Annotated in this window: 53 protein-coding genes, 2 tRNA genes and 1 pseudogene (2 of these 56 only partly in view); 24 read left to right on the top strand and 32 right to left on the bottom strand. The window is 62.8% G+C overall.

What is annotated here, in order from left to right; all coding sequences use genetic code 11:
- The 4 genes from PQR40_RS05885 to PQR40_RS05900 form a co-directional block, all read left to right on the top strand.
- Window positions 1-261, top strand: partial view of a MetQ/NlpA family ABC transporter substrate-binding protein gene (locus PQR40_RS05885; RefSeq protein WP_408222337.1) — the 3' portion only. 540 nt of this gene lie to the left of the window's left edge; the window shows 261 of its 801 coding nt (coding positions 541-801); the start codon falls outside the window, past its left edge; it ends in the stop codon at window positions 259-261.
- Between the two features lie 261 nt (window positions 262-522).
- Window positions 523-1,272, top strand: coding sequence for an electron transfer flavoprotein subunit beta/FixA family protein (locus tag PQR40_RS05890; protein WP_408206236.1), 750 nt, complete (start codon window positions 523-525; stop codon window positions 1,270-1,272).
- Between the two features lie 13 nt (window positions 1,273-1,285).
- Window positions 1,286-2,221, top strand: a complete 936-nt coding sequence (locus PQR40_RS05895; RefSeq protein ID WP_408508600.1) for an electron transfer flavoprotein subunit alpha/FixB family protein — start codon at window positions 1,286-1,288, stop codon at window positions 2,219-2,221.
- A gap of 103 nt (window positions 2,222-2,324) precedes the next feature.
- Window positions 2,325-4,115 carry an acyl-CoA dehydrogenase gene (locus PQR40_RS05900; RefSeq protein ID WP_408333909.1) on the top strand — a complete coding sequence of 597 codons (1,791 nt, stop codon included), beginning with the start codon at window positions 2,325-2,327 and terminating at the stop codon, window positions 4,113-4,115.
- Window positions 4,116-4,284: 169 nt separating this feature from the next.
- Here the strand turns inward: PQR40_RS05900 and PQR40_RS05905 are convergent, their stop codons facing one another.
- Window positions 4,285-5,571, bottom strand: a complete 1,287-nt coding sequence (locus PQR40_RS05905; RefSeq protein ID WP_408508601.1) for a D-amino acid dehydrogenase — start codon at window positions 5,569-5,571, stop codon at window positions 4,285-4,287.
- Window positions 5,572-5,740: 169 nt separating this feature from the next.
- On the opposite strand from PQR40_RS05905, the gene PQR40_RS05910 reads away from it, so the two are divergent.
- Both PQR40_RS05910 and PQR40_RS05915 read left to right on the top strand, forming a co-directional pair.
- Window positions 5,741-6,229, top strand: a complete 489-nt coding sequence (locus PQR40_RS05910; RefSeq protein WP_035547518.1) for an Lrp/AsnC ligand binding domain-containing protein — start codon at window positions 5,741-5,743, stop codon at window positions 6,227-6,229.
- 98 nt (window positions 6,230-6,327) lie between these two features.
- Window positions 6,328-7,473 (top strand): PA0069 family radical SAM protein, encoded by a 1,146-nt coding sequence (locus PQR40_RS05915; protein ID WP_408333915.1) that lies wholly within the window; start codon window positions 6,328-6,330, stop codon window positions 7,471-7,473.
- Between the two features lie 16 nt (window positions 7,474-7,489).
- Here the strand turns inward: PQR40_RS05915 and PQR40_RS05920 are convergent, their stop codons facing one another.
- Both PQR40_RS05920 and PQR40_RS05925 read right to left on the bottom strand, forming a co-directional pair.
- Window positions 7,490-7,957, bottom strand: coding sequence for an NINE protein (locus PQR40_RS05920; RefSeq protein ID WP_408388594.1), 468 nt, complete (start codon window positions 7,955-7,957; stop codon window positions 7,490-7,492).
- 192 nt (window positions 7,958-8,149) lie between these two features.
- Window positions 8,150-9,352: a PQQ-dependent sugar dehydrogenase gene (locus tag PQR40_RS05925; protein WP_408388596.1), complete on the bottom strand. Its 1,203-nt coding sequence runs from the start codon at window positions 9,350-9,352 to the stop codon at window positions 8,150-8,152.
- A 172-nt stretch (window positions 9,353-9,524) separates the two neighbouring features.
- On the opposite strand from PQR40_RS05925, the gene rpsP reads away from it, so the two are divergent.
- The 6 genes from rpsP (at window position 9,525) to PQR40_RS05955 (ending at window position 13,832) form a co-directional block, all read left to right on the top strand.
- On the top strand, window positions 9,525-9,779 hold the full coding sequence (gene rpsP / locus PQR40_RS05930) for a 30S ribosomal protein S16 (RefSeq protein ID WP_006050280.1): 255 nt from the start codon (window positions 9,525-9,527) through the stop codon (window positions 9,777-9,779).
- Between the two features lie 117 nt (window positions 9,780-9,896).
- Window positions 9,897-10,631, top strand: coding sequence for a ribosome maturation factor RimM (gene rimM / locus PQR40_RS05935; RefSeq protein ID WP_408508603.1), 735 nt, complete (start codon window positions 9,897-9,899; stop codon window positions 10,629-10,631).
- Between the two features lie 24 nt (window positions 10,632-10,655).
- Window positions 10,656-11,423 (top strand): tRNA (guanosine(37)-N1)-methyltransferase TrmD, encoded by a 768-nt coding sequence (gene trmD / locus PQR40_RS05940; RefSeq protein ID WP_408222323.1) that lies wholly within the window; start codon window positions 10,656-10,658, stop codon window positions 11,421-11,423.
- Window positions 11,424-11,578: 155 nt separating this feature from the next.
- Window positions 11,579-11,968: a 50S ribosomal protein L19 gene (gene rplS / locus PQR40_RS05945; protein WP_012433948.1), complete on the top strand. Its 390-nt coding sequence runs from the start codon at window positions 11,579-11,581 to the stop codon at window positions 11,966-11,968.
- Window positions 11,969-12,061: 93 nt separating this feature from the next.
- Window positions 12,062-12,778 (top strand): CoA pyrophosphatase, encoded by a 717-nt coding sequence (locus tag PQR40_RS05950; protein WP_408508604.1) that lies wholly within the window; start codon window positions 12,062-12,064, stop codon window positions 12,776-12,778.
- Between the two features lie 115 nt (window positions 12,779-12,893).
- Window positions 12,894-13,832, top strand: coding sequence for a CobD/CbiB family protein (locus PQR40_RS05955; protein WP_325045466.1), 939 nt, complete (start codon window positions 12,894-12,896; stop codon window positions 13,830-13,832).
- 165 nt (window positions 13,833-13,997) lie between these two features.
- Here the strand turns inward: PQR40_RS05955 and PQR40_RS05960 are convergent, their stop codons facing one another.
- The 3 genes from PQR40_RS05960 to PQR40_RS05970 are packed head-to-tail and all read right to left on the bottom strand — an operon-like array spanning window position 13,998 to window position 16,546.
- Window positions 13,998-14,318, bottom strand: a complete 321-nt coding sequence (locus PQR40_RS05960; RefSeq protein WP_408222318.1) for a putative signal transducing protein — start codon at window positions 14,316-14,318, stop codon at window positions 13,998-14,000.
- A 30-nt stretch (window positions 14,319-14,348) separates the two neighbouring features.
- Window positions 14,349-15,290 carry a ribosome small subunit-dependent GTPase A gene (gene rsgA / locus PQR40_RS05965; RefSeq protein WP_408222316.1) on the bottom strand — a complete coding sequence of 314 codons (942 nt, stop codon included), beginning with the start codon at window positions 15,288-15,290 and terminating at the stop codon, window positions 14,349-14,351.
- Entirely contained in the window at window positions 15,287-16,546 is a 1,260-nt protein-coding gene (locus PQR40_RS05970; protein ID WP_408222314.1) for a M48 family metallopeptidase, read from the bottom strand. The genes rsgA and PQR40_RS05970 overlap by 4 nt, the downstream gene beginning before the upstream one ends.
- A gap of 167 nt (window positions 16,547-16,713) precedes the next feature.
- Between PQR40_RS05970 and orn the strand changes: the two genes are divergently transcribed.
- Window positions 16,714-17,331, top strand: coding sequence for an oligoribonuclease (gene orn / locus PQR40_RS05975; protein ID WP_408222312.1), 618 nt, complete (start codon window positions 16,714-16,716; stop codon window positions 17,329-17,331).
- 22 nt (window positions 17,332-17,353) lie between these two features.
- Here orn and mog read toward each other — a convergent pair whose 3' ends face one another.
- Window positions 17,354-17,998: a molybdopterin adenylyltransferase gene (gene mog, locus PQR40_RS05980; protein WP_408222310.1), complete on the bottom strand. Its 645-nt coding sequence runs from the start codon at window positions 17,996-17,998 to the stop codon at window positions 17,354-17,356.
- Window positions 17,979-18,590 (bottom strand): ribosome biogenesis factor YjgA, encoded by a 612-nt coding sequence (yjgA, locus tag PQR40_RS05985; protein WP_408222308.1) that lies wholly within the window; start codon window positions 18,588-18,590, stop codon window positions 17,979-17,981. Before yjgA ends, mog begins: the two co-directional genes overlap by 20 nt.
- A 292-nt stretch (window positions 18,591-18,882) precedes the next feature.
- Here yjgA and pmbA point away from each other — a divergent pair, with 292 nt between their 5' ends.
- Window positions 18,883-20,253: a metalloprotease PmbA gene (gene pmbA / locus PQR40_RS05990; RefSeq protein WP_408388602.1), complete on the top strand. Its 1,371-nt coding sequence runs from the start codon at window positions 18,883-18,885 to the stop codon at window positions 20,251-20,253.
- Between the two features lie 165 nt (window positions 20,254-20,418).
- Here the strand turns inward: pmbA and PQR40_RS05995 are convergent, their stop codons facing one another.
- The 9 genes from PQR40_RS05995 to PQR40_RS06035 all read right to left on the bottom strand — a co-directional run bounded on the left by PQR40_RS05995 (window position 20,419) and on the right by PQR40_RS06035 (window position 29,091).
- Window positions 20,419-20,919 carry a dihydrofolate reductase gene (locus PQR40_RS05995; RefSeq protein ID WP_325044882.1) on the bottom strand — a complete coding sequence of 167 codons (501 nt, stop codon included), beginning with the start codon at window positions 20,917-20,919 and terminating at the stop codon, window positions 20,419-20,421.
- Between the two features lie 302 nt (window positions 20,920-21,221).
- Entirely contained in the window at window positions 21,222-22,778 is a 1,557-nt protein-coding gene (locus PQR40_RS06000) for a sigma-54 dependent transcriptional regulator (RefSeq protein WP_408222303.1), read from the bottom strand.
- 24 nt (window positions 22,779-22,802) lie between these two features.
- The gene (locus tag PQR40_RS06005; protein WP_408222301.1) at window positions 22,803-24,239 is read right to left on the bottom strand and encodes a hypothetical protein; all 1,437 of its coding nucleotides are present in this window, start codon (window positions 24,237-24,239) and stop codon (window positions 22,803-22,805) included.
- 104 nt (window positions 24,240-24,343) lie between these two features.
- Window positions 24,344-25,144, bottom strand: coding sequence for a peptidase C39 (locus PQR40_RS06010; protein ID WP_408222299.1), 801 nt, complete (start codon window positions 25,142-25,144; stop codon window positions 24,344-24,346).
- Between the two features lie 7 nt (window positions 25,145-25,151).
- On the bottom strand, window positions 25,152-25,862 hold the full coding sequence (locus tag PQR40_RS06015; protein WP_408222297.1) for a C39 family peptidase: 711 nt from the start codon (window positions 25,860-25,862) through the stop codon (window positions 25,152-25,154).
- A gap of 90 nt (window positions 25,863-25,952) precedes the next feature.
- Complete coding sequence (locus tag PQR40_RS06020; protein WP_408508605.1) at window positions 25,953-27,344, bottom strand: FapB/FapC family functional amyloid domain-containing protein; 1,392 nt, start codon at window positions 27,342-27,344, stop codon at window positions 25,953-25,955.
- A 26-nt stretch (window positions 27,345-27,370) separates the two neighbouring features.
- On the bottom strand, window positions 27,371-27,949 hold the full coding sequence (locus PQR40_RS06025) for a FapB/FapC family functional amyloid domain-containing protein (protein ID WP_408484048.1): 579 nt from the start codon (window positions 27,947-27,949) through the stop codon (window positions 27,371-27,373).
- A gap of 44 nt (window positions 27,950-27,993) precedes the next feature.
- A complete protein-coding gene (locus tag PQR40_RS06030) occupies window positions 27,994-28,521 on the bottom strand; it encodes a FapA family amyloid fibril periplasmic chaperone (RefSeq protein WP_408222294.1) in 528 nt (175 codons plus the stop codon).
- Between the two features lie 84 nt (window positions 28,522-28,605).
- On the bottom strand, window positions 28,606-29,091 hold the full coding sequence (locus PQR40_RS06035) for a hypothetical protein (RefSeq protein WP_408508606.1): 486 nt from the start codon (window positions 29,089-29,091) through the stop codon (window positions 28,606-28,608).
- Window positions 29,092-29,627: 536 nt separating this feature from the next.
- Here PQR40_RS06035 and PQR40_RS06040 point away from each other — a divergent pair.
- Window positions 29,628-31,022: a sigma-54 dependent transcriptional regulator gene (locus tag PQR40_RS06040; RefSeq protein WP_408206190.1), complete on the top strand. Its 1,395-nt coding sequence runs from the start codon at window positions 29,628-29,630 to the stop codon at window positions 31,020-31,022.
- Window positions 31,023-31,161: 139 nt separating this feature from the next.
- On the top strand, window positions 31,162-32,133 hold the full coding sequence (locus tag PQR40_RS06045) for a thymidylate synthase (RefSeq protein ID WP_408222290.1): 972 nt from the start codon (window positions 31,162-31,164) through the stop codon (window positions 32,131-32,133).
- A 128-nt stretch (window positions 32,134-32,261) separates the two neighbouring features.
- Here the strand turns inward: PQR40_RS06045 and PQR40_RS06050 are convergent, their stop codons facing one another.
- A complete protein-coding gene (locus PQR40_RS06050) occupies window positions 32,262-34,733 on the bottom strand; it encodes a DUF6600 domain-containing protein (RefSeq protein WP_408222288.1) in 2,472 nt (823 codons plus the stop codon).
- A gap of 183 nt (window positions 34,734-34,916) precedes the next feature.
- On the bottom strand, window positions 34,917-35,630 hold the full coding sequence (locus PQR40_RS06055) for an ArsR/SmtB family transcription factor (RefSeq protein WP_408222286.1): 714 nt from the start codon (window positions 35,628-35,630) through the stop codon (window positions 34,917-34,919).
- A gap of 255 nt (window positions 35,631-35,885) precedes the next feature.
- On the opposite strand from PQR40_RS06055, the gene PQR40_RS06060 reads away from it, so the two are divergent.
- From PQR40_RS06060 to PQR40_RS06075, 4 genes are all read left to right on the top strand, one after another.
- Window positions 35,886-36,029 carry a putative periplasmic lipoprotein gene (locus tag PQR40_RS06060; protein ID WP_408222284.1) on the top strand — a complete coding sequence of 48 codons (144 nt, stop codon included), beginning with the start codon at window positions 35,886-35,888 and terminating at the stop codon, window positions 36,027-36,029.
- A gap of 137 nt (window positions 36,030-36,166) precedes the next feature.
- A complete protein-coding gene (locus PQR40_RS06065) occupies window positions 36,167-37,483 on the top strand; it encodes an MFS transporter (protein WP_408508607.1) in 1,317 nt (438 codons plus the stop codon).
- A complete protein-coding gene (locus tag PQR40_RS06070; protein WP_408508608.1) occupies window positions 37,483-38,652 on the top strand; it encodes a GlxA family transcriptional regulator in 1,170 nt (389 codons plus the stop codon). The genes PQR40_RS06065 and PQR40_RS06070 overlap by 1 nt, the downstream gene beginning before the upstream one ends.
- A 137-nt stretch (window positions 38,653-38,789) precedes the next feature.
- Complete coding sequence (locus PQR40_RS06075) at window positions 38,790-39,296, top strand: acyl-CoA thioesterase (protein WP_408222278.1); 507 nt, start codon at window positions 38,790-38,792, stop codon at window positions 39,294-39,296.
- 33 nt (window positions 39,297-39,329) lie between these two features.
- On the opposite strand, the gene fumC is transcribed toward PQR40_RS06075, so the two are convergent.
- The 5 genes from fumC to PQR40_RS06100 form a co-directional block, all read right to left on the bottom strand.
- Window positions 39,330-40,730, bottom strand: coding sequence for a class II fumarate hydratase (fumC, locus tag PQR40_RS06080; protein WP_408222276.1), 1,401 nt, complete (start codon window positions 40,728-40,730; stop codon window positions 39,330-39,332).
- Window positions 40,731-40,746: 16 nt separating this feature from the next.
- Window positions 40,747-42,354 carry a phospholipase D family protein gene (locus PQR40_RS06085; RefSeq protein WP_408222274.1) on the bottom strand — a complete coding sequence of 536 codons (1,608 nt, stop codon included), beginning with the start codon at window positions 42,352-42,354 and terminating at the stop codon, window positions 40,747-40,749.
- A gap of 423 nt (window positions 42,355-42,777) precedes the next feature.
- Complete coding sequence (gene panS / locus PQR40_RS06090; RefSeq protein WP_408222272.1) at window positions 42,778-43,737, bottom strand: ketopantoate/pantoate/pantothenate transporter PanS; 960 nt, start codon at window positions 43,735-43,737, stop codon at window positions 42,778-42,780.
- 281 nt (window positions 43,738-44,018) lie between these two features.
- A complete protein-coding gene (locus tag PQR40_RS06095; protein WP_408508609.1) occupies window positions 44,019-45,431 on the bottom strand; it encodes an MATE family efflux transporter in 1,413 nt (470 codons plus the stop codon).
- A gap of 314 nt (window positions 45,432-45,745) precedes the next feature.
- Window positions 45,746-45,964 carry an RNA-binding S4 domain-containing protein gene (locus PQR40_RS06100; RefSeq protein WP_011489423.1) on the bottom strand — a complete coding sequence of 73 codons (219 nt, stop codon included), beginning with the start codon at window positions 45,962-45,964 and terminating at the stop codon, window positions 45,746-45,748.
- A 295-nt stretch (window positions 45,965-46,259) separates the two neighbouring features.
- Here PQR40_RS06100 and PQR40_RS06105 point away from each other — a divergent pair, with 295 nt between their 5' ends.
- From PQR40_RS06105 to PQR40_RS06115, 3 genes are all read left to right on the top strand, one after another.
- The gene (locus tag PQR40_RS06105) at window positions 46,260-46,706 is read left to right on the top strand and encodes a hypothetical protein (RefSeq protein WP_408508610.1); all 447 of its coding nucleotides are present in this window, start codon (window positions 46,260-46,262) and stop codon (window positions 46,704-46,706) included.
- 198 nt (window positions 46,707-46,904) lie between these two features.
- Window positions 46,905-47,168 (top strand): hypothetical protein, encoded by a 264-nt coding sequence (locus tag PQR40_RS06110; protein WP_408333952.1) that lies wholly within the window; start codon window positions 46,905-46,907, stop codon window positions 47,166-47,168.
- A 270-nt stretch (window positions 47,169-47,438) separates the two neighbouring features.
- Entirely contained in the window at window positions 47,439-49,640 is a 2,202-nt protein-coding gene (locus PQR40_RS06115; RefSeq protein WP_408508611.1) for an ATP-dependent helicase, read from the top strand.
- A gap of 110 nt (window positions 49,641-49,750) precedes the next feature.
- Here the strand turns inward: PQR40_RS06115 and PQR40_RS06120 are convergent, their stop codons facing one another.
- From PQR40_RS06120 to fdxA, 8 genes and pseudogenes are all read right to left on the bottom strand, one after another.
- Window positions 49,751-50,530 (bottom strand): DUF4088 family protein, encoded by a 780-nt coding sequence (locus PQR40_RS06120; RefSeq protein WP_408222262.1) that lies wholly within the window; start codon window positions 50,528-50,530, stop codon window positions 49,751-49,753.
- A 364-nt stretch (window positions 50,531-50,894) separates the two neighbouring features.
- Window positions 50,895-51,218 (bottom strand): branched-chain amino acid transport AzlD family protein, encoded by a 324-nt coding sequence (locus PQR40_RS06125; protein WP_169485687.1) that lies wholly within the window; start codon window positions 51,216-51,218, stop codon window positions 50,895-50,897.
- Window positions 51,219-51,298: 80 nt separating this feature from the next.
- Window positions 51,299-52,054 (bottom strand): annotated as a pseudogene (locus PQR40_RS06130) (AzlC family ABC transporter permease); the annotation flags it as partial.
- A gap of 234 nt (window positions 52,055-52,288) precedes the next feature.
- Window positions 52,289-53,116, bottom strand: coding sequence for a helix-turn-helix transcriptional regulator (locus PQR40_RS06135; protein ID WP_408388632.1), 828 nt, complete (start codon window positions 53,114-53,116; stop codon window positions 52,289-52,291).
- A gap of 138 nt (window positions 53,117-53,254) precedes the next feature.
- Entirely contained in the window at window positions 53,255-53,731 is a 477-nt protein-coding gene (locus tag PQR40_RS06140) for a CreA family protein (protein WP_408388634.1), read from the bottom strand.
- 242 nt (window positions 53,732-53,973) lie between these two features.
- Window positions 53,974-54,049, bottom strand: a tRNA-Asn gene (locus PQR40_RS06145).
- A gap of 62 nt (window positions 54,050-54,111) precedes the next feature.
- Window positions 54,112-54,187, bottom strand: a tRNA-Asn gene (locus PQR40_RS06150).
- Between the two features lie 127 nt (window positions 54,188-54,314).
- Window positions 54,315-54,638 carry a ferredoxin FdxA gene (gene fdxA / locus PQR40_RS06155; RefSeq protein WP_408222254.1) on the bottom strand — a complete coding sequence of 108 codons (324 nt, stop codon included), beginning with the start codon at window positions 54,636-54,638 and terminating at the stop codon, window positions 54,315-54,317.
- 281 nt (window positions 54,639-54,919) lie between these two features.
- Between fdxA and pncB the strand changes: the two genes are divergently transcribed.
- On the top strand, window positions 54,920-55,540 hold the 5' portion of the coding sequence (gene pncB, locus PQR40_RS06160; protein ID WP_408222252.1) for a nicotinate phosphoribosyltransferase. Its footprint extends 576 nt past the window's final position; the window shows 621 of its 1,197 coding nt (coding positions 1-621); its start codon is at window positions 54,920-54,922; its stop codon lies beyond the right edge, outside the window.

Here is a 55,540-nt window from a genome sequence, read left to right on the forward strand (position 1 = left end):
GCCGCGCAAATCCCGCGCTCGCTGAATGACGTGGACGCCGCCGCGATCAATACGAACTTCGCGATGGAAGCCGGTCTGAAGCCGAAGCAGGACGCGATCGCCATCGAAGACCCGAAGGGTCCGTACGTGAACATCATCGCAATTCGCGAAGCTGACAGGAACAAGCCGTGGGTCGCCAAGCTGGTCGCGGCTTATCATTCGCCGGAAGTGAAGCAGTTCGTCGAGGGCAAGTTCGGCGGGGCGGTGACCACTGCCTGGTGATTTGACGGCTGGTTTTTCAACCGTTTTTCCCGATTGTTGGCATAGCAAGATACGACGGCAATGCAAAATTAGAGTCGTCCGTCTTAACCCGGGGTTGTCGCCCGGGTTTTTTCGAGATTAAAATAGAACGATCGTTCGATATTGCCGTCACGCCGCTGAGGAGCGATATCCTCCTGCTAAAGCACCCGCGACAAGGCTGTCATGAGGGCAGTCGCTATAATGTTCGTTGGGTTGACGTATTCGTAACTTTGGAGCGTGTGCATGAAAATCCTGGTGCCAGTGAAGAGAGTAGTCGATTACAACGTGAAAGTCCGGGTGAAGTCGGACGGCACGGGCGTCGACATCGCGAACGTGAAGATGTCGATGAATCCGTTCGACGAAATCGCGGTGGAAGAAGCGGTGCGTCTGCGCGAAGCGGGCGTGGCGACCGAAGTGATCGCCGTGTCGGCCGGCGTGACGCAAGCGCAGGAAACGCTGCGTACCGCGCTCGCGATCGGTGCGGACCGCGCGATCCTGATCGAGTCGAATGAAGAACTGCAGCCGCTGGCCGTCGCCAAGCTGCTGAAGGCGCTGGTCGACAAGGAACAGCCTGGGCTCGTCATTCTGGGCAAGCAGGCGATCGACGACGATTCGAACCAGACCGGCCAGATGCTGGCTGCGCTGGCTAACCTGCCGCAAGCCACGTTCGCGTCGAAGGTTGTCGTGGCCGACGGTAAAGCTACGGTGTCGCGCGAAGTGGACGGCGGTGCTGAAACGCTGTCGCTGAGCTTGCCGGCCGTGATCACGACCGATCTGCGCCTGAACGAGCCGCGCTATGTGACGCTGCCGAATATCATGAAGGCGAAGAAGAAGCCGCTGGAAATCGTCAAGCCGGAAGACCTGGGTGTCGACGTTACGCCGCGTCTGAAGACGCTGAAGGTTGTCGAGCCGCCGAAGCGCTCCGCCGGTGTGAAGGTGCCGGATGTGAAGACGCTGGTCGAGAAGCTGAAGACCGAAGCCAAGGTGCTGTAAGGAGACGGACGAAATGACGAATCTGGTAATTGCAGAACACGATAACGCATCGATCAAGGCCGCGACGCTGAACACGATTGCAGCCGCGCAGAAGATCGGTGGCGATATTCACGTGCTGGTGGCAGGGCACAACGCACAGGCCGCGGCCGATGCCGCAGCGAAGATTGCAGGCGTTTCGAAGGTGTTGCTGGCCGACGCGCCGCAACTCGAAGCAGGGCTGGCCGAAAACGTCGAAGCGACGGTGCTGAACATCGCGAAGGACTATTCGCACATCCTCACGCCGGCGACGGCTTACGGCAAGAACATCGCACCGCGTATCGCCGCGAAGCTGGACGTCGCGCAGATCAGCGACATCACGGCAGTGGACAGCGCTGACACGTTCGAGCGTCCGATCTACGCGGGTAACGCAATCGCTACGGTGCAATCGGCTGACCCGGTCAAGGTCATCACGGTCCGCACGACCGGCTTCGATCCAGTGGCAGCCGTTGGCGGCAGCGCAACGGTCGAGACGATCGAAGCGGCAGCCGACAGTGGCCTGCTGCAGTTCGTGAGCCGTGAAGTGACGAAGCTGGACCGTCCGGAACTGACCTCGGCGAAGATCATCGTCTCGGGCGGCCGTGGTCTCGGCAACGGCGAGAACTACACCAGGATTCTTGAGCCGCTGGCAGACAAGCTGAACGCAGCGCTGGGTGCATCGCGCGCGGCTGTCGATGCGGGCTTCGTGCCGAACGACTATCAGGTCGGCCAGACCGGCAAGATCGTCGCGCCGCAACTGTATGTGGCGGTCGGAATCTCGGGTGCGATCCAGCATCTGGCCGGCATGAAAGACTCGAAGGTGATTGTCGCGATCAACAAGGACCCGGAAGCGCCGATTTTCAGCGTCGCCGATTATGGTCTGGTGGGCGATCTGTTCACGGTCGTGCCGGAACTCGTTAGCGAGCTCGGCTAAGCGCCGCAGCGCCGGTTAAAAGGCGTCTGGCAGCATACGAAAGGGCGCGGGACCTATCAAGTCCGGCGCCCTTTTTATATCGAAAGGCAGGAGGAGAACTGAAATGAGCTATACGGCGCCCATCAAGGACATGCTGTTCGTGATGAAAGAACTGGCCGGTCTCGAACACATCGCGACGCTGCCGGGCTTCGAAGACGCGAACCTCGAGACCGCGCAGGCAGTGCTCGAAGAGTCGGCGAAGCTGTGCGGCGAAGTGTTGGCGCCGTTGAACGTCGAAGGCGATCGCAATCCGAGCAGCTGGAAGGATGGCGTGGTCACCGCAACGCCAGGTTTCAAGGACGCATTCCGCCAGTTCGGCGAAGGCGGCTGGCAAGGCGTGCAACATCCGGTCGACTACGAAGGCCAGGGTCTGCCCAAGCTGATCGCGACGCCGTGCGTCGAAATGCTCAACGCGTCGAACCTGTCGTTTGCGCTGTGCCCGTTGTTGACCGACGGCGCGATCGAAGCGTTGCTGACCGCCGGCACCGAAGCGCAAAAACAGACCTACGTGCCCAAGCTGATTTCCGGCGAGTGGACTGGCACGATGAACCTGACCGAGCCGCAGGCCGGCTCCGATCTCGCGCTGGTGCGCACGCGCGCCGTGCCGCAGGGCGATGGTTCGTTCAAGCTGTTCGGCACCAAGATTTTCATCACGTGGGGTGAGCACGACATGGCGAAGAACATCGCCCATCTCGTGCTGGCGCGCACGCCAGATGCACCGGAAGGCGTGAAAGGCATTTCGCTTTTCATCGTGCCGAAGTTTCTCGTCAACGAAGACGGCTCGCTCGGCGAACGTAACGACGTGCATTGCGTGTCGATCGAGCACAAGCTCGGCATCAAGGCGAGCCCAACCGCGGTGCTGCAATTCGGCGACCACGGCGGCGCGATCGGCCACCTGATCGGTGAAGAAAATCGCGGCCTCGAGTACATGTTCATCATGATGAACGCGGCGCGTTTCGCGGTGGGAATGCAGGGCGTCGGCGTGTCGGATCGCGCGTATCAGCAGGCTGTGGCGTATGCGAAGGATCGCGTGCAAAGCCGGCCTGTGGATGGTTCCGCGAAGCAGTCGGTGGCGATCATTCAGCACCCGGACGTACGCCGCATGCTCGCGACGATGCGTGGCCTGACCGAAGCCTCGCGCGCATTGGCCTATGTCGCCGCGGCTCATTGCGATATCGCCCATCGTCATCCTGATGAAGCAAAACGTGCCGGGCATCAGGCGATCTACGAATACCTCGTACCGATCGTGAAGGGCTGGAGCACGGAGTTGTCGATCGACGTGACGAGCCTCGGCGTGCAGGTGCACGGCGGCATGGGCTTCATCGAAGAAACTGGCGCCGCGCAGTACTACCGCGACGCGCGCATCCTGCCGATCTACGAAGGGACGACCGCGATCCAGGCTAACGATCTGATTGGCCGCAAGACTGTGCGTGACGGCGGCAAGGTTGCGAAGTCGTTACTGGCTGAAGTGACGGAAACGATCGACGCGCTCGGCGCGCAACAGGGCGCTGCGTTCGACTCGATGAAGAAGTATCTGACGCAGGGTCATCGCTCGCTGAGTGCGGCGGTCGATTTCGTCGTCGCCAACACGAAGAGCGATCCGAACGCGGTGTTTGCCGGCAGCGTGCCGTATCTGAAGCTGGCGGGCGTTGTCCTGGGCGGCTGGCAGATGGCGCGTGCGTTACTCGTGGCGGCTGAAAAGCGCGCCGAAGATCCCTCGTTCTATGGCGCGAAAATCGCGACCGCGCAGTTCTACGCGGAGCACGTGTTGCCGTTGGCGTCAGCGTTCGAAGCGTCGATCGTCAGCGCGAAGGGTGGGGAGAGTGTGCTGGCGTTGTCGGAAGATCAGTTCTGAGGCCGCGCTTCTCTCGAGCTGTGTAGCGAAAGCTCGTGGGTAAAAGCAAACGGCGCCCTGTGTTGGGGCGCCGTTTGCTTTTGTCAGGCCGGTTTCTTGGCGATAACAAAACCGGCTCAACCGCTCGCGAAGCGTTAATCGTTAAGCCTCAATTCCAAGCCTCTAAGCTTCATGCATAAGCCGGGCGATGTGCACTGCCAGTCTCGCCGAGATAGCGATGCACCGACAGATCGTCCGCCTTGATCACCGGCTGCTTGCCCGACATCACGTCGGCCAGCAATTGCCCCGAGCCGCACGACATCGTCCAGCCCAGTGTGCCGTGCCCCGTGTTCAGGAACAGGTTCGGCACGGGGGTGCGGCCGACGATCGGCGTGCCGTCCGGCGTCATCGGACGCAGACCGGTCCAGAACGTGGCTTTCGATGTATCGCCGCCGCCCGGGAACAGATCGTTCACGCACAGTTCCAGCGTCTCGCGGCGCGCCTCGCGCAACGATTTGTCGAAGCCGACGATCTCGGCCATGCCGCCGACGCGAATCCGGTCGTCGAAACGCGTGATCGCGATCTTGTACGTCTCGTCGAGCACGGTCGAAATCGGTGCGGACGCTTCGTTGACGATCGGCGCGGTGATCGAATAACCCTTGAGCGGGTAGACCGGAATCTTCACGAGGCCGGACAGGAATTTGGTCGAGTATGAACCGAGCGCTACGACAAACGAATCCGCGCGCACCAGTTCATCGCCGCATTGCACGCCGGCGATACGGTCGCCCACCATGGCGAGCGCATCGATCGGGGTGTTGTAGCGGAACTTGACGCCCAGTTGTTCGGCCAGCGCGGCGAGGCGCGTGGTGAACATCTGGCAGTCGCCGGTTTCGTCGCCCGGCAGGCGCAGACCGCCCGTCAGCTTGTGCGAGACCGCGGCGAGTGCCGGTTCGGCTTGCGCGAGTTCGGTCGGCGACAGCAATTCATACGGCACGTTGGCTTCCTGCAGCACGGCGATGTCTTTCGCGGCGCCATCGAATTGTTGTTGCGTGCGGAATACCTGCAGCGTGCCGCCGGTGCGGCCTTCGTACTGGATGCCGGTTTCGGCGCGCAGCGCTTGCAGGCAATCACGGCTGTATTCGGCGAGGCGGACCATGCGCCCCTTGTTCACCGCATAACGCGACGACGTGCAGTTTTGCAGCATCTGCCACATCCATTGCAGCTGGAATTGCGTGCCGTCGAGGCGGATCGCCAGCGGTGCATGTTTCTGGAACATCCACTTGACGGCCTTTAGCGGCACGCCCGGGGCCGCCCACGGCGACGCGTAGCCCGGCGAGATCTGACCGGCATTGGCAAAGCTGGTTTCGAGCGCCGGGCCGGCTTCGCGATCGATCACGGTCACTTCATGACCGGCGCGCGCCAGGTAATAGGCACTCGTCACTCCGACAACGCCACTGCCCAAAACGACGACTCGCATAGCTGCTCCAGGATATCCAATAAGAGTTCTGAGGGCGGCGCGCTCGTCGATTCGGTTGAATTCATTCGATTAACGAGGTGTAACGAGGATCGCCCAGTGTTAACCGCTATACTATTAACAGTCGGGTAGGTTTTGTTATTGTATTTTCAGGATTTTCAGCAAAAACACTATGCGTACACAGCGCCAGCCGGTCCGTTCCCTCGACAAACTCGATCACAAGATCCTGCGGCTCCTGCAGCAGGACGGCCGGATGGCGATGAAAGACCTTGCCGAACAGGTCGGACTGTCGGTCACGCCTTGCATCGAGCGCGTCAAACGAATGGAACGCGACGGCGTAATTACCGGCTATCACGCACGTGTGAACCCAGCTGAGCTGGGCGCCGCGCTGCTGGTGTTCGTCGAGATCACGCTCGATCACAAAAGCGGCAACATGTTCGACCAGTTCCGCCGCGAGGTGCAGAAGATCCCCGAGGTGCTGGAGTGCCACCTCGTGTCGGGCGACTTCGACTATCTGATCAAGGCGCGCATCGGCGAAATGGCTGACTATCGCAAGCTGCTGGGGGACATCCTGCTGCAACTGCCCGGCGCGGTGCAATCGAAGAGCTACGTGGTGATGGAGGAGATCAAGGAAACGCTGACGATTGCGGTTGGCGATTAGCTCGTGCGGTAGCTGCATGGCTGGACTCGACAAACGGCGTAAACACTGTATATTTATACAGGTGTTTTGCGCCGTTTTTGTTTTTGTGTGCTCCAGCCGTGACCAACTCCGACCCCCACTCCGCTTGCGAATTTCCGATCGCTCCGCCGGCGCCTCGCAAGGGGCGCGGCGCGGTGACGAACCTGCAAGGCCGTTACGAAGTCGACCAGCGCGAGGTGGTGGACGACGGCTGGCTTTCTTCGCCGGAAGAAGACGGCGGGCCGAAGGTCTTACGCACGGAGGTTTTCGAAGAGCGGGCCAAGACCATTCTCACGCGTAATGCGTCGCCGGATATTCCGTTTGGCGTGTCGCTGAACCCGTATCGGGGCTGCGAACATGGCTGTATCTACTGCTTTGCGCGGCCAACGCATAGTTATCTGGGGCTGTCGCCGGGGCTCGACTTCGAAAGCCGCATCTACGCGAAGATCAATGCGCCGGAATTGCTCGAGCGCGAGTTGTCGAAGAAGTCCTACGTGCCTGAACCGATCGCGCTAGGCGTCAATACGGACGCCTGGCAACCCGCCGAGCGCGATTTGCGGCTTACGCGGCGGGTGATCGAAGTGCTCAGCGAACGGGGGCATCCATTCGCGGCGATCACCAAATCGTCACTGATCGAGCGCGATCTCGATCTGCTCGCGCCCATGGCGGCGCGCGGGCAGTTCATGGCTGCCATTACCATCACCACACTGGACGCGGATATCGCGCGCACGCTCGAACCACGCGCGGCCACGCCGTCGCGTCGACTGCGCACGATCCGTACGTTGAGCGAGGCGGGCATTCCTGTTGGCGTCAGCATCGCGCCAGTGATTCCGTTCGTCACCGAGCCGGACATGGAGCGCGTGCTGGAAGCCTGTGCGGAAGCCGGCGCATGCAATGCGAGCTATATCGTGCTGCGCTTGCCGTGGGAAGTTGCGCCGCTATTCAAGGATTGGCTCGCGGCGCATTTTCCTGATCGTGCTGACCGGGTGATGAGCCGCGTACGCGATATGCGAGGCGGGAAGGACTATGACTCGAACTTCTCCACTCGCATGAAGGGGGAAGGCTTGTGGGCGGATCTGCTAAAGCAGCGATTCCAGAAAGCCACGCGCCGTTTGGGGCTGAACCGGCGCGATCGCGGGATTCTGGATATGTCACACTTTCGCCGGGGCGAGCCGCCGTGTGCCGAAGCGCCGGCGCGTGACAATCCTCAACTGAATCTTTTTTAGCGTAAAGCGCAGGCGGTTATTGCGACAGCGCTTTGGCGGCTTGCACCTGGCCTTCGAAGTAAGTCTGGAATGAGATCGCGAGACCCGTCATCAGCAGGAATGCGCCGATCAGCAAGGAAAAGATCACGATGAAAATGACGGTCCAGCCGGAGCGGCTTTTGCGTTGAGTTTGTGCGTTGAACTGCGCATCCCATTTTTCATCGGGACGCAGGCCGTAGACGATCGCAGCCAGAAAGGCGGAGAGCAGCGAAACGGCGCCGAAAAAAGCGAGCACCCAGCCGAGCATTGAAGCCCGCTCGCTCGCCACTACCAGCATGGCGCCCGGAATCCCGATCAGCGTGCCGAGCAGATGAGCCCAGCCGTAAATGTCGCGCATGCCGTACAGATAGAAGCGGTGAGCGCCAAGGCTGCCTAAGAAGAACGCCAGCGCGGCGGTGATCGTCTTGGATCTGAAATGCGAGGAAGTCGAAGCAAGAGTGGACATGTAGGCCAGAGCTGAGTGACAGGCGGTCGAAAGGAGCGGGGCGCCGGTGGGCGCGGATCGACGCGCATTCTACGCCACGCCGCGTGGCGCCGACCGCGCGGCGTGCGATCGCCTCGGCCGTGCGGGCCACTGAAGGCGTCGCGGGTTTGGCTGGGCGGGCCGGCGGAGCGCCCGGCTGCTCGACGGTTACGGCTAAGGCGCCGAGTAGGTCACACGGTAGACCGCCCCAGCATAGTCGTCGCTGATCAGGAGCGAACCGTCAGGCATCGGTTGGACGTCGGCTGGGCGGCCCCACACCGCTTCGCCCGGCTGGAGCCAGCCTTCGGCAAAGACTTCCTGATGCGCGTTGCTACCGTCCGGGTTGGTGATCACCCGCACGACCCGGTAGCCGACCTTCTTGCTGCGATTCCACGAGCCGTGTTCGGCGATAAAAATATTGTCTCGATACGCGGCCGGAAACATCGAGCCGCTGTAAAAGCGCATGCCGAGCGAAGCGACATGCGCACCGAGTTTGACAACCGGCGGCGTGAAAGCGCTGCACGGATGGTCTTTGCCGAATTCGGGGTCGGGTGTGTCGCCGCCATGGCAGTACGGAAAGCCGAAGTCCATGCCTGTGCGCGGCGCGCGATTGAGTTTGTCGTCGGGTACGTCGTCGCCCATCAGGTCGCGGCCGTTGTCGGTGAACCATAGCTCGTGCGTTACTGGATGCCACGCGAAGCCGACGGTGTTGCGGATGCCGCGCGCCACGACTCCGTAGTGGCTGCCGTCCGGGTCCATGCGGCCGATCAGTCCGTAGCGGTCGCGGTCTTTCAGGCAGACGTTGCAGGGCGCGCCTTGTGGTACATACAGCTTGCCGTCCGGCCCGAAAGCGATGAATTTCCAGCCATGATGCGTTTCTGCCGGGAGTTTGTCGGTGACAACGACCGGCTTGGGCGGGTCGTTCAGATGAGCGTCGATCGCGTCGAAGCGTAGAATTTTCGACACCGCGGACACGTACAGCGCGCCATCCCGCCACGCCACGCCCGCCGGCGTTTCCAATCCCGATGCGATCACGTGACGGGCCGCCACGCGCCCGTTCTGCAGTTTGAGCGCGTAGACGTGGCCGTCGAGGCTGCCTATATAAAGAATGTCCTTCGGCGAGAGTGCCATGGCCCGGGCGCTCGGCACCGCGTCCGACAACACTTCAATATGGAAGCCCGGCGGCAACTTGATACGCTCGACCGGCAGCGCGGCTAGCGCCGGCAGCGCCGTGGTGGCGAGCAACACCGCCGCGCCGGCTCGCAGCGCCTGAACGCGGGCGGCGCGCGAAAAGCCGGCAAGCAGCGAAGAACCGACAACTCGTCGAAAGACAGCGAACGAAGCGGAGAAAAACGCAGGCGGAGGCAGGAGTTTCACGGGCGTTCCATCAGGCAATTCGGGCGTTTCGGCGTGATCCGGAGGCCCCGCCTGTATGGCCGGCGCAGCCCCGTCGCTCAGTTTATCCCGGTAAGTGTTTGTTATGGCGTCGGTTTCCCGCTATAATCGCGTGTTTCAGTCGTTCCGAACCCCGGTTTTCAAGGATTCTAGTATGGTCATCATCCGCTTGGCTCGTGGCGGCTCCAAGAAGCGCCCGTTCTACAACATCGTCGCAACCGATTCGCGTAACCGTCGTGACGGCCGCTTCATCGAACGCGTTGGTTTCTACAACCCGGTCGCTACGAAGGGTGAATCGCTGCGTATCGCTCAAGACCGCCTGACGTACTGGCAAGGCGTTGGCGCACAACTGTCGCCGACCGTCGAGCGTCTCGTGAAAGAAGCGCAAAAGGCGCAGCCGGCTGCTTAATGGTAGCTAGCATGCGTATCGTCGTCGGTTCGGCCGGCGGCTCGCGCAGCTTGCGTGAGCAGTCCGATGCGCGAGTTTTGCTGAAACAGACGTCGAAGTTGGCAGCGAGGTTCTCTTATGTCTGAGCGTGATTCCCGCAGTTCAGGTCGCGTGAAGGCAAAAGCGGCGGCCCCGCGCGCGAAGACGTCTGGTCAGGCGCCGTTCGGTGCATTCGTCCGCAAGCCGGTCGAAGGAGCCGAAGGTAAGGCGAAAGCCAAAGTTGCAAGCACCGGTTCCAGCGCAGAAGAAATGCGAGCGGAAACGGTGGAAAGCTGGCCGGCCGATGCGGTCGAGGTCGGTGCAATCGTCGACGCTTACGGCCTCAAAGGCTGGGTCAAGGTGGCCGCGCATGCGGACGCCGGGCACGGCGGAGACGCATTGCTAAGCGCGAAGCGCTGGTGGTTGCTGAAAGGCCAGGAGCGCAAGTCGGCGCCGTCATTACACGCAAAAACGCATAGCGACAGTGTCGTTGCCCATCTGGGCGGCGTAACTGACCGCGATGTGGCGCTGGCACTGCGCGGCACGCGTATTTATATCAGCCGCAGCGAGTTTCCGGCCCTCGAAGCCGATGAATTCTACTGGGTCGACCTGCTCGGCCTGGATGTGGTGAACGTTGCCGGGGTCAATCTCGGTAAGGTTGCAGACATGATCGACAACGGTGCGCACTCGGTGTTGCGCGTCGAATACCCGGATGCCGACAAAAGCGGTAAGCCGGTCACCGGCGAGCGTTTGATCCCGTTCGTCGGCGTCTTTGTCAAAACGGTGGATCAGGCGGCGAAGCAGATCATCGTCGACTGGGAAGCCGATTACTAAATAACTCGCTGAATGGAGAGAGCGATGCAGTTCGATGTCGTGACGCTCTTTCCTGACATGTTTCGTGCGCTGACCGACTGGGGCATCACCAGCCGTGCGGCGAAGCAGGAGCGCTACGGGTTGCGCACGTGGAATCCACGCGATTTCACGACCGACAACTACCGCACAATCGACGATCGCCCGTACGGTGGCGGCCCCGGCATGGTGATGCTGGCCAAGCCCCTGGAAGACGCGATCGGCGCGGCGAAAGCTGCGCAGGCGGAGCAGGGCATTGGCGCGTCGCGCGTCGTGATGATGTCGCCGCAAGGTGCTACGCTGAATCACGACCGTGTCATGCAGTTTGCGGCCGAGCCCGGTCTGATTCTGTTGTGCGGGCGCTATGAAGCGATTGATCAGCGTTTGCTCGACCGTGTCGTCGACGAGGAAGTCAGTCTTGGCGACTTCGTGCTGTCCGGCGGGGAATTGCCGGCCATGGCGTTGATGGATGCGGTGGTGCGTCAGTTGCCGGGGGTGCTGAACGACTCGCAATCGGCGGTGCAAGATAGTTTCGTCGACGTGCTGCTGGATTGTCCGCATTACACGCGTCCGGAGGAATACGACGGCGTGCGTGTGCCTGATGTGCTGCTTGGCGGCCATCATGCGGAAATCGAAGCGTGGCGTCGGCGTGAAGCCTTGCGTAACACGTTGAACAAGCGGCCCGATCTGATTCAGAAGGCCAGAAAGAACAAGATGTTGAGCCGTGCCGACGAGGCATGGCTTACGAGTCTCGCGAAGGAAGTGTCGAAGGCGTAAAGCCTTGGGCTTTCGAGCGGACATAGGCGGTGCCGCACATGCGTGTACGGCGCCAGATGTGAACCCATCCTCTATCGGGGCCGTAGCCGCGCGCAATAGGCAAACCCTACGCGAGGCAGGTACGAACGCCGACAAGATGGACTTAGGAGTCAGTGATGAATCTGATTGCAATACTCGAGCAGGAAGAAATCGGCCGCGCTCTCGGCGAGAAGACCATCCCCGAATTCGCCCCCGGCGATACGGTGATCGTTAGCGTGAACGTGGTTGAAGGTACGCGTAAGCGTGTTCAGGCTTACGAAGGCGTCGTGATCGCCAAGCGTAACCGTGGTCTGAATTCGTCGTTCATCGTCCGCAAGATTTCGTCGGGCGAAGGCGTCGAGCGTACGTTCCAGACGTACTCGCCGCTGCTGGCAAGCATCGTCGTGAAGCGTCGTGGCGATGTGCGTCGTGCGAAGCTGTATTACCTGCGCGACCGTTCGGGCAAGTCGGCTCGGATCAAGGAAAAGCTGGTCGCGAAGAAAGACCGCGCTGCTCCGGAAGCGTAAAAGCTGTAAGAAAAAGCACCCCTCGCGGGTGCTTTTTTGTTTGCCAGGTCAAAATAGCGGAATGTCCCCAATCCGCTCATTCCGAGAAACCCGTTGATCCGCCCCGCCTTTGAGCCTGAAACTCTACCTGTCGAAGCGACGGGCGCCGATCTGCCACCGGTGGTTGCCGGGCGCCTGACGCCCGATGGTCTGCGCGCGCGTTTCGAGCAGCGTCTGAGTTGGACGCCTGAGCCGATTATCGAAGCCCCCTGGCGCGATCAGCACGTCGATCCGCGTGTTGCCGCTGTGCTGGTGCCACTGGTCGTGCGCGATAACGGCCTCACTGTATTGCTGACCCAACGAGCCGACCATCTGAACGACCACGCGGGCCAGGTGAGCTTTCCCGGCGGCCGTCACGAACCGTTCGACGCTGACGCGACCGCCACGGCCTTGCGCGAGGCACAGGAAGAAGTCGGTCTCGATCCATCACGCGTTGAAATTCTCGGTGCGTTGCCCGACTATCTGACGGGCACCGGGTTTCGTGTGACGCCCGTGATCGGTCTCGTACATCCGCCATTCACGTTGAAAGCCGATGCACTCGAAGTAGCCGACGTCTTCGAAGTGCCGCTCGCTTTTCTAATGAATCCCGCGCACCACGAGGAGCGCGTGTTTCGTTACGAAGGCGGCGAGCGTCGTTTCTTTGCCATGCCCTATCCGCGGGCTGCGTCGGCGCGAGCTGAAGATCGCGAGCGCCAGGTGGGCGGTCATTATTTCATCTGGGGCGCGACGGCGGCGATGCTGCGCAACTTCTATCGCTTTCTCGCGGCATGAGCCACGTCGGTTTGTGCAGTTGTCGAGTGTTTGTCAATGTCCGCGCTCAGTCGCATCCGACCCTGTGCTATCGTTATAAAACAATCGTAAAAACTCGAAAAGCACGGCGCATCGCATGACTTTTTTCTCTGTATTGCTGGCTCTGATTATTGAACAGGTGCGCGCGCTGTCGCTGAACAATCCAGTGGCGGCATTGCTTCAATACCATGCGGAGTCGGCGGCGCATGGATTCGATGCCGGCAAGCCCAAACACGGCGTGCTCGCGTGGCTCGTGGTGGTGGTGCCCTGGACGCTGGCCGTCGCGCTCGTCTACTACGTGCTGTATCACATTCACTTCGCGCTGGCCTTCCTGTGGAATGTCGCGGTGCTGTACTTCACGCTCGGCTTCCGGCAGTTCAGCCATTACTTCACTGACATCCACCTCGCGTTGAACAACGACGATGTGCCACGCGCGCGTGAAATCCTGAATGAATGGACCGGGCTCGACACGGTGGACATGCCCGTCAGCGAGATCGTGCGTCATACGCTGATTCACGCGGTGGTCGCCTCGCACCGGCACGTGTTCGGCGTGTTTTTCTGGTTCCTGATTCCGGTCGGACCCGCCGGCGCGGTGCTGTATCGGATTGCCGAGTATCTGGCGCGCACGTGGGCGCGGCCGGTCGACGACCGCACCGCCGCGTTTTCGAGTTTTGCGCAGCGCGCCTTCTTCGTGATCGACTGGGTGCCGGCGCGGCTTACGTCGCTGGGCTTTGCGATCGTCGGTAATTTCGAAGACGCGATTTATGCCTGGCGCAACCACGCGCGTCAGTGGCCGGATGCGAACGACGGCGTGTTGCTGGCCGCGGGCAGTGGGGCGTTGGGTGCGCGTCTGAGTGGGCCGCTCGCCGAGCAGTCGAGCCTTGACGCGCTGGCTACCGGCGACGGCGGCCCGATGCAGGTCGGCGACGACTGCACGCCGCGCACGCTGCAATCTGCGGTGGGTCTCGTGTGGCGCGCGGTGGTGCTGTGGATGATCCTGTTGTTGATGCTGACGATTGCGGTGTGGCTCGCTTGAATCAGTGCACGACTAACGCAACGCAAAAAAAAGCCGGGTAAGCAACCCGGTTTTTTTATTGATTACGCTGCGGCGACTTTAGCGCCTGGTATTTGAGGCTGAGCCGCCTCACCGTTTTTCCCCCGCGTCGGAACCGTTTCACCGTTCATCTACGCCCCAACCGCTTCAGCCATCCAGCGGATCACGCGCCGTCCCGCACTGCCAGCACACTGTGAACTGCGCTTCGAGCGTCTCTCCGCACTGGCGGCATTGCCACGAAGGCGAGCCCGCAGCCGGTCCATGTGAAGCCACGTCGATCAGGCGCCGCGCCATCGCCTCGTCGCGTTCATCGACGAGCCACAGCTCCGGCGCGCACTGATCCGCCGGAATATCCCCAAGCGCGCCGTTCAGATAACGGTTATGCAACTCGCAAGCGATGCCCGCCGTCTCCAGCACATTGACCCAATGCTGTCCGATGATCAGATTCGGCGCGCGCATCAATTTCATCGTGAATCCATGGGTTGACAGCGGCGCGCCTCAGCGCACGATCTGGCTGGCTTCGTGCACCAGTTGCGCATACAGGGCGTGCCGTTCGCGCCGGATGTGACCATCGGCAACCGCTTCGAGAATCGCGCAGCCCGGCTCCTGCAGGTGATGGCAGTTGTAGAAGCGGCAGTTCGGCAGCAACGGCCGGAACTCGGGAAACGCGCGTTCGAGCCGGCCTTCGGTCAGATGATGGAGGCCGAATTCCTGGAAGCCCGGCGAATCGATCAATGCACCACCGTCGCCACCGGGCAAAGGGTAGAGCCGCGTGAACGTGGTGGTATGCCGCCCACTGTTCAGCGCGGTCGAGATCTCGCGTGTAGCGACTTCGGCATTCGGAATCAGCAGATTCACCAGCGTCGATTTGCCCATGCCCGACTGGCCGAGCAGCAGCGTCGAGTGGCCTTGCAGATGCTCGATCAAAGCGGCACGCGCGGCGTCAGGCTGCATCTTGATCGACACTTCGACCACGGTGTAACCGAGTGCCCGATACGATTCCAGCCGCTTGCGGGCTCCCTCTAGCGCGCCGGTCACGTCGGTCTTGTTCAGCACGATCAGTGGCTTGAGCTCGTGTGCTTCTGCGGCGACCAGCGCGCGCCCAAGCAGGTCCTCGCTGAAGTGTGGTTCGGTCGCGAGCACGACCAGCAACTGATCGAGGTTCGCGGCAAAGAGTTTCGACTTGTACTGATCCGAGCGATACAGCAGATTGCGCCGCTCGCCGATCTCGACGATCACACCCTGATCCGCCGAAGTCGGTTCGTAAATCACGCGATCGCCGACCGCCACTTCGCTACGCTTGCCGCGCGGGAAGCACTGGAGCATCGGGCTGCCGTCTTCCGGTGCGACCATGTAGTGGCGCCCATGAGCGGCAATCACGAGCCCACCTACGCGCGTGCTGGACGGCGCGCGCGGCGCTTTCGGGGAGCGGCCGCTCATGCGTGCCGCAGCAGGCGGTCGATCCGCTGCGACGCTGGCGGATGCGAGTAATAGAACGCGGTGTAGAGCGGATCGGGCGTCAAGGTCGACGCGTTGTCCTCATACAGCTTGACGAGCGCGTTGACGAGGTCTTGCGCATCGGTTTGTGTGGCGGCGAAGGCGTCAGCTTCGAATTCGTGCTTACGCGAGCTCAGGCTGCCGAGCGGCGTAACAAAGAACAGGAACACCGGCAGCGCGAGGAAGAACAGCACCAGCGCGAGACCGCTATTGCCGCCGATCAGCGACGGCCGCACCCCCAGTCCCTCATAGAACCACACGCATTGCGTCAGCCAGCCGAGCAGGGCGAGCATCGCGAGGCTGATCGCGAACGTGACGATCATCCGCTTGATCACGTGACGGCGCTTGAAGTGGCCGAGTTCGTGCGCGAGCACCGCTTCGATTTCGTTGCCTGACAGGCGCGCGAGCAGCGTGTCGAAGAACACGATCCGCTTGGCCGCGCCGAAGCCTGTGAAATACGCATTGCCGTGTGCCGAACGACGGCTGCCGTCCATCACGAACAGGCCCTTGGCGGCGAAGCCGCAGCGCTGCATCAGCGCTTCGATGCGGCTTTTCAGCGCGTCGTCCTTGAGCGGCTCGAACTTGTTGAAGAGCGGCGCGATAAATGACGGATACAGCACCAGCACGAGCATCTGGAACGCGACCCACACGATCCATGTCCATAGCCACCACAGGCTGCCGGCCTGGTTCATCAGCCACAGCACGACAAACAGCAGTGGCAAGCCGAACGCGGCGCCGAGCAGGACGCCTTTGAGACGGTCGAGGAAGAAAATACCCTTGCTCATCCGGTTGAAGCCGAAGCGTTGCTCGACCACGAATTGCCGGTAGTACTCGAATGGCAGGTCAATCACGCTGGTGATCGCGATCACCGCCGCGACCAGCGCGATCTGGCCGGCGTAGCCGCGGCCCAGCCAGTCGGAAATCGCCAGATCGAGTGCCTGCACGCCGCCGAGCAGCGTCAGCCCGATCAGCACGGCCGCACCGACGACGATCTCGATCATGGTTAGCCGGGTGCGTTCGACGGTGTAGTCCGCGGCACGCTGGTGTGCGGTGAGCGCGATGGTGCCGGCGAACTGGCTCGGCACCTGCTCGCGATGGCCGGCGACGAAGCGGATCTGCCGCGACGCGAGCCACAGTTTGGTGCTGACCATCGCCACGACGGCGACGACGAACAGAACAGTGAAGTACAGGGTAGGCATCCGGGGATTCCGTGGTATCTATGCGAGAATTATATGTTTCTTCCCGCCTGGCGGCGGGGCGATAAGTCCAAACCGGCCCAAACCGGCTCAAACCAATCTCATACGAACAATTGCTGCGGCAAGCGTGCTTTCAGTAAGCCGTCTGTCCGGCCATCAGGGTTGCCTTCATGACTGACATCCTCTCATCCACCGAACAGCCGCCGCTCGTGCGCAGCGACATGAATCTCGTCTGGCTGGACATGGAAATGACCGGGCTCGAGCCGGACACCGACCGCATCATCGAAATCGCGGTGGTGGTGACGAATTCGACGCTCGACAGGTTGGTCGAAGGGCCGGTGCTGGCGATTCATCAGAGCGACGAGACGCTCGCCAAAATGGATCAGTGGAACCAGAACACGCATGGCCGCTCGGGCCTGATCGACCGCGTGAAGGCGTCGACGGTGAGCGAAGCCGACGCCACCGAACAGATTCGCAACTTTCTCAGCGCTTATGTGCCGCCTGGCAAATCGCCGATGTGCGGCAACTCGATCTGCCAGGACCGCCGCTTCATGGCGCGCTGGATGCCGGATCTGGAGCGCTTCTTCCATTACCGCAATCTCGACGTCAGCACGCTGAAGGAACTGTGCCGCCGCTGGCAGCCGGTGATCTACAAGGGTTTTCAGAAACGCGCGATGCACACGGCGCTGGCCGACATCCATGAATCGATCGATGAGCTGAAGTACTACCGCGAGCACTTCCTGATTCCGGCGGCCTCGCAGGTGCCGCAAGCGCCCGCCGCGGAATAACCCACTGGCTGCCGTTCCAGCCTTAATCCGGCCGAGGCGCGCGCACCGCGTTCTTCGGCCGGAATGTCTTCACCACGTCGGCGTTGGTTTCAATATACGGGCCGCCGATCAGGTCGATGCAATAGGGCACGGCGGCGAAAATTCCCGGCACCTTCACTGCGCCTGCTGTTTCGGCGTCACGCAAGCCTTCCAGCGTTTCCTTGATCGACTTCGGCTGACCCGGCAGGTTGATGATCAGCGCGGCATGTCCGGCCGTTTCGCGGATGACGGCCACCTGACGCGACAGAATCGCCGTCGGTACGAAATTCAGGCTGATCTGCCGCATCTGCTCGCCGAAACCCGGCATTTCCTTCGTGGCCACCGCCAAAGTCGCTTCCGGTGTCACATCGCGGCGTGACGGACCAGTGCCGCCGGTGGTCAGCACCAGATCGCAACCGACCTCGTCGACCAGTTCGATCAGCGTGGCGGAAATAGTGGGCGCTTCGTCCTGAATCAGCCGCGTGACCACCTGAAACGGTGAACTCAGGGCGAGGCCGAGCCATTCCTGCAGCGCCGGTATGCCTTTGTCCTCATACACGCCGGTGGACGCGCGGTCGCTGATCGACACGAGACCGATCACGATTTCGTCGGGATGCTGACGCGGCGGCTTAGGCGTCGCGGTCGTCATCGTCGTCTTCCAGGGCGTCTTGCGCGTCGGAATCAGTATCGGCAGACGGGCCGTCGGCATTTTTGACCCACTGGAACAATTCGCGGAAATAGCGCGGCGGCTTGCTTTGCTGCGCTTCCTTGCGGGCGTTGCGGATCAGCGTGCGGCCTTGCTGCGGGTCGGCATTCGGGTGCTGGCGGATGAATTCGGTCAGCGCGGCGTCGTCGGCCAGCAATTTTTCGCGGGTGCGCTCGATCCAGTGCAGCTTGGCCGTTTCCGCCTTGTTGACGCCGTTATAGGTGTCGAGCGCGGTGCGCAGCGCAGCGGTTTCCTCGTCCAGCAGCGAGCGCATTACGCGCCCGACGTACTGTACCTGGCGGCGCTTGCCTTCGTGATCGGTGATGCGGCGCGCTTCGCGCACGGCGTCGTCGAGCTTTTCGGGCATCGGCATGCGCTTGAGCGCGTCTTTGGGCAGCGCGATCAGCGCCGAGCCCAGCTCCTGCAGCTCGTGCATGTCGCGCTTGAGCTGGGACTTGCTGGGACGGTCGTAGCCGTTCTCGTCGACTTCCGGTTCGGCGGACTCGATGGGTTGAATGCGGGTTTTGCGTGTCATACCGATATTGTAGCGTGCCGTGCCCCCCTGAACCCGCCGTGTTGCTGTGCACAAGGCCTCGCGCCCGGGTTTTTGCCAACGCCGCGAGGCTGGCAAGCCGGGAGAAAGCCAGGGCAACGCCAGGACAGCGCCGAAGCAAAGCCACGCTCAGCGAATGCCAGGTACAGCTTCGCGTACCTTGCTATGATCGCGGGATGCGTAACCACGCACATGCGCACGCAAATGTGCCTGCACGTGCGTGGCATGGGCGAACACACAGGGCCGCTCGGCCCCGAACAGGACGGCAACGACAATGGCAGCAGACATGGACGTCAAGCAGCGCTTTTTTCCGCATACCCAGGATGAACTGAAGGAAATCGCCTCGGACATCCTTCGTCACGCGAAGTCGCTCGGCGGTACGGACGCGGCGACCGAGATTTCCGAAGGCGACGGCCTGTCCGTCTCCGTGCGGCGCGGCGAAGTCGAGACGATTGAACACAACCGCGACAAGATGGTCGGCGTGACGGTGTTCATCGGCAACAAGCGCGGCAACGCGAGCACCTCGGACTTCTCGTCGCAGGCTTTGAAGGACACGGTCGCGGCGGCGTACAACATCGCCCGCTTCACCGCTGAAGACGATTGCGCGGGCCTCGCCGAAGCAGACTTGCTCGAAACCGCACCGCGCGATCTCGATCTGTATCACCCGTGGAATCTGTCGGCCGACGAAGCGGTGGAAATCGCCCGCCGCTCGGAAGACGCCGCGTTCGCGACCGATCCGCAGATCAAGAACTCGGAAGGCGCAAGCGTCTCGGCCCAGCACTCGCAGTTCGTGCTGGCTACCTCGCGCGGTTTCCTCGCCGGCTATCCGTACTCGCGCCATTACATCGCATGCGCGCCGATTGCCGGCAGCGCGCGCAATATGCAGCGCGACGACTGGTACACGTCAACCCGTAGCGCGGGAGACCTTGCCGATCCGGAGGCGGTGGGCCGTTACGCGGCGCAACGGGCGCTGTCGCGCATCGGCGCGCGCGGGCTCGACACGCGCAAGGTGCCGGTGCTGTTCGAAGCGCCGCTCGCCGCCGGCATTCTCGGTGCGTTCGTTCAGGCAACGAGCGGCGGCGCGCTGTACCGCAAGACCTCGTTCCTCGTCGACAGTCTCGGCAAGCCGGTGTTCGCGCCGCACGTTCAGGTGGTCGAGGATCCGCACGTCGCGCGTGCGATGGGCAGCGCGCCGTTCGACGAAGAAGGCGTGCGTACCAAACAGCGCTCGGTGGTGAAGGACGGCGTGGTGGAAGGCTACTTCCTGTCCACCTACTCGGCGCGCAAGCTCGGTATGCAGACCACTGGCAACGCGGGCGGCTCGCACAATCTGTCGCTGCGCAGCTCGAATACGCGTCCGGAAGACGACTTCGAAGAAATGCTGAAGAAGCTCGGCACGGGCTTGCTGCTGACCGAACTGATGGGGCAGGGCGTGAACTACGTGACGGGCGATTATTCGCGCGGCGCGTCGGGCTTCTGGGTCGAGAACGGCAAGATCCAGTATCCGGTCGAGGAAATCACCGTCGCCAGCACCTTGCAGGAGATGTTCCGCCATATCGTCGCGATCGGTGCGGATACGATCACGCGCGGCACCAAGGAAACGGGCTCGGTGCTGATCGAAAGGATGACCATTGCGGGCCAGTAAGCGGTTCGATTAAAGCGGCCGCAGACCGGCGCAGTCCGGTCGCGCAAGAAGGCCGAATGAAAAGCGCCACGCAAGCCATTGCGTGGCGCTTTTTTATGCGTGCGTTGTGGCTGGTGGCAAATGCAGAATGCCTTCAGCCTGATGCGCCAGGCTCAGCGCAAACCCTCAAGCACCCTTACGCTTATAAGTCACGAACGCATAATCGAAATCGTTCGGCGCGTCCGCGCGATGCGTTTCGTGCGCGACTTCTTCCCACTCGCTTTCATCGAGTTCAGGAAACGTGGCGTCGCCTTCAAAGTCGGCGGAAATCTCGGTGACGATCAGCTTGTCCGCCTGACGCAAACCTTCCGCATACAACTGCGCGCCGCCGATCAGAAACGCTTCCGGCGCCTGGTCCTGAGCGGCGAGCTTGAGCGCGTCCTCGAGGGTGGTGGCCGCGTCGCAGCCCTGAAAGCGCCGTGCGGCATCCCGTGTCACGACAATGTTGCGGCGTCCCGGCAACGGCCGGCCGATCGATTCATGCGTCTTGCGGCCCATGATGATGGGCGCGCCCATCGTGGTGCGCTTGAAGAACGCGAGGTCTTCGGGAAGTCGCCAGGGCAACTGGTTGTTGCGGCCGATCACGCCGTTATTGGCGCGAGCGACGATCAGAGTGAGCGTCGTCATCGAATGGAAAGGGGAACGTAACCAGGCTGATTCTACCTGAGGCACGAGACGGCACTGCTGTGTGAGCGGCTCGGAGCCCGGACAGGCGTCTACGCTGGCGCCAGCCTGACCGGCTTACCTTCCCACTGTGGCGGGGCATTGATGCACTGGCCGGGCGGGCGGCGCTTCCGCCGTGGCAGGCTGGAAAGCGCTTCCCGCGCAGTCGGTGTCTTACCCATGGCAGGCCATGCCGCACCCGGCCGGGCAAACAAACCCAGCCGGCGCCGCACGTTACCGCGCTGGCCGCTGTGCCTGGCGCCCCATCATTCGTGCGAAGGCTCGTCGACGGCGGTCGGTTCGAACGATGCCTTTTCGTCGGCCGCACTCAGCTCCCGCAGCCCGTGCTGGCCCATTAGCCTGTACAGCGTCACGCGCGAAATATTCAGGTCCACCGCCGCCTCGTTCAGCCGGTGACGATGCCGCAGCAGCGCCGCTTCGATCGCGCGCTTCTCGGCGGCTTCGCGCGCCTGCGAGAGGCTCATGGTCTGTTGCCCGGTGAACTGGGCGAGGTCGAGATCGTCGGCGGAAATCAGCTTGTTCTCGGCCATCACGATTGCGCGGCGCACCCGGTTGATCAGCTCGCGTACATTGCCGGGCCAGTTGTAGTTGTACAGCGCTTCGATCGCCGACGGCGTGAAGCCGCGGATATTGCGGGCGCTATCGATCTTGAACTTGTGCAGGATGTGATGCGCGAGGATTTCGATATCTTTGCCGCGCGCCCGCAACGGTGGTTCATCCACCCGCAACACGCACAGACGGTGAAACAGGTCGGCCCGGAACTGTCCTTCGCGCATCGCGCCTTCGAGGTCGATGTGGGTTGCCGAAATGATCCGCACGTCGATCGGAATCGATTCGCGACCGCCGAGGCGTTCGATCTTGCCTTCCTGCAAAAAGCGCAGCAGGCTCGCCTGACTTTCGAGTGGCAGATCGCCGATTTCGTCGAGCAGCAGCGTGCCGCCGTCGGCGGCTTCGACCCGGCCGATCTTGCGCTGATTCGCACCGGTGAACGCGCCACGCTCGTAGCCGAATAGTTCGGACTGCAACAGATGATGCGGAATCGCACCGCAATTGATCGCGACGAACGGCGCCTTGCGGCGCGGCGAGCGTTCGTGAATCGCGAGCGCGGTGAGTTCCTTGCCGGTGCCCGATTCGCCGGAGATGAACACGCTCGCATCGGTGTTCGCCACTTTGCGAATGGTGCGAAAGAGGTTCTGCATCGCCTCGCAGGTGCCGACCATTTCCTCGTCGCCGGTGTCGCTCACAGGCGGGGCGAGTTCCGGCTCGCACAGCGTTACCATGCCGAAGGCGTGGCCGACCAGATAGTCGACCGTCGCGTTTGCCACCGGCATCTTCACGTAGTCGAAGCAGTAGTGGCGCACGAGGCGCCGCACCACCGGATCGCCGAGCCTTTCGTTGGTGGCGAGCGCGATCCAGCCGACCTGCTGCTGGCGCAAGCTCGCTTCGAGGCCGCCCAGATCGCGCGGTGGGAAGCTCGCCAGATCGACGATGCCGGCGCAGGCCACGTCGGGCTTCACGAGCTTGCCGAGTTCATGCGCCGAGCGAGCCACCGCGACACTCCAGCCCCGACTTTTAAGGTGCGCGACGAGCGTATCGTCCGGCGTGCGCGCCACGTACAGCACCGTGCGTTCGTGCGCATGGGTGGCCGGCGCGCCAATCGAAGCGACCGCCGCCACGGCGGGCCGGTTCGTCACGGCTTCGAGGGAGCGGCCCGCAGGTATCTCCTTCGGCAGCGCAAGCGTCATATGCGATCCCGCTCCCGCCACCGGAGTAACACTGGTCAGATGAGGTGATTCACGCACGTTCGACCTCGTTTTGTTGACACGTCAGAAGGTGTAGGGAAACCGCACGCCGACCACGAAATTCGGTGCATCCGGCGTCAAGCCGACGGAGACCGAGCCGTTGATGGTCAGGTGTTTGTTCACGACGTGGTTCAGGCCGAAATTCAGCGCCGCAGCCGTAGTTTCACTGCCCGGCACCTTGGAGTAGGAGCCGCCCGGCGCACGCGTTTTCGACTCGGGCTCGAGCGCCATTGTGTAGGAGATGCTGGCGGAGTCCTTGTCGGAGAACGCCAGCGCCACGCCACCGCCGAACTGCACGATGTCACCGAGCTTGACTGTTGCCGGTTCGGTTTGTCCCTGCACCGAGGAGATGTCCGCGAACGAACGCGCGATGTTGTAGGTGTACGAAAGACTGCCGAACAGCACCACCGGGTCATACGTCTTCAACAGCGAAACGCCGGCGGTGATGCTCCAGAAACCCGTGCCGGTGGGCAGCTTGCTGGGTGCCACCAGGTTGGTGTTGTCGTTGTCCACCTGCACCAGCTTTTCGCCGAACGGCGTCGAGCCGGTCGGCGCCTTGATACGCAGACTGCCGACGATGTCCGGCAGACTATTGGTCTCTTTCAGGAACTGGTAGTAGATCCCGAAGTTGACGTCGCCGATATCGCTGCCGTTCACGGACGCATCGGACAGCGTGCTCGCCGCACCGCCGGCGCCGCCGACGATGAAGTTGCTATGCCGGTAGATGTACGGCACGTCGACGTCGATACTCATGCGGTCGGTCAAACCGTAGCGCGTATCGAGATCGGCCATCACCTGGTGCGACTTGGTCTCGCCCAGATTGATGTTGCCGAGGAAAATCGCGTCGAGCGCCAGGAAGCCTGACAACTGCAACTGCCGGCGATCGTAGTAGGTATCGCTGATACCCCAGTCCAGCGTCAGCTTGTGGTCGAAGAGCGGCGCATGCTCGCGCTGTACGACGGCTTCTTCGGCTTGCGTGCGCACCGGTTCGGCGGCTTTCTGGGTCGTGCCGATTGCGCCGCTGCCGTCGGTGGCGGCAGGCAAACCGCCTGCGTTGCTGCCATCGGGCGGCGGTGGATTGACCGGCACGCCGGTCGCCGTGCCCGTGTTGCCGCCCGGCGCGGGAGTGCCGGGGTTGACCTGTGCGAGTGGCGGCAGTGGCACCGGCAGTCCGTCGGCGCCGGGCTGCTCGGCCACGGCTTCGCTACCTGCCGGCGCACCGTAGCCCGGCATGCCGCGGCCGCGCTCCGCCATTTCCAGATTGGTGACCTGCTTCTCGAGTGAGTGAATCTGCCGCTGCTGCTCGTCGACCACCCGCATCAATGTATTAAGACGGTCTTCGACCGATTGTCCGGCGAGCGCCTGCGCGCTCGCCCCTTGCGAAAGTGCGAATAGCATGACGGCGGCGGGAATGGCCGCCAGTGCCATGCGCGGCACCTTTATCGATGAAAAATTGTTCATTTTGTGTTCCCCCGGTGTTCCGGCGGCGCGCCGACTGTCTCCTGGCGACGCGCTGTCGTATCAGTACTGCATGTGCCGCTATGGGCGGGTGGCGGCCCGCATGGTCATCTCCTGTTTTGCAGAGCTTGTAGTACGCCTAGCTGACGGATCATTGCGGCCGACATCTGCTGCGTCTGCAGATGCAACTGCAATGCGTTGGCGACTTGCTGGTTATTGCCTGCAATTTGCAGCAACTGGGCGATTTGCCCGTTGCCTGGCGTGATGGTCTGGGTAGCGAGCCCGGCCGGAGTCTGCAGCGCGACAGTGATGCCGTTGCTGCCGAACGAAATGCCGGCTTTGATTGAGCCGGTCGAATTGCTGGCCGCTGCTGACGGTGCATTGGCGGTACCCGCCAGCGTCACGGCACTATTATTGAAATCAATGATTGCGGAGTTCGAACCGGCATTTCGATCGCCCGCCACTTGCGTGATTTGTGAAACGCCGTTGACCGAAATGCTCTGCCCACCGTTTGCCTGCGCGTTGGGATTGGCGCCGGAATTGCCGGCTCCGCCGCCGGTCACGCTCGCAAGCGTGTTGACGGTTGTGCTCACCTGACCCACCGCGTTCTGCACGGCAGAGAGCGTGCCTTGGGCGAGGGCGGTCACGCCGTTGGGCAACTGCCATTGCGAAAGGACGCTCAGAACGAAGCCTGAAATCATCGTGGCACCGGCATATTTGCCGGTCTGATTAGCGAGAACATCGTCGTCGACCATCTGCACCTTGATGGCGGCGGAGTCGATGTCGTGAGAAGCAAGAAACTCCGGCACCGGTGGCGAGCCGGCGCTTTCTGATGCAAAGACGTTGCTGGTCAGGCCGCACATCGTGGCGCAGATTGCGAGGCCTAACTGCGAAAGGTGGTGCTTCATGGTTGGGTCAGAACAGGTCTGCCTTGATCAAGCCGTACTCGACAAAGGGAGTCGCCGCAGTGCCGTTGGCTAGCGCGTTGGCGCGAAGCTTGAGCGCGAGCGACTCGTTGTCCTGCAATAGCGGTGAATCCTCCTTGAAGGGTTTGCCGAGAACCGCGAACACGAGGCCGTTCCAGGTCTTGGCGAAGTCTTCTTTGAGCACGATGCGATTGCCGAGCGCGGGGTCCGCAATGAAGATGCGGCCCTCCTGTGCATGCTTGACGATCACGAAGTGCTCATACCCGTCGATGTTCATCAGAACCATCACGGGAATCTGTAAGTGTTCAAGCGCGTCGGCGTTGACGCGGAAGCCGCGGCCACGCAGGCCGATGGTCTCGACGAACTTCTTCATGTCGAGCATTGAGAAGCCATTTTTGACAACGACTTCAGGCGTTGAGAAAACCATCATCCGGCGAATCAGTTCGGTCTCCGGAATGTCAATGCCGTAGCCGTACTTGAGGAGGGTAGCGAGCGCCGCCGCACCGCAGCTGTAATCGAACTGCTGGTTGACGATGTGGTTGTAACGGATGTCCCGCATCGAACGAACCGTCTTGGTCAACGGAACGCCCACGAAGGTGGACGTGTCGATGTGCGCCTGTGCGTAGCTGCTGACGCACAAAGTGCAACCTGCCAGCGCTACAACGAACTGTAGCGCCGGGAATCCCTTGAACCCGGACATGCTGGTCTCCTGCTTTTACACGCGCCGACCGCTCTCATGGCCGTCGGCGCGTGCCTCCCTTCTTTTAGGCTTCTTCTACCTGTTCGACACTTACTTGCCGCTGTTCAGCGCAGCGATCGCGAGACCGTTGTGCTGGAGGTTGCCCGCGCCACCTGCGATATTCACGCCGATGTTGCCGGACGCGTTGGCAAGTGAGCCTGCACCCAACATCGCGGTACCCTGGAATTGACCCGTGACCGTCATGCCGGCGGTCTGCGAGTTGTCATCCGTGGCGATCATCGCGGTGGTTTGCGCATTGCCCGGTGTTGTCGTCGTCACTGCACCGGCGAGGCTGTTGTTTTGCACGTTGCCGATACCCGAGGCCACGTTCACCCCAACATTGCCCGTCACACCCGACAGCGAGCCATCCCCGATCGACGCATTCAGATTGAAGTTGTTGATCTTGGCGTAGCCAGCCGAGGACTGGTTGTTGAAGATCTGCGCGTTGCCGAACACGTTGCCGATGTCGACCGAAGCGAGCGAGACATCATTGCTTTGGGCGTTGCTGATGCCTTCCGCGATGTTGATGCCGAGGTTGCCCGATACGCCGTTAGCCGCATTGGCGCCCGTGGTTGCAGTCAGGGTGCCCGCAGCCTGCGTGTTGATGTGGTCGGTCACGTAACCCTTGGTCGTCACATCCGTCGTTGCGAGACTGGCGTCGATTCCCCAGGCTGCGCCATATGCATCGGTTGAGGAGGACTTGCTGTTCTGATAGCCGGACGATTGCTCGCCGACCGCTACGAAGCCTGAACCTTGATTGGCTTTGTAGCCCCAGACACTGCCTTGTCCGGAGGCTTGCGATGCTTCGAAGCCACCCGCTAAGCCCGACGTGTTGGCGTAGCTCGATTCGTTATATCCAGCCTGGAATCCACCGCTTGCATGGGCCGAGCCTTCGCCGAAGAACGGGGTGTTGAAGCCCTGATAGCTGTAGCTGCCGCCGATCGAACCGCCGGCTGCGATATGGCCGCCGGAATTCTGGCTGGTATGGGTGAAGCCGCCTTCAATGCCTGAAGCCTGCTGGCTGGTTTGATAGCCGCCGCCCGCCACCGAGCTGCTTTGATTGCCGTACGCATAGCCGGCCGATGCCTGATAGCCTTGCGAGCCAGACGACGACGACGAGTGGCTTTGCGATGTCACAGCGAAGGCGATACCGCCGCCCTTGATCGACGAAGAGTTGTTGTTGACGGTCGTCGTCACCTTGCCGGTCGTGTAGCTCTGCGCCTGCGGATTGAGCGTCGCATTCACAGTGACCGACTGGTTGTTGTTGATGACTGCGCCGGCCGTGCTGGACACGTGCACGCAACCAAACAGGCCCACCAGACCTTCGACGCCTACTGCTTCGCCGACTAGCGTGGCGTTGAACAGGTAGGCCTTTTGCGGTGCGGCGAACGCGCTGCTGGATGCGGCGACGAGGACGGCTGCAGCAATAAGAGTGCGCTTCATGATTCGCTCCGATACTTTAAGTGTGGTCAGTTAAAAAAAGTGCCCGCCGGGGGACGGAGCACAAAACTGTTTGCCGTGGCATTACCGGCGCCGGCTGTCTGGTTGATCTGCACGATCCCGCTGACGTTCTTGAAGGCATCGCTGGAAATGTTTGCCTCGCGTACGCTATGAACCCCGATGGATTGACCCAGACCTCCGTTTTTCGGGGCCGTCGCGGATAGCTCCCCATCCGAGACGGTCTCGACTCCGAGTGCAGCAGTACCCAACTGGGTGCTGTTGCGCTGCAGATTTCCTACTCCGGCGGACTGGTTCACCAGCACTGCACCGGATGCATTCGAAAAAGCATTGGCTTCGATCGAGGCCCGCGCATTCGTGACCTTTGCGGCCGCCGTCGCGCTTTGCACGCTGGCGTTGTCGTTGCCGACTACGCCGCCGTTCGAAACCGTGACCTGATTGAGTTGCGCGTTATTGAGGCCGGCCGTCTCATTGACCGTGAACGCGCCGGTGACGCCGGCGCCAGCGCCGTTGCCGATCGTCGCGTCGGCGCCGACCGTCGGCACTGCTTGCGCGTGAGCATGGCTCGCCACGAGGACCGAGCTGCTCATGCAGACGAACAGCGCCACATACAGTGGCCGGACTTTGAGCGCGCTCATTTCAGACCCCCGAGCGAGCCGGAGAGGGCGCTCGACAGCGGCGCCAGCGCGCCCGTCACCGACGAGGTGATGGTTCCGCCGATGCCCGGGCCCGGCATGCCGATGCCGCCGGCGTTCAGCGCGATGTTGTTGCCGGTCGTTTTGCCGCTCAGGATTTGCGTAACCGCCTGCATGCCGGTGCCGCCGAGCACGCCGCCGTCGGCGACACCGCTCGACCCGTGCGCATTCGTCAGATCGGTATCGCCGACAAGCTGGGCGATCGCCGGATTGAAGCTATTGGCCGGGAAAGTGGTGGCGCGCACCGCGACCGGGTCCTGATCCCGCGGCACCGGCACAAAGGCATCGCGTGGGGTGACCGTGCGTTCGACAATGATGTCGCCCGGATTGACGGTCTGTTGCGCGGTGGCGCTAACGCTGAAACACGTGACGAGCAAGGCGACGATGGTTGCCAGCGCCGCCGGCAACGGGGTGGACGACGACGCCGGCGACCTGTGTGCGCGCGGCGTCCGGATTGAAGTGGTCATGTCTCGGTCCTTGCTCTTGTCCTGTTAGCGCGTGGTGCGTTGGGTACGCCACAGCCGCCGATTTGCATCGCTAATTTGTTCGCGCTACTTTCTTTGGTAACTGGCGACATTGCCCTGTGCGCTGCGTGCGGCGTCGACCGGAATCGGTAATGGCGAGGGCGGGGCGATCTCATCCCAAAGCGTGACGTTGCTGCTGCCACCGTTGCCGCCCATCAGTTGCGGCGTCGCGGCCACCATCAACATCCCGACCGCGCCGCCGCGTTGACGCGACAGCATCTGGTCGTCGAGCGAAAAATAGTTCACGGATGCAGCATCGGCCGGAATGTTCAGTACGTCGCCGGCGAGCTGGCTTTCAGGGGCCGTCGTGTCCGGCGGGGCCACCACTGCGAGCGTCGTGCTCGTGAGGGTGGCGGAACCGGCATCGGCGGTTTCGGCCATCGCGGCTGATTGAGACAGTGCGGAATCCTGTGCATTGACGCCAGCGGACAGCACGCTCAAAGCCACTGCGGCGGCGCATAGTGCGGCGCAAGGTGCAATGCTGCTCAGGTCGATGCGGAAAGCGAGTCGCATGATGTGTCTCCTTGGTGCACAGCATTTAGCGAAACGTGTGCCATGAGTCGCAATCCATTGGTGCGTCTGGATGTGACCCGTATGCCTCGGAGTAACAGCTGGGAAATCGGTCAAAAACGTTTCAGCGCTGAAACGGTAGGCAGAAAATACCTGTAATTCGTTAAATCTGAAGGTATGAACTACCTTGGGGTGAACGCCAGGAAAAGCGCTTCCACAATGGTTTTATTCATAAGCTGAATAAGTATTGATCGGCCGCTTGGCCTTGCTGGGAAAGGGGTCTCCGATTAAATTCGCATAATTGTTTTCCAACTGACGCGCGTATAGTAAGCTCTCGAAAACAGCTTCAGATTTAAAAAAGCCCGCTAACGGGCCGTCTCAAACACACACGCCGCTTTCTTGGGGATCAGCTGTCCGCACGGAATGGAATGGCCGTTCGGGTTTTGCTATTTCGCGAATCCCGAACGAGTCAGCGTGTCTGAACTCCGGTTCAGGTGCGTGCGTCATCCTTAACGTTCGTTGACGAGAGGATCTGAATAATGGAACCCGCAACGCGGCAACTGATTTACGTTTCACGTGATCCGAGCGCGGAGCTGAATACCCGCTTCCATCAGCGCGGCTGGCATGTCGAAGTCGTGGGGTCGGCGCGCGATGTGCGCCGTGCTGTTCGCGCCGGAATGGCGGCGGGCGGCTTGCTCGATCTGTCTAGCGATTTTCAGCCACACGAAATTGCCGCCTTCGAGTCCTGCCTGACCATGCCGAACGTCGGCTGGGTTGCAGCCACCACGCCCGGACAATTGCAGGACGCGGCGTTGCGCCGGCTCGTGCGGGACTATTGTTTCGACTATGTAACGGTGCCTTACTCGGGCGACAGGATCGTCGATTCGGTCGGTCATGCATACGGCATGATCTCGCTCGGTGAGCCGGCATCGAACGATGCATCGCAAGGCGCTGAAGGCGAAATGGTCGGCTCGTGCGACGCGATGCTCGCGCTGTTCCGTTCGATCCGTAAGGTGGCGATGACCGATGCGCCGGTGTTTATTTCAGGCGAATCGGGCACCGGCAAGGAATTGACCGCGGTCGCGATCCACGAACGCTCGGCGCGCCGCAATGCGCCTTTTGTGCCGATCAACTGCGGCGCGATTCCGCCACATCTGTTGCAATCCGAACTATTCGGCTATGAACGCGGGGCGTTCACCGGCGCTAATCAGCGCAAGATCGGCCGCGTGGAAGCGGCCAACGGCGGCACGCTGTTTCTCGATGAAATCGGCGATCTGCCGCTCGAAAGCCAGGCGAGCCTGCTGCGCTTCCTGCAGGAACGTAAAGTGGAGCGGCTGGGTGGCCACGGTTCGATCGACGTCGACGTGCGCATTATTTCGGCAACTCACGTGGATATGACGTCCGCGATGATCGAAGGGCGGTTCCGCTCTGACCTGTATCACCGCCTGTGCGTGCTGCAAATCGACGAACCGCCGTTGCGCGCACGTGGTAAGGATATCGAACTGCTTGCTCGGCACATGCTGGAACGTTTCAAGAAAGATGCAAGCCGCCGCTTGCGCGGCTTTGCGCCCGACGCCATCGCGGCGCTGCATAACTACGGCTGGCCGGGCAATGTGCGTGAGTTGATCAATCGCGTGCGGCGCGCCATCGTGATGTCGGAAGGGCGTGCGATTACGGCGCGCGACCTCGAACTGGCCGAGTATGTCGAGATCGTGCCCGTGTCGCTCGCGCAGGCGCGCGAAGCGGCCGAACGTCAGGCAATCGAGCTGGCCCTCCTGCGTCATCGCGGCCGTCTCGGCGACGCCGCGCAGGAACTCGGCATTTCGCGCGTGACGTTGTACCGCCTGTTGTGCTCGCACGGCATGCGCCATATGGAAGGCGAACCGCTGAGCGCACCGCATAGCGACTTGCCCGCTTCCGTGCCGCATCTCTGACACGCTTTCCTACCGATATTTTCTCTACCGCGCGCCTCGACCGGGCGCCGTCCGTCTGCGCTTGTTAAAATCGGGTTTTCCGCTCAATCTCCGTGGCGCCAGCTCCTGACCAGGAGCGCGCTTCGTCGAAGGAACCCGCATGAAACAATACCTCGACCTCGTCCGCACGATTCTCGACACCGGCACGTGGCAGGAGAACCGCACCGGCATCCGCACCATCAGCATGCCTGGCGCCATGTTGCGCTTCGACCTCCAGCAGGGCTTTCCCGCGGTCACTACGAAAAAACTGGCGTTCAAATCGGCGGTGGGTGAACTGGTCGGGTTTCTGCGCGCCTCGCGCAGTGCCGCGGACTTTCGCGATCTGGGCTGTAAGGTGTGGGACGCGAACGCTAACCAGAATCCGCAATGGCTTGCCAATCCGTATCGCCAGGGCACGGACGATCTCGGCGACGTATATGGCGTGCAGTGGCGCCAGTGGCCGGCCTACAAGGTGCTGGACGCCGGCGCGAGCGCGCAGCTCGCCGACGCCACAGCGCGTGGCTTCCAGGTGGTGACGGAATTCGAGGAGGACGGCAGCGCCAAGGTACTGCTGTACAAGGCGATCGATCAGTTGCGGCAGTGTCTCGACACGATCATGCAGAACCCCGCCGACCGGCGAATTTTGTTTCATGCCTGGAACCCCGCAGTGCTGGACCAGATCGCGCTGCCGGCTTGCCACCTGCTTTATCAGTTCCTGCCGAACGTCACGCGCCGTGAAATTTCGCTGTGTTTGTACATTCGCAGCAACGATGTCGGCCTCGGTACGCCGTTCAATCTGACCGAAGGCGCGGCGTTGCTGCATCTGGTTGGCCGTCTGACGGGTTATACGCCGCGCTGGTTCACCTACTTCATCGGCGATGCGCACATCTACGAGAACCAGCTCGATATGCTGCAACAACAGCTCACGCGCGAGCCGTACGAAAGCCCCGCCTTCGCGATCGCGGACCGTGTGCCGGACTATGCGAAAACCGGCGTATATGAGCCGGAATGGCTCGAGAAAATCGAGCCGTCGGACTTCTCGTTGACCGGCTACCGGCACCACGAGCCGCTGACGGCGCCGATGGCGGTCTGAAAATGGTCTGAGCGTCTGCTCACAGCCTGCTCAATGAAAAAACCCCTGCGATGCGAATCGCGGGGGTTTTTTCTTGCCGCCTTCCGGCCATCAGGTTGTCAGTGCATCTAGCTGCGCGCGTAACCCTTTTAGCCTTTGTGATGCTCGTCACGATTGCCGCCGCTCGAATGCTGCTCGGCGTGCTGCGGTTGCGGCTGGGGACGCGGCTGCTCCGCACGCTGCGGTTGCGGTTGAGGACGCGGCTGCTGCGCCTGTTGCGGACGCGGCTCAGGACGTGGTTGCTGCACCTGTTGTGGACGCGGCTCGGGACGTGGCTGCTGCACCTGCTGCGGACGCGGCTCAGGACGCGGCTGCTGCACCTGCTGCGGACGCGGCTCAGGACGCGGCTGCTGTGCCTGTTGCGGCTGCGGACGATATTCCTGACGCGGTTGCTGCTGCGCCTGCTGCATCGGTTGCGGCCGGGGCTCTTGCGGCTGCGCGTGTGCTTCAGGCATGCGCTGCGGTTGCGCTTCCGGTTGACGCTGAGCCTGTTGCTGCTGCTCAGGACGCGCCCCCGGCTGGCGTGCCTGTTCCTGCGGGGCGCTACGTTGCTGCGGCTGTTGGGCCATCGGCGTGTGCGGCTGTGTCCATGCAGGCTCATGCCGGCCTTCCGCGCCTGGTTGCTGACCCGCTTGCGCCGGCGCGCCGTGCTGCTGCGCATAAGCGTTCGGGTTGGCGCCGTTCGCTTGCGGCGGACGCGGTACGCCGTTGGACGGATGAGCTGCCTCGGCGGGTTGCTGGCGCAGGTTAGCCATTTGCGGCGGCATGCCCGCTCGCGCTTGCGGTTCGCCGCCACGCTGCGGTTGACCGTTCAGCGGCGCTTCGCCGGGCCGTTGGCCGGCCTGCTGCATGCCGTTAGGCATACCCGGCGCACCCGGCGCTGCGCCCGGCGTCCGCCCGGCCATATGCGACTGTACGACCCGCACGTTCTGCGCCGGCATGCCCCCCGGACCGCCTGCCATGTGAGCCGGTACCGAGGTTCGCACGATCGGCTCGCCCGCGCCCGGCACCCGTCCGCCACTCTGCGCAAAGCGCTGCGCGAGGCTGTCGTGGTATGCGGCCGGCACGGCCGGACTGCGCGTGGCGACGACCGGACGCGCCATCACGCCGCTCGGCGGACGGTAGTTCGCGTTACGCAGGCCCGGCCCGAAGCTTTCCTTCACCGGCGCGATCCCCGGCCCGCCCGGATTGATCTGCGCATTGCGCCACTGTTGCGGATTGACCTTCTGCGCGAAGCGTGCGGTCGACTGGCCATGCACGAAAGCCGTTGCCGGCACCGCGGTCACGCCGCCCGGCCGATAGTTGATGTACGTGTTGTGAATGTTGGTCACATTCACATTCGTCACGTTGCGGTTGTAGTTGTTGACGACCGTCGTGTTATTGACGCGATTGTAGTAACCCGGGCTCCAGTGATCGTGATCACCCCAGTGCGGGTGCCACGGTTCGCCCGGGCCCAGCGGGAACCACGCGACACCGGCCGCAACCGCGCCGCCGATCGCCAGGCTCACCCCCCAGTCGACTCCGCCGCCACCGCCGCCCACGAAGGCGACCAGCGCCGGTGCGTAGACGGGCGGTTCGCTGACCACGACCGGTCCCGGTACCCACGCCCAGTCGTCGTCGACCTGGGCCCAGCGGCCATAGTGGTAAGGCGCGAAGCCCCACGGTTGGTCGTCGACCCAGGTCCAGCCCCACGGCGCTTGCCACACCCAGTGGCCGTCGTGATAAGGCGCCCAGCCGACAGGGGTGGCACGCGGCACCCACACTTCACCGTACTGAGGGCTGCTGCGCCACGTACCGTTGGCGTCGAGATCCTGATAGCCGGGGATGTCGCGCGACACGTAGCGCGCCGACACCGAGCGGTCTTCCGCTGCGTCGCGGCTTGCCGCCCATTGATCGAAGCCGTCGAGGCCGGGCGCGCCGTTGTCGGCGACCTGTTGCAGGTTGGTGCCGGCAAAGCGGATCTGCTGGCCGGCGGCGACCGGCACCTGGCCACTGTCGCCATACACGGTCGCGCTGCCGCTGCGCACGGTGACGGTGGTGGTGGTGCCGTCCGGGGCGACGTCGACGCGATAGTCGCCGGGGCCGTTCAGGCCGAGCGCCAGATTCGGTGTGTCGATTTCATAGGAGGCGCCGGGCGCCAGTTCGCGCACTCGCGCCGACAACGTACCCTGCGCGACCTTGAGTTGCGCGCTGTTGTCATCGAGATTGAGTAGGTCGAGGCTGGTGGACTGGCCGAGGCGTACCGCGGTCGAGCCGATATGCAGTTCGGAGCGCGCGTTCTGATCGTTCCACAACTGATCGCCGGTGGTGAGCGGGCGATTGATCTGTGCGTACGACCAGTCGGTTGCGCCTGCCGGCTCGGTGGTCACGGCGCCAGCCGTATAGTTCAGACGCGCAACGCGCCCAGGCGGATCGGTGTTCTGTGAAGCCGCGCCCGGCGGCGCCTGTTCGGCTTCCTGCGCAAAGGTGGCTTGCGCTGCGAACAGGAATGCCGCAGCGGCGATGAGCGTGTAGCCGGTGATCCGGCGTTTCGAATGTTGGGGTGTGGTCACTGTTCTCATGATTTATCTCCGACGGACGCGGCATTGTGCCGTGTCCGTGAGAGCCACTCTACCCTCACGGTTTGTTTCAAGGCCCCCACTTTTGTAAGGCCCTCTGACGAGCGTGTAACAAAAGGTCTCGATAAGGCATTTCGTAAGTTGATTGCGAAAATTCTGTAATCGCATCAAGCGCTTAAGCGCGGCTCAGGCGGCGAGAAGCGCGTCGAAATGGCGGTGGCCTGCCGGTGTGATGCGCAAGATTCGCGGACGCTCGGTGCGCTCGACCCAACCATTAGCGGACCACGAATCGAGCAGCGCGGCACCGAGCGCGCCGCCCAGATGCGGACGCCGTTCGCTCCAGTCGGGACAGGTGCAGGCGAAGCGGCGCCGGCGGCTCTTCTGGGCGGACATGTCGATGCCCCAATCGGCGAAGCGGGCGGCGCCGTCGGCAGTCGCTTCGAGCGACGAGCCGTGCAGCGTCAGCAGGCCGCGCTCGACCAGCCGCTCGAACACTTGCACCGACAATTCGCCCGCCATATGGTCGTAGCAGGTGCGGGCGTAGCGCATGTCGACGGGCACGGTGCGCGCCGGACGCGGTACGGTCCGTTGCGGCGCGCTGACCTGCGCGACGTTGGCGAGCGCTTCGATGGACGCGGCGATATCCGGCGAGGCGATCCGGAAGTAGCGATGCCGGCCGCGCACTTCGAGCGCGAGCAGGCCGCCGTCGGTCAAACGCGCCAGATGGGCGCTGGCCGCCGACGGCGAGAGCCCGGCAATCATCGTTAGTTCACCGGCCGGGCGGGCGCTGCCGTCCATCAGCGCCCACAGCATCGCGGCGCGGCCGGGGTCGGAAAGCAGCGCACCGATACGGCTCAGGCCTGGGAAATGGTTGTGTTCGTCTGCGAGGTTGGCGGGCATCAGGCGTCTCCGGTTGGTGGCGCGGGCAGGGCGCCAGGCAGTCCACTGTATCTGGCTGCCGTATTCGATGTTTCAGCTTAGCGTGAATTGTCGATGCAGTGGCTACGAAAACCCGGCGGGCAGGGCAGGCTGGTGCGTGCTTTGGTGCTTTGGTGCCCGGATGTCCGATGCTTCGGGGACGCGTCGGCATCGCTTTGGCGTCGCGCCGGGCCGCCAGGCTAGAATCGAAGCCTGTCTTTGCGGGAACACGCTCTCATGAAATTCTTTCTTGCCGCCACTGCCGCGGTTCTGCTGTTCAGTGCGTGCGCGCAGAGCGGTTCCGCTCCGGGCTCGGGTGCAGGCACGGGCAGCATCACGATGTACGGCACGATCGACGAGGGCATTACGGTTCGCAAGTAAGCCCGAAGCAGGCACGGCCGCTTTTTCGGGCGGGTGAGCGTGGCGGGTGGCTGGAATTGATGCATCATTGTCATTCCTGCCATCACCGGCCATGTGACGATCTGGGCATCGTCACTTTCGCCGCCCGAGGCTTATCGATGCCGCCGTCCCCCGCTTCCTCTGCCTCTGCTTCTAGCGCTGGCGCCACAAGTGCCTCCGTAGCTTCCTCCGGTGTGGCCTCTTTTGCCGCGAGTCAAACCGGCTCCGATGATTCCGATCCGCATGACCGCCGCGCGGCGCGCGTGCTGGCGGTTTGCCAGGCGCTCTACACCTCATCTGTCTCGATTGATCTGACCTTGACCGGTCTGGTCGGCTACACGCTTGCCGACGACAAGGCGCTTGCGACGCTGCCGTTCTCGCTGATCACCGTCGCTGCTGCGCTGACTACCATCTTCGCGTCGTTCCTGATGGCGCGCATTGGCCGGCGCGCGGGTTTCGTGCTCGGCGCGGGCGTTGGTGCGCTGGGCGGGGCCATCTCGGTATGGGCAATCTTTCACCACAGCTTCTGGGCGTTCTGCGCTGGCACGGCGACGGTCGGCGTGTTTCAGGCGTTCGCGCAGTACTACCGCTTGGCGGCCGCCGATGCCGTGGGGATCGAGGGCAAAAGCCGCGCGATTTCGACGGTGCTTACCGGCGGCGTAGTGGCAGCCGTTTGCGGGCCGCTTCTCGCCGCGTGGAGCAAGGACTGGCTCGCGCCGGTCGCGTTTGCCGGCTCCTACGCGCTTGTCACCGGGTTCGGACTCGTATCGATTGTCATGCTGGCGCTGTTGTATCGCGACGCCGCGCCGTCCGTGCACGCGGCCGTGACTGACGGACCGGCCCGGCCGCTTGGCGAAATCGTTCGCCAGCCGATCTTTGCTGCGGCGCTCGCCAACAACGCGCTCGGCTACGCCGTGATGATGTTCGTGATGACAGCGACGCCCATCGCCGCGGTCGCGTGCGGCCATACGATTGGCGACGGCGCCGCGATCATTCAATGGCACCTGGTCGGCATGTTCGCGCCGTCGCTATTTTCCGCGCGCCTGATCAGGCGCTTCGGCGTGCTGCCGGTGATCGGCGTGGGGATTGCTCTGTCGGCGCTGTGCGGTGTGCTGGCGTTGCGCTCGACCGATCTGCCGCACTTCTATGCGGCGCTCGCCTGCCTGGGTGTCGGCTGGAATTTCATGTTCGTCGGCGGCTCGACGCTGCTCGCGCAATCGTACCGGCCGTCCGAGCGGGCCAAGACGCAGGCAACCAGTGAATTCACGACCTTTGCGTTTTCCGCGCTGGGCTCGCTGTTCGCCGGGCAATTGCTGGCGCGTTTCGGCTGGACGACGATCAATGCAGCGATCTTTCCGCCGCTCGGAATAGCGGCGTTGGCCACGCTTGGGTATGCGTGGTGGAGCAAGCGGCAATCCGCGGAGGTGATGTCCTGATGGCTGCACGTCATATCGTTTTCGCGGTGGCGCCTGAGCTCGTACTGCTCGATGCATGCGGGCCGCTCGAGGCCTTCTGGCGCGCTGAATTGACCATGGCGGCCGAGGTGGGCGCAGGGGGACGTTCTGCTGTTTCTGACTGTGCCGATGGACCGGCCGGTGTCGGCCGGGTTGACGGCGTGGGCGGATCGGGTGGACCAGGCGGACCACCTGGCACAAACAGAAGAGCCCCAGAGCCGATCGCCTATCGCACAACCGTCGCGTCCATCGACGGTGGCGTATTGCAAACCTTCCCGGGTCTGCCGGTCGTGACCGAACGGCTCGATTCGCTCGACGACCAGCCGATCGACACGCTGATCGTCCCTGGCGTTCCGGTCGACGAACATTGCACGTTGCAGCCGGAACTCGTCGCGTGGATCAGGCGGCGTGCGCCACAGGCGCGGCGCGTGTGCTCGGTCTGCACGGGCGCTTTCTATCTGGCAGCGGCGGGCCTGCTCGACGGCCGCCGTGCGACCACCCATTGGCGGGACGCGCCGCATCTCGCACGCCGTTTCCCCAACGTGCGGGTCGACGCCGATCCGATCTTCATCCGCGACGCGGGCCGGGATGAAAAGGATAGTGTCGTCTGGACATCGGCGGGCGTGACGGCGGGCATCGATCTGGCGCTGGCGCTGATCGAAGAAGATGTCGGTCACGCGGTCGCGATGCAGGCGGCGCGGCGGCTGGTCGTTTTCATGAAGCGGCCCGGCGGGCAATCGCAATTCAGCGCGGCGCTGGCAGCCCAGGCTTCGGCGGGTGGGCCGTTCGAGGCGCTGCATAGCTGGATGGCGGCTCATTTGCGCGACGACCTGTCGGTCGAACGGCTGGCTGACCGTGCGCAGATGAGTCCGCGGACTTTCGCACGACGCTACGTCGACGAAGTCGGCCGCACGCCCGCTAAAACGGTGTCGGCATTGCGTCTGGAGGCGGCCGCGCGGGTGCTGGCGGAGTCGCGCCGGCCACTCAAGCGGATTGCGCTCGATTGCGGCTTCGGTAGCGAGCAGAATTTGCGGCGCGCCTTTGTGCGCCGCTTCGGCGTGTTGCCGCTCGAGTATCGGGAGCGTTTTGAATCAGCAGTCGTGCCACGGCACGCGCCGGCCTCTGCGTCTGGCGCTGCGGAGGCGAGTTGATGAGCGAAAGCTAGTCGAAAGCATAGCGGCCATCCTGGTCGAAATTCGGCAAGATAACCCCACCCGACTCGCGACGGAGTCAATATTGCGCTCGTATAATCGCCTCCTTTAAATGCGTCCGATTGACCGGAGTCAAGATGAGCACCCCTGCCTTAGCGCCGTTGGACCGTTCCGAAACCACCTTCCGTTTTCTCGCTGAGCCCAGCTCGGTCAACTTCGGCGGCAAGGTGCATGGGGGCGCGTTGATGAAGTGGATCGACGAGACTGCGTATGCGTGCTCGGCGGTGTGGTCCGGCCGCTATTGCGTGACGGTGAGCGTGGGCAATATCCGCTTCCGTCGGCCGATCCTGGTCGGCAACCTGGTTGAACTGCGCGCGCGGGTCGTGGCGACCGGCCGCACCAGCATGCACATCCACGTGTCGGTGCAGGCGGGCGATCCGAAGGGCGGTGAGCTGCTGCAAACCACCGATTGCCTCGTCGTGATGGTTGCCGTCAACGAGAACGGTCACCCGGTGCCGGTGCCGGCGTTCGTGCCGGAAACGGATGAGCAGAAGCGCCTTGCCAAGTACGCGATGGATGTGAAGGAAGCGCTCGACGCGATCGTCGAGTTGAAGCCGGACGAAGTGGCGCAGGGGAAGGTTTAAGCGGCGCCTGCTTTAGCGCCGCTCCATGCGGAATCACCCCGCCGAATGCCCGACCATATCCTTCGGCCGTACCCATTCGTCGAACTGCTGCTCGGTGACATAGCCGAGCGCCAGCGCCGACGCTTTCAGCGTGGTGCCTTCCTTGTGCGCTTTCTTCGCAATCTGCGCGGCCTTGTCGTAGCCGATGTGCGGATTGAGCGCCGTCACCAGCATCAGCGATTCGTTAAGCAAGGTATCGATGCGCTCGTTATTCGGCTCGATACCCACCGCGCAGTTGTCGTTGAAACTGTGCGCACCGTCGGCGAGCAGACGGATCGATTGCAGCACGTTGTGCGCGATCATTGGCCGGAACACGTTCAATTCGAAGTTGCCGCTCGCGCCGCCGATATTCACCGCGACGTCGTTGCCGAATACCTGTGAGCACAGCATCGTCAAGGCTTCGGATTGCGTCGGATTGACCTTGCCCGGCATGATCGAGCTGCCCGGTTCGTTCTCCGGAATCGACAGTTCGCCGAGCCCGCAACGCGGACCGCTCGCAAGCCAGCGGATGTCGTTGGCGATCTTGTTCAGGCTCACCGCCACGGTCTTCAACGCGCCGTGCGCGAACACCAGCGCATCGGCTGCGGCCATCACTTCGAATTTGTTGGGCGCAGAGACGAACGGCAAGCCGGTCAGTTTGCCGATCGCCGCGGCCACCTTGTCGGCGAACTGCGGATGCGCATTCAACCCGGTGCCGACCGCCGTGCCGCCCTGTGCGAGTTCGTACAGATGCGGCAGCGCCGATTCCACATGACGGATGCCGTGATCGAGTTGCGCGACGTAGCCTGAAAACTCCTGGCCAAGCGTAAGCGGCGTGGCATCCTGCAGGTGCGTACGGCCGATCTTGACGATGTCGGCGAAGGCTTTTGCCTTGCCGTCGAGCGTATCGCGCAGCGCCTTCAGCGCGGGCAGCAGATGCTTGACGATCCCATAGGCGGTGGCTACGTGCATCGCTGTCGGAAACACGTCGTTCGACGACTGGCCGCGATTCACGTCGTCGTTCGGATGCACTTTGCGCGCTTCGCCACGCTCGCCGCCAAGCAGCTCGCTCGCGCGATTCGCAATCACCTCGTTGAGGTTCATATTGGTCTGCGTGCCGGAGCCGGTTTGCCAGACCGCGAGCGGAAATTCCTCGGGGTGCTTGCCGTCGATGATCTCATCGGCCGCTTGCATGATCGCCTTCGCCTTGTTCTCGTCGAGCACGCCCAGACCCTGGTTGACCTCGGCGGCGGCGCGCTTGATGACGGCCAGCGCGGTGATCAGTTCGGGCGATTGTTTTTCAGACGAAATGCGGAAATTTTGCAGCGAGCGCTGGGTCTGCGCGCCCCATAAACGAGCGTTCGGCACGGCGATCTCGCCGAACGTGTCGCGCTCCATTCGTACGTCTTCGGTCATGGTTTAACTCCGCTTCTCAAAGTTCTGCGTTGACAGGCAATAGGGAGAATAGACCCGTTAGCGCGTTCCGGTAAAAACCCGCTTGCGGATCGAAGATATAGGTGCGGCGCGCACCGTTTTCTACATCGGTCCAGACGAGCGGCGAGAGGGGCGCGCCGATCGAGCGCAAATACGCGAGTTGCGCCGGATCGGCGAGCGTGACCCGGTAGCTTGCTTCGGGTGCGATGGCGCGTTCGAAGATCTGCGCGACCTGTTCGGCGAGCGGCGGGCTATGAATGACCAGTGTCTGCTCGGTGTTCAGATTGGCCGAGCGCGGATCGAGATTCATCGAGCCGATCACCAGAATCTTGTGGTCGATAACATAGGTTTTCGCGTGCAGGCTGGCTCGCGAGCGAGAGCCGGTGAGACCGACGCGCGACGTGCTCTGCTGCGGCTTGAATTCATACAACTCCACACCCTGTTGCAGCAGCGGCACGCGGAACGGACTGTAGCCGGCTTGCACGGCCACCGCGTCGGTCGCGGCGAGCGAGTTGGTTAGCACGGCGATGCGTACCCCACGATGCGTCAGTTCGCCCGCCGCCTTGACACCGGACTCGTGCGGTACGAAGTAAGGCGAAATGATCAGAAAATCTTTCTGCGCGTCATGCATCAGCTCCGCCAATCGCTGCATCGGCGGGCTGACGTAGTCCGGCGACGGATGGACGATTTTCTCCGGCAGGTCTGCCTTGAATTCGGCCGGCGCCCACGTCAGGCCGAGTTGATCCCTGGCAATCTGCAAGGCGAGCGGTGTCGCGTTCAGCGGTTTCGCGTTGTATGGGTCGGCGTTGGTGCGCCAGTGCTGGCGTAAATCGTCACGCGTCTGGTCGAGTACTTTCGCATCGAATTTCTGTTTGTTCAGTACCCGCAGCGGATAGGCGATGCTGCTGTTCCAGTAGTCGTCGAAACTGGCGGAGACATCGGCGACGACCGGACCGGCGGCCAGCACGTCGAGATCGCGGAACTGCAGCGTTTCGCTGGCGCTGAAATATTCGTCGCCGAGGTTACGGCCGCCGACGATGGCCAACTGGTTGTCGGTGATCATCGACTTGTTGTGCATGCGGCGCGTGAAATGGCCGATCTGCGTGAACACGTTCGTCGTGCGTTCGAACATGCCTTCCTGCGCGCTGCCGAACGGATTGAAGACGCGGATCTCGATGTTGTCGTGCGAGTTCAGACCCGCCATCACCTGGTCGATGTCCTTGAAGTTCAGATCGTCGACCAGCATGCGCACGCGCACGCCGTGGTCGGCCGCGTAGAGCGCGGCGCCGAGCAGCAGCTTGCCGGTGGTGTCCTCGTTGGCGATGTAGTACTGCATGTCGAGGGTTTTCGTCGCGGCACGCGCGAGCGCAATGCGCATCTGCAAGGCGTCGGTGCCGCTCGACAGTACCCGGAAACCGGACTCGTTTGGATGCGCCGCTTCGGGCGGCGCCAGGGCCGTGCGAAGCGGCGTTATTTCAGTGGCGGGCAGTGCATGGGTGACCTGACGGTCGAACGCAGTGGCGGGAGGCCGGGTCGCGCAAGCGGTCAAAAATGCCGTTGCGCAGCACAGCAGGAAGAAATGTCTCGTCGTCTGCCAATTCCACAATCGCCTCAGCCACCCATCTCTAAAGGGAACTTCGTTCGGGGCGCGCGACTTGCTTGGGCACGGTGGACTACCTTTAAGGCGGCCGGCTCTCTTCCGGGCGAGTGACGTCCTCCGAAGCGAGTTGAACGCGCATTTGCTGTGCAGTGCGGTCTGATTTTGATTTTGGTCTTGATGCCACGACACGCTGTATCTCCCTGTTTGCAAGCTTTTCATTGCGACAGCGCGTGTGGCGTGTTCACTCTGTCGAGAAATGCATTCTAAGGGGAATCAGGCGTGTGAGCTTTCGTTCTCGCGCATGACTATGGCGCGGTTTGATTGCCTGCACGACGCTTTCTGTCCGCACGCCTCAGGCGTGCAGACAGATGCCGCTCGTCAAGGCAGAAAGCCTTCGACCCGCGGCGCTTGACGACTACTCGATGATGATTATCCGCGTTCGGCGTTCAATACGCGCTCGCCATCCGGATGCGTGGATCCTTTCGCGGGACGTCCTGCCCAATAACCCGCGAGCAGCGAGCCGGACAGGTTATGCCACACCGAAAACAACGCGCCCGGCAACGCCGCGATCGGCGTGAAATACAGTTTGCCGAGCGTCGCTGCGAGGCCGGAGTTTTGCATGCCGACTTCGATAGCGAGCGTGCGGCAGACAGCTTCGTCGAAGCCGAGCAGACGACCGCCCCAGTAGCCGCCGAGCAGACCGATGCCGTTGTGCAGCACCACACCCAGCATCACCACGAGACCCACCGACGCGATGCTCTTCTGCGTGCCGCCCACCACCGCGCCGATGATCAGCAGAATCGCAACCATCGAGATCAGCGGCAAAATCGGCTCGACCTTGCGGACCGTCTTGTTGAACAAATGGTTGACGACCAGGCCGATCACGATCGGCAACGCGACGATTTGCAGGATGCTCATCAGCATGCCGTGCACGTCGACAACGATGGATGCGTCCACGTAAAGGCGCGTGAGCAGCGGTGTCGCGAACACGCCGACCAGCGTCGACAACGCGCTGATCGTCACTGACAGCGCTACGTCACCGCGCGCCAGATAGATCATGACGTTCGACGCCGTGCCGCTTGCCACGCTACCCACCAGCACCATGCCGGCCGTCAGATCCGGCGGCATGCGCAGCGCCTTGGCGATGGCCCACGCTGCCAGCGGCATCACGAGGTAATGCAGCACGATGCCGGCGATCACCGGCGCGGGTCGCGTGAAGACGCGCTGGAAATCGGCCGCCGATAGCGTGACGCCCATCGCCAGCATGATGATCGTCAGGAGGGTGGTGACGTGGGGCGCAATACCGGCGAACGAAACGGGCGAGAAGTACGCGGCAATCGAAACGAGCACGGCCCAGAGCGGAAATAAACGGGTGACGCGGGCAAGCATGACGGGTGGTCCTTGTTTATGTTTTATGGCGAGAATTGAAGGTCGGTCGAGCGGCATGGCGCGGTGAGCGATGCATACCCGGGGCGCCGCTCGCGAGGAGCGGCAGGCCCTGGCGGCGGGTGTTGGGCCGTGGGGCGGCGCGGGCCTTTGTGAGGTGCGCGAATCGGCTCACGCGGGTGCGCGCGATTTTTGCCAAAGCACACATTTTACCGTTCACGGCGCGTTTACCGGGGAACGTTGGTTGCGCGTGCAACCAACCAGTCACCTGTGCTTTGCCTGGCTCATGCCGACGGGGGAGGCGGCGCGCCGGGCGTGACCGGCACGCGCCGCAAGCTTAGTTTGTGAAAGCGCAGCGTCATCAACAGCGCGACGCTCGCGAGGCCGGCGGCGAGCCCCCACCACAAGCCGCGCGCGCCCAACCCGAAATGAAATGCCAGCACATAACCGGTCGGAAAGCCGATGACCCAGTATCCGAAAGTTGCGGCAATCATCGGCACGCGCGTGTCTTTCAGGCCGCGCAGGCAGCCTGACGCTACGGTCTGCATGCCGTCGACGATCTGGAAGAGTGCGGCCACGCCGAGCAGCGAACTCGCCAACGTAACCGTGGCTGCGTTGACCGGGTCGTCGAGATGCAGGTACAGGCCGACGATCCAGTGCGGCGCCGCGATCAGCACGATGCCCGACAGCGTCATGAAGCCGACGCCGAGCGCCAGCGCGACGAAGCCCGCGTGGCGCGCGGCAAGCGGCTGGCCGGCGCCGGACCAGTAGCCGACTCGCACATTGGCCGCCTGGCCGATCGCGAGCGGCACCATGAAGGCCACCGAGGCGACGTTCAACGCGATCTGATGCGCGGCCAGTTGTGATTCGCCGAGCAGGCCGACCATCAGGCCGGTGGCGAGGAACAGGGTCGATTCGACGCCGTAGGTGATCGCGACCGGCCAGCCGATGCCGAACAACTCGCCCATCAACGGCACATTCGGCCGTGTCGCGACGACGAAATGTTTATACCGTGGCCGCAGATGCAACAAGGCCATCAGGACGAGCGCGCTCAGCCAGACCGTGATCGAGGTGGCCGTCGCCGAACCGAGAAAGCCTAAGCGAGGCAGTCCGTATACGCCGTGAATCAGCCCGTAGTTGAGAAAGCCGTTGACGAACACGCTAACGAGCGACACCCACAGGAGCCGCTTGGCCGCGCCGATGGCCGGCAGGAACGAGCGCATCAGGCCGACGCCGATCAGACTGCCGAGCGAGCCCCAGCGCAGCACTGCCGCGTATTCACCGACGTTGTGCGCAAGCAGCGCGGGTTCGCCGAAAGCCAGCAGGACCGGCGTGGCGAACGACAGCAGGAAGAACGCCGGCACCGACAGCAGCACCGACAACACGAAGCCGGTCCAGTAGATATGCGGCACCCGGCCTTCGTCCTGCGCGCCGCGCGCATGCGACACGCTCACGCTCACGGAGGTGAGCACGCCTTGCAGCAACGTGACCACAACGAAGAACAGGTTGGCGCCGAGGCCGCCGGCGGCGAGCGCGTCAGGGCCGAGCGAGCCGAGCAGGATCGTATCGGTGACGCCCATCGCCATTTGCGAAAGTTGCGCGATGGCGAGCGGCGCGGCGAGCCGGGCGGTGTCGGCGGCGTGGCGGGAAAGGGTCGGCGGCCGGGCGGCCACCCGGGTGAAGCCGGATTGAGTCATGGAGCGCTTGAAAGCGGAAGGGGTGACAGCAAGCGGCGGGCGCAAGCCGGACGACTCGCGAGGCTTTCGCGCGGCCGGTGGTGGAATGCGGGGCGCGCCGAAAGCGTAGGGCGGCTGTCAGCCGATTGTTTGTCTGTCGAAACTGACAGCTTATTGCTTAGGCGCGGCGATGTCGATGGAGGAGGCACGATTTTGGTGCGTGCGGTCCTCCGAGTTTCCGGACTCAAAGTCTCGGATTACGAACCGTTGGCAGCCTGTCTTCGGCTCAATGTCTTTGGCCGCGAGTTTCCCGCGAATCGGGGTGAGGCCGCGCCTCAAGCCTCGTGCACCGCGATTCGCGTGTCGCCGAGCAACACAACCTGGCCCGCGCGAATTTTGCAGGTTTTACGCGTTTCGACCCGGCCGTCGACGGTCACTGCGCCGTCCGCGACCATCATTTTCGCCGAGCCGCCGCTGTCTGCCAGACCCGTTATCTTCAGGAGATTGTGCAGTTCGACGTAGTCGCCGGTCAGTGTGAAATCGAGGTTGGGCATGGCGTTTGCACCTTGAAGCAAAGGGTTCGCATCATAAGCCAGAAGCTTGCCCCGAATGAAAGTCCCCGTGGCGCCGGGCTGCGATCAGGCGATTGCAAGCAGATGTTATGCAGTTGTCAGAAAGTGAAACGTTCCGTAACACTGGTCGTACATCACGAACTTCACTCGTAAAGTGCAGCTCTGTAGGAAAGCCTGCTGGATTTTTCGGCGGCGAATAGACCGGACGAGAGGCGCATGACGCACGCCGCGCCGGATATGACGTCCGTGTCACAACAACTCTAGAGAGGATTTAGCCATGACCCAGATTCGTACACTCCTGATCGGTACCGCCCTGACTGCTTTTGCCGCCACCGCTGCTGTCGCGCAGACCGCGCAACCGGCCGCGGGTATGAACGGCCAGGCACAGGTCCAGACCCAAGGCGCTGATGTCGCACCGGCCGCACAGGGTGTGCAGCCGGTGACGCCGGCACCGGCGCGTCTGACGGCATCGGGCTCGACCGATCCGCTGGTCCAGAAACGCGACGCCAACGCGCAGGCTAATGCCGAATACAAGGCGTCTAAGAAGGCGTCCAAGGCGGAGTTGGCGCAACAGAAGAAGGCTGCCAAGTCGCAGTACAAGGAGCAGGTGCGTGATGCCAGGATCAACCAGAAGGCTGACAAGCAGGCTGCTAACAACGAAATGAAGATGAACATGCAAGGCCAGGCAGCCGACCAGGACAACGGTGCCGACGTCAAGCACTAAGCCTGAGGTCTAACGCGCCGGGCGTGACGGTGGCGTTGGCCGCAGTCACGCCCCCCCGCTAACCGGGGGTCGTGCAAAGGCGCAGCACCTGGCGCGGCCGGCTCCAGCCGGTCCGCTTCAATCAACTTTGCTGCGGAGTGGACCAGGCGTCGTGCAGACTGCCTGATTTGTCCGCATGCCGTTGTACGGAGGTATCGCATGACCATCACCTCGCCTATGAAGAACCGAATTTACGCCGCGCTCATTGCCGGTTGCCTATCGTCCGTCGCATTCGCGCAGGCAAGCGACCCGGCCGCCGCGCCGGTGACTCACGCTGACAGGAAGGCGGCCAAGGAACAGTCGAAGGCTGACAAGAAGGCGTCGGTGGCGCAAGCCAAGGCCGATAAGAAGAAAACGGATGCCCAGGCCGATGCCGACAAGGCGAACGCCGACGCCAGTCTGAAGGACGCAAAGAAGCAGTAAAAAGGCGTCAATTAAAGCAAACGCAGGGTGTCGCGGACGCCTTGCTATGCCTCGTCGAAGAAAGTGGCCCGGTACGCGTGTGCGCCCGGGTCATTTTTTTGCGCTCGCTTTACGCCGCTGCTGTGGCGGTGCCCGATTGCCACGCCAGAAGGAAGGGCGCCTGACAGTGCCGCTCGACGCGCTCGACAAAGTGCGGCGCCGATGATTCTGCGGGGCCGTGGCGCCGGCAGTGGAAAGACGAAAAAAGGGTCGCTTGTCTCCGATACTTGTATGGATATACAGTATGCGTCGCCGCGTCAACTCCACCTCAGGCCCGAATCCACTGTGCTCTCCGTCGCTGAATCTCCGCCACCGTCCGATTCCGGTACCGATAGCGCCGCCTGGCTGGCAAAGCTCAACGACGCGCAGCGCGAAGCCGTCGAATACGGCGCCGACAATCCCAACGCGCCGCCGGGCGCGCTGCTGGTGATAGCGGGTGCCGGTTCCGGCAAGACCAACACGCTGGCGCATCGGGTTGCCAATCTGGTGGTGAAGGGCGCCGATCCGCGCCGTATCCTGCTACTGACTTTTTCACGCCGCGCCGCGCTCGAAATGACCCGCCGCGTCGGGCGTATCGCCGGTGCGGCGCTCGGGTCGCGGGCCGCGCTGGCGCAGGGGCTGACGTGGTCGGGTACCTTTCATAGTGTCGGCGCACGGCTATTGCGTGAATACGCGGACCTGATCGGCCTCGCGCCCACCTTCACAATCAATGACCGTGAGGATTCCGCCGATCTGATGAATCTCGTGCGCCACGAGCTAGGCTTGTCGGCGAAAGAGCGGCGCTTTCCGGCCAAGAGCACCTGCTTTGCGATTTACTCGCGCGTGGTGAACACAGGCGCGTCGCTCGCCGATGTGCTCGACAGTGCGTTCCCCTGGTGCCGCGAGTGGGAAGCCGATCTGCGCATGTTGTTCGCGGCGTACGTCGAAGCCAAGCAGAAGCAGAGCGTGCTCGACTACGACGACCTGCTGCTCTACTGGTCGCACATGGCCGCCGAGCCGGCGATCGCGGCCGATCTGTCGGCGCGCTTCGATCACGTCATGGTCGACGAGTATCAGGACACCAACCGCTTGCAGGCGTCGATCCTGCTTGCGCTGAAACCCGATGGCCGTGGCCTGACCGTGGTCGGCGACGACGTCCAGTCGATCTATTCGTTTCGTGGCGCGACCGTGCGCAACATTCTCGACTTTCCGGCGCACTTCAACCCGCCGGCCAGACAGGTCACGCTCGAGCGCAATTACCGCTCCACCGGGTCGATTCTGGCGGCGTCGAATGCGGTAATCGAGCTTGCGAGTGAGCGCTACACGAAGAATCTGTGGACCGACAAGGCTTCGGCGCAACGCCCGCGTCTGGTGACGGTCGCCGATGAAGCGGATCAGGCGCGCTACATCGTCGAACAGGTGCTGGAGGCACGCGAGCAGGGCATGACGCTCAAGTCGCAGGCGGTGTTGTTTCGCGCCGCCCACCACAGCGCCGCGCTCGAGATTGAACTGACCCGGCGCAACATTCCGTTCGTGAAGTTCGGCGGCCTGAAGTTCCTCGACTCGGTGCACGTCAAGGATGTGCTCGCCGTGCTGCGCTGGGCGGAGAATCCTCGCGACCGTGTCGCTGGTTTTCGCGTCGTGCAGTTGCTGCCGGGCGTCGGTCCCGCCACCGCCGCGAAGGTGCTGGACGAGGTCGTGGCGCGGGCCGCCGGCAATGCGGCCGATATCACTCATAGCGCCGGTGGCGCGCTGGCCGTCTTTGTGCCGCCCGCGCGCGCGCAGGAAGACTGGCATCCGTTCGTCAAGCTGATGTCGAGCGTGTACGGGCGCCAGACGCCGTGGCCGGCCGAGTTCGAAATGGTGCGGCGCTGGTACGAGCCGCATCTCGAGCGCAATCATGAGGACGCGGCGATCCGTCATGCAGACGTGCTGCAGATGGAAAGCATCGCGGGCACCTATGCGTCGCGCGAACGCTTCCTCACCGAACTGACGCTCGATCCGCCCGACGCCACCAGCGACGAGTCGGGCGTGCCCCTGATCGACGAGGACTACCTGATCCTGTCCACGATTCATTCGGCGAAAGGGCAGGAGTGGCGCAATGTGTTCGTGCTGAATGGCGTCGACGGTTGCATTCCGTCCGACCTCGGCACTGGCAGCGAAGAGGAAATCGATGAGGAGCGGCGCCTGTTATATGTGGCGATGACACGCGCGAAGGAAGACCTGCATATCGTCGTGCCGCAGCGTTTTTACGTGCACAACCAGACCCATATGGGAGACCGTCACGTGTGGGCGTCGCGCACGCGGTTCATTCCGGCGCATCTGATGCCCTTGTTCGACGCCTACGCCTGGCCGCGCGTACCTGTGCCGAGTGCCCCCACAGCGGCGGGGCTGGCCGCGGCGGCGCAGGCGAAGATAGAGATTGGGGCCAGGCTCAGGAAGATGTGGGATTGAAGCGGTGATGCGGGGTGGGGCGCGATCGAGCTCCCTTTGTGACCTCTTCTTCTGCGCTTCGATGACTATTGCGGCCGCCCGCGGTTGCGGCTAGCCGCTGCCGACTGGTTTTAGCGCGACCGCCGTTGTTGTTGCTGTGATTGCTGTTGCGGTGCCGGACGCGGCGGCACAAAGAAATTGCGCAACCATGCGGCGCAACGTGAGAACACGTCATAGGGTTCTTCGATGAAAATCTCCGGCTTCAGCAAGCGCAGGTACTCCATGATCTGCTGCGCTTCCTGCTTCTGGAACGAGCCGTGCGAAATACCCAGGCGCAACAGGCCACGTAGTTCGCCGAGCTTTTCGCGCGCGGTGCTGCCCACGCCTGTTTCGCATGCCACTTTGGCTTCGTAGACGCGCTGGCGCAGCGATTCCACCAGCCGCCAGGCCGGTGTCTGCATGGTTTCTTCGAGCGCCTGAATGTCCTGCACCGCGCTCTTGATCTGCGCCGCGAGCGGATCGACTAGTACCGCGTCGCCTTCCGCTTCCTTGACGATGGTCGCCGCCCAGTCGTGGCACTGCTTGGAGAGCTCTTCCGGCGTCCATTCCGAGCGGGCCGCAAAGCCGAAACCGAATTCTCCCGCCTGCCGCATCAGAATCGCGACGACGTCCGGGAATTCCTTGTCCAGCGTGCGTTTCGCCCACGCGTACTGGCCGCCTTGCAACATCCGCCGAACCGCGTGTTCAGTCAGCGGCACCATACTGTCGAGCAGCTTGGCGCGCAGAAAATCCTCAAACGACGGCGTCGCGAACTGCGGATCGAGCTTCAGCGAAACCCGCAGAAAAGCGTCGAAGTCCTTGCGCAGCGTTGCAATGGTTTCGTCTTTGAGTGTGAGGGTGATTTGACCCATCTGTTATCCCGTTGGTCCTGCCGCGCGCCCTCGTCTGTCATCCGGACGCACCCGGACCCTGTGCGACGCAAGGCCAAATGCCGGCGCGGTTGATGCCTGTCTGTTGCCGCGTAATCAGCGGGACGTATCCCGATTCGCGGACCTCGACTTCATATCGGCGGAATTAAGGGAAACTTAAGGGGCGGGGACTGATTGACGACCGGTTTAGAGGCCTGCGTCGGCGTCGCCCGGTTGAGCGCGATGCGCAAGCAACATGCTCGGCGCCGCTAGTGCGAGGCGGCGCCAGTGCGCAGGACGTCGCGGCACCGGCGTGACGGCCGCCAGAAATGCGGCCACCCCGCTGGGCGGATACCGACCGTTTCGCTTATTTAAGCACGACGCCTTGCCAGACAAAAAAGACCGTCAGGCCGACCGCGATGGTTAGAAGCGGCCGCCGCGTCAGCGCGCTGACCGCGATGGCCGCCAGCGCCCCGACCAGTTGCGGGTTGCGCCAGGTCAATTCGGCACTGGTGCCGTGCGGCGAAACCGCCATCGGCACGATGATCGCGGTCAGCACCGTAACGGGTACGAAGCCGAGCGCGGTGCGCACGAGCGGCGGAAATACCAGCCGGTCACCGAGCACGAAGACGGCGGCGCGGATTACCCACGTGATGGCTGCCATGCCGAGAATCAGAACGACGTAGTTCATCGCGACGCTCCCGCAGTTTCCTGCACGGCGTCCTGCGAGATTTTTCGCGGGGCTTCTCGCGGGGGCTCCTGCGAGGTTGCGCGCGGTGTTTCGCGATTACCCCGCGTGCCTCGGCCAAATCGCGGCACCGATAGCAATACACCGATGGCGACGCCCGCAAACACGGCGCCGAGCAGGCCGAGCCTGTACGGCCACGCCTGCCAGAAAAAGGCCAGCGTGCCTGCGGTGACGGCCGCCGCGATATAGCGCAGCGCGACGAGCTGCGGGACGACGATCGCAATGAAGGTCGCGACCATCGCGAAATCGAGCCCGAGCGACTGCAGACCCGGAAAGGCCGCGCCAAACAGCAGGCCGGCGACGGTCCAGATCTGCCAGTTCAGGTACATGGCCAGACCTGCGCCGAAGAAGTAATGCGGGCCGACCGTGCCGGGTTCTCGATGCCGGTAGTGCTCCCATGCGACCGCGAAGACTTCGTCGGTGAGCAGTGCGCCGAGCGCCCAGCGCCAGCGTGCCGACAGATGCGCGACATGTGGCGCGAGCGTCGCGCTGTACAGCACGTGACGCAGGTTGACGACGAGCGTGGTCGCCCAGATCACCGCAAAACTCGCGTGGCCGGCGATCAGGCCGAGCGCAATGAATTGTGCGGAACCGGCGAACACGACGAGCGACATCAGTTGCCCGTGCCATAGATGCAGCGGGCCGGAGGCAACCAGGGTGCCGAAGATCACGCCGAAGGGCGCCGCGCCGACCATCATCGGGAAGATGTCGCGCGCGCCGGCGGTCAATTCTTTTAAGTGGCCTGGGCTTGCGGGCTGGCCGGGGTTGGAATGGGTCAATCTTGCCTCCTTGATTCGGGAAGCATAGCGAGTGGCGGTGGGCGGGGCTTGTACGTTCTTGCGGTGGGTCGCGCGGACGGGGGGCGGGTAGACGCAGGTTGAGCAAACCTGGTTATAGCGCGCAAATAGGGTAGGCGGCTTCTGGGTGGCCTGGCTGCGCAGTCGATCGCGCGTCACTGGCGCAGAGGGTGAATAGTCGGCGGCAAGCGCTCTGCGGCGGTTGCGAGCGTTGCCTCAGCTGCCTTGCCAGCGTCCCGGCGGCACGCCGAACATGCGCCGGAAATGACGCGTGAAATGACTTTGGTCCGTGAAACCGCTGGCTGCGGCGACATCCGTCACGGAGACACCCGCACGCAACGGTGCAAGCGAGCGTTGCAGACGCACCTGGTTGCGCCACGCGTGCGGCGGCAGGCCGGTGGCCTGATTGAAAAGGCGGGCGGCGTGAAAAGGCGACAGGCCCGCTGCCCGGGCGACTTCGGCCAGCGTGACAGCTTCGGCGAGGTCGCCCGTCAAGCGCTCCTGCATTGTCGCGACGCGGGCGTCGTCGGCGGCGAGGCGCGACGCTTCCGGCTGCGTTTGCGAGTAGCGGACCAGCAAGGTGGACAGCGCGTCGAGCATCGCGGCCTCTGCGGCGAGCGGATCGTCGCCGGCCTCCAGCAGACAGTGCGCGCGCGCCAGTCGCCGCGCCAGATCGGGGTCGCGGATCACGCCGGGCGCGAAGCACGGCAACGCTTGCGGCTTGCCGGCGATCTCGCTGGCAAGCTCGTGGATGAACGCCACGGGCGCGTACATCACGCGATACCGCCAGCCTGCTTCGACGGCCTTGGACCCCGTGTGCAACTCGCCGGGGTTGATGATCGGTACACTGCCTGCCTCGGCGACATAGTCCGAGCCGCGATACCGATAACCCTCAGCGCCCGCGACGATCACCGGAATCGTGTACGCGTCATGCCAATGCGGCGTGAACTCGTGATCGTGGTATTCGGCCGTGAGCAGGTCCGCGCCGGGCAAAAGCGGCGTGCGCCAGTAGCGGGCGGAATCCTGGAAGCGATGGGCTGTCATGGTGAAAGTGTGACGTTTCGGCGGTCCGGCGATCCGGCGATCCGGCGTGACTGATTAGTGTAGCGCGCCGCAGCGGCTGCCGCTGCCGTTACTCATGGCCGGTGCTTCTTGCGCAGCGGGTTTGCCATCGAACGGCGATCACTTGACCGGGATCGTCGTGCCGGCCGGCATCGGCACGGCGCTTACGCTGTTTTTCGCGCTGCCGCTGACGACCCGGTCGCTGTATGTCATGTAGACCAGTGTGTTGCGCTTCGCATCGACCACGCGCACGACATGCAGCGATTTGAAGATAAGCGACATGCTCACGGAGAACACGTCGGCCTGCTGTTTCACTGGCCCCGTGAAATGGATCGCGCCGACCTGGCGGCAAGCAATCGACGCTTCGGTCGGATCTTCGGCGATGCCGAGCGTGCCCTTGACGCCGCCGGTGCGCGCCCGCGACACGTAGCAGGTCACACCCTGGACCAACGGATCGTCATAGGCTTCGACGACCACGCGGTCAGAGCCCGTGACGCGGAAGTTGGTATTGACGCTGCCGACTTCTTCGCTGTGTGCCGAAGGCAGCAGCAGGGCGGTAGTGATTGCGAGCGTGATGCGCAACAAGGTCGATTTCATGAGGCAGCCGGGAATAAGTGTTTGGATTGGACGCGCGAAAGAGTTGCGCCGGTAAAACACCATCGTATAACGGCGTGTCCGCCAGAGGGCCAGTGCAAATGCCCCAGGTCATGCGCTACCTTCCGGCCGGAACAGGCGGTTGCCCCCGACTCAGACCACCTGATCCGGCCTTGAAACAGGCCAGGCCAAAACGCCAGGCCAAAACAAAAAGGCCCGCACAAATGCGGGCCTTCTAAATTTTTTGGCTCCTCGACCTGGGCTCGAACCAGGGACCTACGGATTAACAGTCCGGCGCTCTACCAACTGAGCTATCGAGGAACAGCAGTACAACTTGATCTACATAAAAAAGCCCGTATTGGTTAACGGGCTTTTGAAATTCTTGGCTCCTCGACCTGGGCTCGAACCAGGGACCTACGGATTAACAGTCCGGCGCTCTACCAACTGAGCTATCGAGGAACAGAACAACAAACAGCAGAGAAGCGAAATTGTAGAAGCAGCTTAAGCCTCTGTCAATACCCTGTGTTCATCTCGATTAGCGCCGGATTCGGCAAGGCAGGTGACGGGCCGCTCCGCTCAGCTCAGCTCAGCGCGCGAGCAGAGCCAGCTTGTCCTTCACGTCCTTGAATTCGTCGGCTTCCGGCAGCGGCGCCTTGGTCTTGGTGATGCTCGGCCAGTTCTTCGCCAGATCGGCATTCAGCTCGGTGAAGTGCTGCTGGTCGCCCGGCACGTCTTCTTCGGCATAAATGGCATTCACCGGGCACTCGGCCACGCACACGGCGCAGTCGATGCATTCATCGGGGTCGATCGCGAGGAAGTTGGGACCTTCGCGAAAGCAGTCCACCGGGCACACATCGACGCAGTCGGTATAGCGGCACTTGATGCAGCTTTCGGTCACAACGTGAGTCATTCAGGCAGCTCCTGCATGCGGAATCAGGGGAGGCGAAAACGCCAAAAGCGGTATTGTAACGTAACGTCAAGAGGCGCATACGCCATCGGGCAATGCCTTTTATACGTTTTCGTGATTAGTTTATGGCGTCCGGAGAGAGCCGCCCGCCGGCGCGCTGAATCCGGGCGCATTCGGGTAACATACATCAGGTCGGCGCACACGGGGCGCGCCGCACGCGCATGGGTTGACGCGTTTGGTCGAGCCAAGCCTTCCGTTTTTCCTGCAGTCCAGTTCGCGCCATCATGATTATTACTTCGCTGCTCGACACCGATCTGTACAAGTTCACGATGATGCAAGTGGTGTTGCATCACTTTCCCGCGGCGAATGTCGAGTACCGGTTTCGCTGCCGCACGCCGAATGTCGACCTCGTGCCGTACATCAGCGAAATTCGCGATGAAGTGCGCAAGCTGTGTGATCTGCGCTTCACCGACGACGAACTCGACTACCTGCGGCGCATGCGCTTCATCAAGGGCGACTTCATCGAGTTTCTCGCGCTGTTCCATCTGAACGAGAAATACATTTCGATCGAACCGTCGCCGAAGGGTAACGGCGAAATCGATATCGAGATCAAGGGGCCGTGGCTGCATACGATCCTGTTCGAGATCCCGATGCTCGCGATCGTCAACGAGGTCTACTTCCGCAATACCCAGCAAAAGCCTGATTACAGCGAAGGGCGCGGCCGCCTCGTCGAGAAGATCAAGCTGCTGGGCGCGCGCCCGGAATTCGCCGACTGCAAGATCGCCGACTACGGCACGCGCCGCCGCTTCTCGAAGCAATGGCACGAAGAAGTGATCCTCAAGCTGAAAGACGGTCTTGGCGAGCAATTCGCCGGCACCAGCAACGTCTTTTACGCGATGAAGCAC

Origin of the sequence: Paraburkholderia sediminicola (assembly GCF_046026855.1) — a bacterium.
GTDB classification, from domain to species: Bacteria; Pseudomonadota; Gammaproteobacteria; order Burkholderiales; family Burkholderiaceae; genus Paraburkholderia; species Paraburkholderia sediminicola_A.

Excerpts from the sequence above, each read along its gene's own strand:
- PQR40_RS05900 (WP_408333909.1), top strand. The coding sequence starts at position 2,325 with ATGAGCTATACGGCGCCCATCAAGGACATGCTGTTCGTGATGAAAGAA.
- PQR40_RS06010 (WP_408222299.1), bottom strand. The coding sequence starts at position 25,144 with ATGAAGCACCACCTTTCGCAGTTAGGCCTCGCAATCTGCGCCACGATG.
- rsgA (WP_408222316.1), bottom strand. The coding sequence starts at position 15,290 with ATGAGCGGCCGCTCCCCGAAAGCGCCGCGCGCGCCGTCCAGCACGCGC.
- PQR40_RS06095 (WP_408508609.1), bottom strand. The coding sequence starts at position 45,431 with ATGACTCAATCCGGCTTCACCCGGGTGGCCGCCCGGCCGCCGACCCTT.
- PQR40_RS06020 (WP_408508605.1), bottom strand. The coding sequence starts at position 27,344 with ATGAAGCGCACTCTTATTGCTGCAGCCGTCCTCGTCGCCGCATCCAGC.
- rimM (WP_408508603.1), top strand. The coding sequence starts at position 9,897 with ATGTCTGAGCGTGATTCCCGCAGTTCAGGTCGCGTGAAGGCAAAAGCG.
- PQR40_RS05960 (WP_408222318.1), bottom strand. The coding sequence starts at position 14,318 with ATGAAATTGATGCGCGCGCCGAATCTGATCATCGGACAGCATTGGGTC.
- mog (WP_408222310.1), bottom strand. The coding sequence starts at position 17,998 with ATGACGACCGCGACGCCTAAGCCGCCGCGTCAGCATCCCGACGAAATC.
- PQR40_RS06065 (WP_408508607.1), top strand. The coding sequence starts at position 36,167 with ATGCCGCCGTCCCCCGCTTCCTCTGCCTCTGCTTCTAGCGCTGGCGCC.
- PQR40_RS06120 (WP_408222262.1), bottom strand. The coding sequence starts at position 50,530 with ATGGGTCAAATCACCCTCACACTCAAAGACGAAACCATTGCAACGCTG.
- PQR40_RS05970 (WP_408222314.1), bottom strand. The coding sequence starts at position 16,546 with ATGCCTACCCTGTACTTCACTGTTCTGTTCGTCGTCGCCGTCGTGGCG.
- PQR40_RS05995 (WP_325044882.1), bottom strand. The coding sequence starts at position 20,919 with ATGACGACGCTCACTCTGATCGTCGCTCGCGCCAATAACGGCGTGATC.
- PQR40_RS06110 (WP_408333952.1), top strand. The coding sequence starts at position 46,905 with ATGACCATCACCTCGCCTATGAAGAACCGAATTTACGCCGCGCTCATT.
- PQR40_RS06030 (WP_408222294.1), bottom strand. The coding sequence starts at position 28,521 with ATGACCACTTCAATCCGGACGCCGCGCGCACACAGGTCGCCGGCGTCG.
- yjgA (WP_408222308.1), bottom strand. The coding sequence starts at position 18,590 with ATGACACGCAAAACCCGCATTCAACCCATCGAGTCCGCCGAACCGGAA.
- PQR40_RS06005 (WP_408222301.1), bottom strand. The coding sequence starts at position 24,239 with ATGAACAATTTTTCATCGATAAAGGTGCCGCGCATGGCACTGGCGGCC.
- PQR40_RS05910 (WP_035547518.1), top strand. The coding sequence starts at position 5,741 with ATGCGTACACAGCGCCAGCCGGTCCGTTCCCTCGACAAACTCGATCAC.
- PQR40_RS06125 (WP_169485687.1), bottom strand. The coding sequence starts at position 51,218 with ATGAACTACGTCGTTCTGATTCTCGGCATGGCAGCCATCACGTGGGTA.
- panS (WP_408222272.1), bottom strand. The coding sequence starts at position 43,737 with ATGCTTGCCCGCGTCACCCGTTTATTTCCGCTCTGGGCCGTGCTCGTT.
- PQR40_RS06035 (WP_408508606.1), bottom strand. The coding sequence starts at position 29,091 with ATGCGACTCGCTTTCCGCATCGACCTGAGCAGCATTGCACCTTGCGCC.
- PQR40_RS05955 (WP_325045466.1), top strand. The coding sequence starts at position 12,894 with ATGACTTTTTTCTCTGTATTGCTGGCTCTGATTATTGAACAGGTGCGC.
- rpsP (WP_006050280.1), top strand. The coding sequence starts at position 9,525 with ATGGTCATCATCCGCTTGGCTCGTGGCGGCTCCAAGAAGCGCCCGTTC.
- PQR40_RS05920 (WP_408388594.1), bottom strand. The coding sequence starts at position 7,957 with ATGTCCACTCTTGCTTCGACTTCCTCGCATTTCAGATCCAAGACGATC.
- PQR40_RS05895 (WP_408508600.1), top strand. The coding sequence starts at position 1,286 with ATGACGAATCTGGTAATTGCAGAACACGATAACGCATCGATCAAGGCC.
- PQR40_RS05905 (WP_408508601.1), bottom strand. The coding sequence starts at position 5,571 with ATGCGAGTCGTCGTTTTGGGCAGTGGCGTTGTCGGAGTGACGAGTGCC.
- PQR40_RS06100 (WP_011489423.1), bottom strand. The coding sequence starts at position 45,964 with ATGCCCAACCTCGATTTCACACTGACCGGCGACTACGTCGAACTGCAC.
- PQR40_RS06115 (WP_408508611.1), top strand. The coding sequence starts at position 47,439 with ATGGATATACAGTATGCGTCGCCGCGTCAACTCCACCTCAGGCCCGAA.
- PQR40_RS06070 (WP_408508608.1), top strand. The coding sequence starts at position 37,483 with ATGGCTGCACGTCATATCGTTTTCGCGGTGGCGCCTGAGCTCGTACTG.
- fdxA (WP_408222254.1), bottom strand. The coding sequence starts at position 54,638 with ATGACTCACGTTGTGACCGAAAGCTGCATCAAGTGCCGCTATACCGAC.
- PQR40_RS06060 (WP_408222284.1), top strand. The coding sequence starts at position 35,886 with ATGAAATTCTTTCTTGCCGCCACTGCCGCGGTTCTGCTGTTCAGTGCG.
- PQR40_RS06050 (WP_408222288.1), bottom strand. The coding sequence starts at position 34,733 with ATGAGAACAGTGACCACACCCCAACATTCGAAACGCCGGATCACCGGC.
- PQR40_RS06025 (WP_408484048.1), bottom strand. The coding sequence starts at position 27,949 with ATGAGCAGCTCGGTCCTCGTGGCGAGCCATGCTCACGCGCAAGCAGTG.
- PQR40_RS06015 (WP_408222297.1), bottom strand. The coding sequence starts at position 25,862 with ATGTCCGGGTTCAAGGGATTCCCGGCGCTACAGTTCGTTGTAGCGCTG.
- PQR40_RS05890 (WP_408206236.1), top strand. The coding sequence starts at position 523 with ATGAAAATCCTGGTGCCAGTGAAGAGAGTAGTCGATTACAACGTGAAA.
- PQR40_RS06105 (WP_408508610.1), top strand. The coding sequence starts at position 46,260 with ATGACCCAGATTCGTACACTCCTGATCGGTACCGCCCTGACTGCTTTT.
- PQR40_RS06045 (WP_408222290.1), top strand. The coding sequence starts at position 31,162 with ATGAAACAATACCTCGACCTCGTCCGCACGATTCTCGACACCGGCACG.
- PQR40_RS06040 (WP_408206190.1), top strand. The coding sequence starts at position 29,628 with ATGGAACCCGCAACGCGGCAACTGATTTACGTTTCACGTGATCCGAGC.
- PQR40_RS06140 (WP_408388634.1), bottom strand. The coding sequence starts at position 53,731 with ATGAAATCGACCTTGTTGCGCATCACGCTCGCAATCACTACCGCCCTG.
- PQR40_RS06135 (WP_408388632.1), bottom strand. The coding sequence starts at position 53,116 with ATGACAGCCCATCGCTTCCAGGATTCCGCCCGCTACTGGCGCACGCCG.
- trmD (WP_408222323.1), top strand. The coding sequence starts at position 10,656 with ATGCAGTTCGATGTCGTGACGCTCTTTCCTGACATGTTTCGTGCGCTG.
- orn (WP_408222312.1), top strand. The coding sequence starts at position 16,714 with ATGACTGACATCCTCTCATCCACCGAACAGCCGCCGCTCGTGCGCAGC.
- rplS (WP_012433948.1), top strand. The coding sequence starts at position 11,579 with ATGAATCTGATTGCAATACTCGAGCAGGAAGAAATCGGCCGCGCTCTC.
- PQR40_RS06055 (WP_408222286.1), bottom strand. The coding sequence starts at position 35,630 with ATGCCCGCCAACCTCGCAGACGAACACAACCATTTCCCAGGCCTGAGC.
- PQR40_RS06075 (WP_408222278.1), top strand. The coding sequence starts at position 38,790 with ATGAGCACCCCTGCCTTAGCGCCGTTGGACCGTTCCGAAACCACCTTC.
- pmbA (WP_408388602.1), top strand. The coding sequence starts at position 18,883 with ATGGCAGCAGACATGGACGTCAAGCAGCGCTTTTTTCCGCATACCCAG.
- fumC (WP_408222276.1), bottom strand. The coding sequence starts at position 40,730 with ATGACCGAAGACGTACGAATGGAGCGCGACACGTTCGGCGAGATCGCC.